Annotated in this window: 54 protein-coding genes and 1 pseudogene (2 of these 55 running past the window's edge); 18 read left to right on the top strand and 37 right to left on the bottom strand. The window is 65.6% G+C overall.

The annotated features are described in order from the left end of the window. The 6 genes from BVH73_RS09495 to speB form a co-directional block, all read right to left on the bottom strand. A protein-coding gene (locus BVH73_RS09495; protein WP_079418111.1) for an ABC transporter ATP-binding protein crosses the window boundary here: on the bottom strand, positions 1–348 show its beginning. The gene continues 402 nt to the left of window position 1, outside the view; only the first 348 of its 750 coding nucleotides appear in the window; its start codon is at positions 346–348; its stop codon lies off the left edge, out of view. Then, positions 345–1,298: a branched-chain amino acid ABC transporter permease gene (locus tag BVH73_RS09490; RefSeq protein WP_245800311.1), complete on the bottom strand. Its 954-nt coding sequence runs from the start codon at positions 1,296–1,298 to the stop codon at positions 345–347. Before BVH73_RS09490 ends, BVH73_RS09495 begins: the two co-directional genes overlap by 4 nt. Before the next feature lie 38 nt (positions 1,299–1,336). Continuing rightward, positions 1,337–2,206 (bottom strand): branched-chain amino acid ABC transporter permease, encoded by an 870-nt coding sequence (locus BVH73_RS09485; protein ID WP_079418107.1) that lies wholly within the window; start codon positions 2,204–2,206, stop codon positions 1,337–1,339. Positions 2,207–2,284: 78 nt separating this feature from the next. After that, positions 2,285–3,547: an ABC transporter substrate-binding protein gene (locus BVH73_RS09480; protein WP_079418105.1), complete on the bottom strand. Its 1,263-nt coding sequence runs from the start codon at positions 3,545–3,547 to the stop codon at positions 2,285–2,287. 262 nt (positions 3,548–3,809) lie between these two features. Beyond that, positions 3,810–5,123, bottom strand: coding sequence for an NAD(P)/FAD-dependent oxidoreductase (locus tag BVH73_RS09475; protein ID WP_079418103.1), 1,314 nt, complete (start codon positions 5,121–5,123; stop codon positions 3,810–3,812). A gap of 19 nt (positions 5,124–5,142) precedes the next feature. Beyond that, entirely contained in the window at positions 5,143–6,096 is a 954-nt protein-coding gene (gene speB, locus BVH73_RS09470) for an agmatinase (protein ID WP_079418101.1), read from the bottom strand. Between the two features lie 232 nt (positions 6,097–6,328). On the opposite strand from speB, the gene BVH73_RS09465 reads away from it, so the two are divergent. The 4 genes from BVH73_RS09465 to BVH73_RS09450 all read left to right on the top strand — a co-directional run bounded on the left by BVH73_RS09465 (position 6,329) and on the right by BVH73_RS09450 (position 9,672). After that, on the top strand, positions 6,329–7,693 hold the full coding sequence (locus tag BVH73_RS09465; protein ID WP_079418099.1) for an aspartate aminotransferase family protein: 1,365 nt from the start codon (positions 6,329–6,331) through the stop codon (positions 7,691–7,693). Between the two features lie 133 nt (positions 7,694–7,826). After that, positions 7,827–8,876 (top strand): MFS transporter permease, encoded by a 1,050-nt coding sequence (locus tag BVH73_RS09460; RefSeq protein ID WP_079418097.1) that lies wholly within the window; start codon positions 7,827–7,829, stop codon positions 8,874–8,876. Positions 8,877–8,902: 26 nt separating this feature from the next. After that, on the top strand, positions 8,903–9,322 hold the full coding sequence (locus BVH73_RS09455; protein WP_079420495.1) for a hypothetical protein: 420 nt from the start codon (positions 8,903–8,905) through the stop codon (positions 9,320–9,322). Beyond that, positions 9,319–9,672: a transcriptional regulator gene (locus BVH73_RS09450; RefSeq protein ID WP_079418095.1), complete on the top strand. Its 354-nt coding sequence runs from the start codon at positions 9,319–9,321 to the stop codon at positions 9,670–9,672. Before BVH73_RS09455 ends, BVH73_RS09450 begins: the two co-directional genes overlap by 4 nt. A 52-nt stretch (positions 9,673–9,724) precedes the next feature. On the opposite strand, the gene BVH73_RS09445 is transcribed toward BVH73_RS09450, so the two are convergent. The 9 genes from BVH73_RS09445 to BVH73_RS09395 all read right to left on the bottom strand — a co-directional run bounded on the left by BVH73_RS09445 (position 9,725) and on the right by BVH73_RS09395 (position 19,300). Further along, positions 9,725–10,723: a sulfurtransferase gene (locus BVH73_RS09445; RefSeq protein ID WP_079418093.1), complete on the bottom strand. Its 999-nt coding sequence runs from the start codon at positions 10,721–10,723 to the stop codon at positions 9,725–9,727. A 165-nt stretch (positions 10,724–10,888) separates the two neighbouring features. After that, the gene (locus BVH73_RS16090; protein ID WP_245800310.1) at positions 10,889–12,136 is read right to left on the bottom strand and encodes a metalloregulator ArsR/SmtB family transcription factor; all 1,248 of its coding nucleotides are present in this window, start codon (positions 12,134–12,136) and stop codon (positions 10,889–10,891) included. A 30-nt stretch (positions 12,137–12,166) separates the two neighbouring features. After that, positions 12,167–12,511 (bottom strand): antibiotic biosynthesis monooxygenase family protein, encoded by a 345-nt coding sequence (locus BVH73_RS09430; RefSeq protein WP_079418089.1) that lies wholly within the window; start codon positions 12,509–12,511, stop codon positions 12,167–12,169. Further along, positions 12,508–12,855, bottom strand: coding sequence for an NIPSNAP family protein (locus BVH73_RS09425; protein WP_079418088.1), 348 nt, complete (start codon positions 12,853–12,855; stop codon positions 12,508–12,510). Before BVH73_RS09425 ends, BVH73_RS09430 begins: the two co-directional genes overlap by 4 nt. A 323-nt stretch (positions 12,856–13,178) precedes the next feature. Then, entirely contained in the window at positions 13,179–14,297 is a 1,119-nt protein-coding gene (gene rodA / locus BVH73_RS09415; protein WP_079418086.1) for a rod shape-determining protein RodA, read from the bottom strand. Positions 14,298–14,328: 31 nt separating this feature from the next. Further along, complete coding sequence (mrdA, locus tag BVH73_RS09410) at positions 14,329–16,566, bottom strand: penicillin-binding protein 2 (RefSeq protein ID WP_079418084.1); 2,238 nt, start codon at positions 16,564–16,566, stop codon at positions 14,329–14,331. 62 nt (positions 16,567–16,628) lie between these two features. Continuing rightward, on the bottom strand, positions 16,629–17,165 hold the full coding sequence (gene mreD / locus BVH73_RS09405) for a rod shape-determining protein MreD (RefSeq protein WP_079418082.1): 537 nt from the start codon (positions 17,163–17,165) through the stop codon (positions 16,629–16,631). 38 nt (positions 17,166–17,203) lie between these two features. Then, positions 17,204–18,166 carry a rod shape-determining protein MreC gene (mreC, locus tag BVH73_RS09400; protein ID WP_079418080.1) on the bottom strand — a complete coding sequence of 321 codons (963 nt, stop codon included), beginning with the start codon at positions 18,164–18,166 and terminating at the stop codon, positions 17,204–17,206. A gap of 90 nt (positions 18,167–18,256) precedes the next feature. After that, a complete protein-coding gene (locus tag BVH73_RS09395) occupies positions 18,257–19,300 on the bottom strand; it encodes a rod shape-determining protein (RefSeq protein ID WP_079418078.1) in 1,044 nt (347 codons plus the stop codon). Positions 19,301–19,583: 283 nt separating this feature from the next. On the opposite strand from BVH73_RS09395, the gene gatC reads away from it, so the two are divergent. The 4 genes from gatC (at position 19,584) to gatB (ending at position 23,679) form a co-directional block, all read left to right on the top strand. Further along, a complete protein-coding gene (gene gatC, locus BVH73_RS09390; protein WP_079418076.1) occupies positions 19,584–19,883 on the top strand; it encodes an Asp-tRNA(Asn)/Glu-tRNA(Gln) amidotransferase subunit GatC in 300 nt (99 codons plus the stop codon). Continuing rightward, positions 19,880–21,394, top strand: a complete 1,515-nt coding sequence (gene gatA, locus BVH73_RS09385; RefSeq protein ID WP_079418074.1) for an Asp-tRNA(Asn)/Glu-tRNA(Gln) amidotransferase subunit GatA — start codon at positions 19,880–19,882, stop codon at positions 21,392–21,394. Before gatC ends, gatA begins: the two co-directional genes overlap by 4 nt. Positions 21,395–21,402: 8 nt before the next feature. Then, positions 21,403–22,053, top strand: a complete 651-nt coding sequence (locus BVH73_RS09380) for a LysE family transporter (protein ID WP_079418072.1) — start codon at positions 21,403–21,405, stop codon at positions 22,051–22,053. 177 nt (positions 22,054–22,230) lie between these two features. Beyond that, on the top strand, positions 22,231–23,679 hold the full coding sequence (gene gatB / locus BVH73_RS09375) for an Asp-tRNA(Asn)/Glu-tRNA(Gln) amidotransferase subunit GatB (RefSeq protein WP_079418070.1): 1,449 nt from the start codon (positions 22,231–22,233) through the stop codon (positions 23,677–23,679). A gap of 92 nt (positions 23,680–23,771) precedes the next feature. On the opposite strand, the gene BVH73_RS09370 is transcribed toward gatB, so the two are convergent. From BVH73_RS09370 to BVH73_RS09360, 3 genes are all read right to left on the bottom strand, one after another. After that, positions 23,772–24,365, bottom strand: a complete 594-nt coding sequence (locus BVH73_RS09370; protein WP_079418068.1) for a gamma carbonic anhydrase family protein — start codon at positions 24,363–24,365, stop codon at positions 23,772–23,774. Between the two features lie 100 nt (positions 24,366–24,465). Continuing rightward, positions 24,466–24,729, bottom strand: coding sequence for a Txe/YoeB family addiction module toxin (locus BVH73_RS09365; RefSeq protein ID WP_079418067.1), 264 nt, complete (start codon positions 24,727–24,729; stop codon positions 24,466–24,468). Then, positions 24,726–24,968 (bottom strand): type II toxin-antitoxin system Phd/YefM family antitoxin, encoded by a 243-nt coding sequence (locus tag BVH73_RS09360; protein ID WP_079418066.1) that lies wholly within the window; start codon positions 24,966–24,968, stop codon positions 24,726–24,728. Before BVH73_RS09360 ends, BVH73_RS09365 begins: the two co-directional genes overlap by 4 nt. A 217-nt stretch (positions 24,969–25,185) precedes the next feature. Between BVH73_RS09360 and BVH73_RS09355 the strand changes: the two are divergent. Both BVH73_RS09355 and BVH73_RS09350 read left to right on the top strand, forming a co-directional pair. Then, positions 25,186–25,647 (top strand): annotated as a pseudogene (locus BVH73_RS09355) (IS110 family RNA-guided transposase); the annotation flags it as partial. Between the two features lie 785 nt (positions 25,648–26,432). After that, entirely contained in the window at positions 26,433–27,776 is a 1,344-nt protein-coding gene (locus BVH73_RS09350; protein ID WP_079420493.1) for an IS110 family RNA-guided transposase, read from the top strand. A 48-nt stretch (positions 27,777–27,824) separates the two neighbouring features. Here BVH73_RS09350 and BVH73_RS09345 read toward each other — a convergent pair whose 3' ends face one another. Continuing rightward, positions 27,825–28,319 (bottom strand): SRPBCC family protein, encoded by a 495-nt coding sequence (locus tag BVH73_RS09345; RefSeq protein WP_079418065.1) that lies wholly within the window; start codon positions 28,317–28,319, stop codon positions 27,825–27,827. Positions 28,320–28,666: 347 nt separating this feature from the next. Here BVH73_RS09345 and BVH73_RS09340 point away from each other — a divergent pair, with 347 nt between their 5' ends. After that, positions 28,667–29,257 (top strand): HXXEE domain-containing protein, encoded by a 591-nt coding sequence (locus BVH73_RS09340; RefSeq protein WP_079420491.1) that lies wholly within the window; start codon positions 28,667–28,669, stop codon positions 29,255–29,257. 65 nt (positions 29,258–29,322) lie between these two features. Here the strand turns inward: BVH73_RS09340 and BVH73_RS09335 are convergent, their stop codons facing one another. The 3 genes from BVH73_RS09335 to BVH73_RS09325 all read right to left on the bottom strand — a co-directional run bounded on the left by BVH73_RS09335 (position 29,323) and on the right by BVH73_RS09325 (position 31,604). Next, positions 29,323–29,616, bottom strand: coding sequence for a hypothetical protein (locus BVH73_RS09335; RefSeq protein ID WP_245800309.1), 294 nt, complete (start codon positions 29,614–29,616; stop codon positions 29,323–29,325). A 219-nt stretch (positions 29,617–29,835) separates the two neighbouring features. Then, a complete protein-coding gene (locus BVH73_RS09330; protein ID WP_079418063.1) occupies positions 29,836–30,198 on the bottom strand; it encodes an RT0821/Lpp0805 family surface protein in 363 nt (120 codons plus the stop codon). Between the two features lie 74 nt (positions 30,199–30,272). Then, positions 30,273–31,604 carry an NAD(P)/FAD-dependent oxidoreductase gene (locus BVH73_RS09325; RefSeq protein WP_281250810.1) on the bottom strand — a complete coding sequence of 444 codons (1,332 nt, stop codon included), beginning with the start codon at positions 31,602–31,604 and terminating at the stop codon, positions 30,273–30,275. Between the two features lie 544 nt (positions 31,605–32,148). Here BVH73_RS09325 and leuS point away from each other — a divergent pair. From leuS to BVH73_RS09305, 4 genes are all read left to right on the top strand, one after another. Continuing rightward, positions 32,149–34,779, top strand: coding sequence for a leucine--tRNA ligase (leuS, locus tag BVH73_RS09320; protein ID WP_079418060.1), 2,631 nt, complete (start codon positions 32,149–32,151; stop codon positions 34,777–34,779). Then, a complete protein-coding gene (locus tag BVH73_RS09315) occupies positions 34,780–35,343 on the top strand; it encodes an LPS-assembly lipoprotein LptE (protein WP_079418058.1) in 564 nt (187 codons plus the stop codon). Next, a complete protein-coding gene (gene holA / locus BVH73_RS09310; RefSeq protein WP_079418056.1) occupies positions 35,343–36,434 on the top strand; it encodes a DNA polymerase III subunit delta in 1,092 nt (363 codons plus the stop codon). The genes BVH73_RS09315 and holA overlap by 1 nt, the downstream gene beginning before the upstream one ends. Positions 36,435–36,536: 102 nt before the next feature. Continuing rightward, positions 36,537–37,184: a hypothetical protein gene (locus tag BVH73_RS09305; RefSeq protein WP_079420490.1), complete on the top strand. Its 648-nt coding sequence runs from the start codon at positions 36,537–36,539 to the stop codon at positions 37,182–37,184. Positions 37,185–37,251: 67 nt separating this feature from the next. Here BVH73_RS09305 and BVH73_RS09300 read toward each other — a convergent pair whose 3' ends face one another. The 9 genes from BVH73_RS09300 to BVH73_RS09260 all read right to left on the bottom strand — a co-directional run bounded on the left by BVH73_RS09300 (position 37,252) and on the right by BVH73_RS09260 (position 47,171). Further along, positions 37,252–38,001, bottom strand: coding sequence for an HAD family hydrolase (locus BVH73_RS09300; RefSeq protein WP_425444140.1), 750 nt, complete (start codon positions 37,999–38,001; stop codon positions 37,252–37,254). A 130-nt stretch (positions 38,002–38,131) separates the two neighbouring features. Beyond that, positions 38,132–38,689 (bottom strand): thioredoxin family protein, encoded by a 558-nt coding sequence (locus BVH73_RS09295; protein ID WP_079418052.1) that lies wholly within the window; start codon positions 38,687–38,689, stop codon positions 38,132–38,134. A 95-nt stretch (positions 38,690–38,784) separates the two neighbouring features. Continuing rightward, the gene (gene fba, locus BVH73_RS09290; RefSeq protein WP_079418050.1) at positions 38,785–39,849 is read right to left on the bottom strand and encodes a class II fructose-bisphosphate aldolase; all 1,065 of its coding nucleotides are present in this window, start codon (positions 39,847–39,849) and stop codon (positions 38,785–38,787) included. A 47-nt stretch (positions 39,850–39,896) separates the two neighbouring features. Next, complete coding sequence (locus BVH73_RS09285) at positions 39,897–41,102, bottom strand: phosphoglycerate kinase (protein ID WP_079418048.1); 1,206 nt, start codon at positions 41,100–41,102, stop codon at positions 39,897–39,899. Between the two features lie 80 nt (positions 41,103–41,182). Beyond that, positions 41,183–42,190 carry a type I glyceraldehyde-3-phosphate dehydrogenase gene (gene gap / locus BVH73_RS09280; protein WP_079418046.1) on the bottom strand — a complete coding sequence of 336 codons (1,008 nt, stop codon included), beginning with the start codon at positions 42,188–42,190 and terminating at the stop codon, positions 41,183–41,185. A 78-nt stretch (positions 42,191–42,268) separates the two neighbouring features. Beyond that, complete coding sequence (gene gph / locus BVH73_RS09275; RefSeq protein ID WP_245800308.1) at positions 42,269–42,976, bottom strand: phosphoglycolate phosphatase; 708 nt, start codon at positions 42,974–42,976, stop codon at positions 42,269–42,271. 20 nt (positions 42,977–42,996) lie between these two features. Beyond that, on the bottom strand, positions 42,997–45,024 hold the full coding sequence (gene tkt, locus BVH73_RS09270; RefSeq protein ID WP_079418042.1) for a transketolase: 2,028 nt from the start codon (positions 45,022–45,024) through the stop codon (positions 42,997–42,999). Between the two features lie 15 nt (positions 45,025–45,039). After that, entirely contained in the window at positions 45,040–45,915 is an 876-nt protein-coding gene (locus tag BVH73_RS09265) for a phosphoribulokinase (protein WP_079418040.1), read from the bottom strand. A gap of 176 nt (positions 45,916–46,091) precedes the next feature. Continuing rightward, entirely contained in the window at positions 46,092–47,171 is a 1,080-nt protein-coding gene (locus tag BVH73_RS09260) for a class 1 fructose-bisphosphatase (protein WP_079418038.1), read from the bottom strand. Positions 47,172–47,526: 355 nt separating this feature from the next. Between BVH73_RS09260 and BVH73_RS09255 the strand changes: the two genes are divergently transcribed. Beyond that, entirely contained in the window at positions 47,527–48,492 is a 966-nt protein-coding gene (locus BVH73_RS09255; RefSeq protein WP_079418036.1) for a LysR family transcriptional regulator, read from the top strand. Between the two features lie 7 nt (positions 48,493–48,499). Here the strand turns inward: BVH73_RS09255 and BVH73_RS09250 are convergent, their stop codons facing one another. The 6 genes from BVH73_RS09250 to BVH73_RS09225 are packed head-to-tail and all read right to left on the bottom strand — an operon-like array spanning position 48,500 to position 54,276. Continuing rightward, positions 48,500–49,216: a 16S rRNA (uracil(1498)-N(3))-methyltransferase gene (locus BVH73_RS09250; RefSeq protein WP_079420488.1), complete on the bottom strand. Its 717-nt coding sequence runs from the start codon at positions 49,214–49,216 to the stop codon at positions 48,500–48,502. Positions 49,217–49,244: 28 nt separating this feature from the next. Continuing rightward, on the bottom strand, positions 49,245–50,189 hold the full coding sequence (locus BVH73_RS09245) for a transaldolase (RefSeq protein WP_079418034.1): 945 nt from the start codon (positions 50,187–50,189) through the stop codon (positions 49,245–49,247). A gap of 60 nt (positions 50,190–50,249) precedes the next feature. Further along, positions 50,250–50,552, bottom strand: a complete 303-nt coding sequence (locus BVH73_RS09240; RefSeq protein WP_079418032.1) for a hypothetical protein — start codon at positions 50,550–50,552, stop codon at positions 50,250–50,252. A gap of 56 nt (positions 50,553–50,608) precedes the next feature. Further along, positions 50,609–51,433 carry a S1 family peptidase gene (locus BVH73_RS09235; protein WP_079418030.1) on the bottom strand — a complete coding sequence of 275 codons (825 nt, stop codon included), beginning with the start codon at positions 51,431–51,433 and terminating at the stop codon, positions 50,609–50,611. A gap of 16 nt (positions 51,434–51,449) precedes the next feature. Continuing rightward, on the bottom strand, positions 51,450–52,079 hold the full coding sequence (locus BVH73_RS09230; RefSeq protein ID WP_079418028.1) for a hypothetical protein: 630 nt from the start codon (positions 52,077–52,079) through the stop codon (positions 51,450–51,452). A 13-nt stretch (positions 52,080–52,092) separates the two neighbouring features. Further along, positions 52,093–54,276, bottom strand: coding sequence for a nitric oxide reductase activation protein NorD (locus BVH73_RS09225; protein WP_245800307.1), 2,184 nt, complete (start codon positions 54,274–54,276; stop codon positions 52,093–52,095). Between the two features lie 230 nt (positions 54,277–54,506). Here BVH73_RS09225 and istA point away from each other — a divergent pair, with 230 nt between their 5' ends. Further along, positions 54,507–56,051: an IS21 family transposase gene (gene istA / locus BVH73_RS09220; protein ID WP_079420231.1), complete on the top strand. Its 1,545-nt coding sequence runs from the start codon at positions 54,507–54,509 to the stop codon at positions 56,049–56,051. A gap of 22 nt (positions 56,052–56,073) precedes the next feature. Continuing rightward, positions 56,074–56,346 carry the start of an IS21-like element helper ATPase IstB gene (gene istB / locus BVH73_RS09215; protein ID WP_079415568.1) on the top strand. The gene runs 519 nt beyond the window's last position, so the window shows 273 of its 792 coding nt (coding positions 1–273); it begins with the start codon at positions 56,074–56,076; its stop codon lies off the right edge, out of view.

Raw genomic sequence — 56,346 nt, 5'->3', positions numbered from 1 at the left:
CCCCATCCAGGGACGAAGGTTCACACCTTGCGCCACCTCCACGGCAATGCGTAGGTTTTCATATACCGTAAGGGAGCGAAATATCTCGGTGATCTGAAAGGTGCGGATGATCCCCCGCTTCACCAACTCCCCGGGATTGACCGTCTGGATGGGCTTGCCGTCGAAATGGATCTGTCCTTCGCTCGGGGGGAAAAAACCGCTGATCAGGTTGAACAACGTGGTCTTGCCCGCGCCATTGGGGCCGATAACCGCTCGCAACTCTCCCGGCTGAACGCTCATGGAAATGTCGGTCAGCGCCTTAAGTGCGCCAAAGCGGCGCGAGACTTTGTGCAATTGCAGCTGGCTCATGTCGACTTCCCCTTGCGCTGCAAAAACCCCATGACGCCCAGCGGGAAAAACAGCACCGACAGCACGAATATCAGGCCGATCACGGACATCCAGTTGTCAGTCACAGAACTGGCGTAATCCCGGACGAGAACAAATATGGCCGCACCAACCAGCGGCCCCCAGAAATTTCGCATTCCGCCCAGCACGGCAATCACCACCAGATCCCCCGAAAAGGTGTAGTTCAGCGTGTTAGGCGAGGTGAAGTTGTCCAGTAAGGCATTGAGCCCACCGGCCAGCGCCACGATGAAGCCCGACAGTGCGAAAGAAATCGCCGCATAGCGCTGCACCGGCAACCCCAGAAAGGTCAGTCTTTTTTGGTTTTCACGGATGGCCACAAAGGTGTGCCCTAGCGGCGAGTTCAACACGATCCACAGCACCAGGGCGCCCAGCGCAAAGCAGGCCACGACGAGGTAATAAAAGCCCATGGAGCCCATCGTCCAGTCGAACCCAAACAGATGCAGGGCGTGCCGAGAAAAACCGGTGAGCCCGTCATAGCCGCCGGTCACCGCCTGCCAGCGAATCGCGATGAAGTAAAACATCTGCCCGATGGCAATGGTGATCATCGCGAAGTAGATGCCGCGGCGGCGCACGGCGATCGGCGCGAGCACGGCAGCCACCACGCCTCCCAGCAAAGTGCCCCCCAGCAGCGCCAACAGCACGTTGTGCGTCATGTACTTGAGCATCAGGCCGACGCCATAGCTGCCGAGGCCAAAATAGGCAGCATGCCCGAACGAGAGTCCGCCGGTGTGACCCAGCAGCAGATTCAGGCCCATGGCAGCCAGGCCATAGATCAGCACCCTTGAGGCTATATCGTTGTAACCCCCGACGTAATGCAGCCAGGCTGGTGCGGTGAGCAGCACCAGCGCCAAAACCCCGGTACCAAGGTGCTGTTTGAGATTGGAGGGTCGCATGGCAGATGGTGAAGTAAGTAGGGTAGGTGCCGAAGCGCTCATTCGAATAATCCCTCCTGACCCATGAGCCCGCGGGGCCTCACCACAAGCATCAAGCCCATGATGAGATAGATCACCGCTTCACTCGCTGCAGGAAAGTAGGCGGTCGTCACGCCCGAGGCTACGCCTATGAGCAACCCTCCCAGGAGAGAACCCATCAAGGAGCCCACGCCGCCCACCACGATGGCGACAAAAGCCGGCATGAGCAGCCCATCGCCCATCGTGGGCTCCAGCCCGAGCTGACCCGCCGCCAAAATGCCGGCCACGCCCGCGAACACGATGCCGATGACAAAATTTGCGGTTCGCAGTAGGTAAATGTTCACGCCTAGCGCCGAGACCGTTTCGAGATCGGCATTGCCGGCTCGGATGCGGATACCTAGTCGGGTGTAGCGCAACACGGCGAACAGCGCCCCGGTACCCACCAGAGCCACGGCAACGACGAACAGGCGATAGCCGGTGAGAAAGAAGTAGGTTTGGCTCAGCGGATGCCCGAGCGAATCCGGGATGGACAGCGGCACCCCGTTGGCGCCCCAGACCGTGCGGATCACATCCTGCATGATGAGCGCCAGACCGAAGGTCAGCAACAGCGAATACAGCGGATCGCGCTTGTATAGACGCCGAATGAGAAACACCTCGACCGCTAGGCCCAGCACCCCGGCGAGCAGCGGCGCCACGGCCAGCGATCCCCAGAATCCGAGGCTCGGCTCCAGGGTGTAGGCGAAGTAGGCTGCCAGCGCCATGAAGGCGCCCTGGGCGAAATTGATGGTGTTGTTCAGCCCGAGTATGAGCGCCAGACCGAGCGCCAGCAGCGCATAGAACGCCCCGGTGATCAGCCCGTTGAACGTGTTGAAGATGAGAACGAGATTCAAGGCCAGGCCTCCGCAGCAGCAAGTGGACAGGCTGCAGACTCGCGCCATGGCGAGCCTGCAGGTGCGCGCAGCAGCGCTTCAGGCGCGCGGCAGCACGCAGCCGGTCTGGGAAGGTGGCAGCGCGATCTTTTCGCCAGGCACGATGCCCGAAACGTCGAACAGATTCGGGTACTTTCCTGTTTGAATCACATGACCTGGGAACATGCCCAGCATGAGTTGATGATCTTCTGCGCGGTAGAACACATTGCCGGGCTGCAGCGCGATCTCCGGCGGCAACACCAAGCCTTCCATGGCTTTGACCACCTTGGCCGTTTCAAGCGACTTGGCCTTTTCCACGGCCAGCCGAATGGCATGCGTGGTGGCATAGCCAAACCACACCCGCGCTGTGGGGTACTCGCCCTTGTGTGCCGCGGTGTAGCGCTTGACGAAATCGGCCACATGTGGCGTGTTCGGCTGATTCCAGTACCACTCCATGGTCCACCAGCCGTAGCGTGCGGCTTCGGGCAACGCCTGCGCCTGTTCCAGCTCGAACAGTGCGCCGCCGACCGCGATGTCCTTGTTGATACCGAATTGCGCGATCTGCTTCATGCAGTTCACTTGGTCATTGCCGGCGAGAAGCAGACAAATGACATCCGGCGACTTGGCTTTCACGTCGATCAGGTAGGACGAGAAATCGGTGGCCCCCACGGGCACCAGCGCGCCGCCCACAACCGTACCGCCGGCCTTTTTCAGTTGCGTGGTGTAGTCGGCCTGCTCCGACTGGCCAAAGGCATAGTCGGTCGTCAGGAAGTACCACTTCTTGCCGAATTTCTTGTATAGCGTCTCGAAGTCCCCGGCCGTCAGCATCCAGGTGGTCGAACAGGTGCGGAAGGTTGTGGTCTTGCACTCCTTGCCAGTCAGGCTGTCGACGTGTCCACCAGTGCAGACAAAGAGTTTGTCGTGGCGATTGGCGAACTGCGAAACAGCAAGCGATGCCGCCGAGTTGACCGTACCCATGAGGAAATCAACTTTGTTCTGGCTCAGCAAACGCGATGCCTTGTCCACGGCCGTGCCGGGGTTGCCCGCACTATCTTCCACGAAGATTTGCAGGGGGCGCCCCATCACGCCGCCCGCCTTGTTGATCTCGGCTTCGGCGAATTGCGCGCCCTTGATTTCACTCTGACCGAGCGCAGCAAACGTGCTGGTGATCGGGTCGATCATCCCGATCTTCACCGGCGTCTCGCCGGCGCCCCAGCTCGGCACCTGCGTGCCCAGCAAAGCAGCCAAGCCCGCCGCGCCGCCCGCCTTGATCAGCGTGCGACGATCCATCTGAACCTGCTCCTTCGAGTCTTCCTTGTTCATGCCTGTCTCCTGTTGTGCCGCCAAAATGAAATGACGTCTTTTGTGAACCGAGACGACTATAGGGAGGCCGTTGGAAAAGAGATAGGGGAAGAATCTGGATGATTTGAAACTCGATGTAATCCGTGTGAACGCAAGTTATGGGTCGCTGAAGACCGGTCTCGAACCCTTAGGGTGTACCCGCAAATTCCGCCAGCTGGGTGAAAGTGTTTTGCCTTGATTCACGGGAATGGGGTGCCATCGCCGCGACTCGGCGGCATGCTCTTCACAGCAGATCGCGCAGCCGGTACCAGAGCATGCCCAGCACCAGCGCGGGGGTGCGCAGCAGGTCGCCGCCCGGGAAGGGCTTGTGGTGCAGCCGGGTGAACAGGTCGAAACGCTCGGCCTGTCCGGCGATGGCTTCGGCGGCGAGCTGGCCGGCCATGCCGGTCAAGGCCAGGCCGTGTCCTGAAAAGCCCTGCAGGTAGAGCACATCGGGCGCGATGCGGCCGAAGTCGGGCGCCCGGTTCATGGTGATGTCGACGAAGCCTCCCCAGGCATGGGTGATCTTCACATCGCTGAGTTGCGGATAGACCGCCAGCATGCTGCGGCGCATGGTCGCCGCAAGATCGCGCGGCGTGGCGGTGGAGTAGCTCACCCGGCCGCCGAACAGCAGGCGATCGTCGCCGGTCAGCCGGTAGTAGTCGAGTACGAACTGGGTATCGCACACACAGGCGCGATTGCGCACCAGGGAACGGGCGCGCTGCGCGCCCAGCGGCTCGGTGGCGATGATGTAGGTGCCCACGGGCATGATGCGCCGGGCCAGCTTGCGCGACACATCACCGAGTTGCACATTGCCCGCGAGCAGCACATGAGGCGCGCGCACGCTGCCCCTGGCGGTCTGCACCAGGGCTTTGCCGCCCCCCGCCTGCGCGGCGGGTTTGACGCTCAGCACCGGCGATTGCTCGTGGATCAGCACCCCGGCGTCCTGCGCGGCGCGACCGAGTCCCAGCGTGTAGTTGAGCGGGTGCAAATGGCCGCCGAAATCGTCGAGCACCCCGGCGCAATAGCGTTTGCTGGCAATGAGACTGCGGGTCTGCTCGGCGTCGAAGCTCTGCAGATGGGTGTAGCCGTATTCGTGCTGCATGTGCTCGGCCCAGGCATGCAGGGCGCGGGCCTTCTTGGGCGTGACCGCCACGCTCATCGCGCCGGGCGTCCAGTCGCAGTCGATGCCGTAGTCGGTGATGCGGCTGCGCATCAGGCGGATGGCGTCAAGCGACATTTCCCAGGCGAAGTGCGCGCTCTTGGCCCCGAGTTGGCGCTCGAACGGCTCCATCTCGCTGGCGTAGCCCGCCAGCGCCTGGCCGCCGTTGCGGCCCGAGGCGCCCCAGCCGATGTGCCGCCCTTCGAGCAGCACGACCTGCATGCCGCGCTTGCGCAGTTCCAGCGCGGCCGAAAGCCCGGCCAGACCGCCGCCGACGATGCACACATCCGCCTGCACCTCGCCTTCGAGCGGCGCGCGGCGCGGCGCGGCATGCGCGGAATCGACGTAATACGAGTTCTCGATCAGGCGCTGGGCCTGTTCTTCCAGCCGCATCATGCGGGGGATCCTTCCAGAGTCAGGTCAGCGGGGACGGTTCCGCCGCGAGCCGCGCGCACAGATAGGTCCAGACGCAGAGCGCGGCGATGTTGGAGGTGAGTTCGGCGTGGTCGTAGGGCGGCGACACCTCCACGCAATCCATGCCGACAAAGGGAAGCTGCATGGCGCAAAGCTCCTCGAGCAGCGACAGCACCTGGGCGCTGCTCAGCCCCCCGGGTTCGGGCGTGCCCGTGCCCGGGGCGAACGCCGGGTCCAGGCAGTCGATGTCGAGCGTGACATAGACCGGAGCCTGCGCCGCGGCCAGCCGGGCGCGGATATCGGCCGTGACCGGCGCCAGCTGCGACGCGCTCTCCAGGCCGCGCAACTCGCGCGCGGTGATCACGCGTCCGCCGATGGTGTTGACGTACTCGCGCGCGGCGCGCTCCGCGGCCGAGCGGATGCCCACCTGCACGACACCCTGCGGCACCACCAGCCCTTCCTGCACCGCCTCGTAAACCCAGGTGCCGTGGCCCGACGGCTCACCGAAATGGTCGGTCCAGGTATCGCAATGCGCGTCGAAGTGCAGCACCGCCAGCGGCTGCCCATGCACCGCGCACAGGGCCCGCAGCAAGGACAGGGTGATGGAGTGATCGCCGCCCAGCCACACCATGTGCTGACGCGCCAGGAGCGTTCGCGCCTGGGCTTCGAGCGCGGCGCGCATCGTCTCCAGGCTGGTGTTGGGCAGATAAAGATCGCCGTGATCGCAGATCTCGGCCGTCGGCGACAGGTCGAACAGCGGATGCGTGGCATCGCACAGCATCTGGCTGGCCTGGCGGATGGCGTTGGGCCCGAATCGGGCGCCGGGGCGGTTGGTCACCGCCCCATCCCAGGCCACGCCCGCCACCCCGAAACGGGGGGAAGGCGACTCCCCGGCGCAGGCAGCCGCGCCGAGGAACCTTTGCTGCGACAGATAGGCAAAAGCGTGCTGAACCATGATGTTTTGAATAAGTGAACGGACTGCGAAGTTCAGCGGGCAGCGGACAAGCCGCCGCCCCAACGCCAATGAAGCCTTGCAAGCGGTCTGAACCATATCGTCAATTCTTCACGAACGATAGAACCACTTTACCCACCGTGCGCGGGGCCATTTCGGCGCTTGCCATGCCCCCGCGGGCTTCGCGATACTGCGCGTCAGCCGTTTTCCACAGCGTCGTCCGACGCCCACCGTCATGAGTTCCACAAGCCTCTCCGCCGCGCGCGTCGCCCGCTTTCACGCGCAGGAATCCGCCCGCTTCCTGGCCGACCATCCGCGCTGCGCCGCGCTGCACCAGCAGGCCCAGCGCCACTTTCTGTTCGGCGTGCCCATGCACTGGATGGCCGATGCGCCTTCGCCCGTGCCGCTCTATGTGGACAGGGCGCAGGGTGCGCGCCTGTTCGATGTGGACGGTCACGCCATCATCGACTTCTGCCTGGGCGACACCGGCGCCATGTTCGGCCACAGCCCCGCGGCCATCGCCCGCACGCTGGCGGAGCAGGGCGCACTGGGCGCCACCACCATGCTGCCCTCGACCGTCGCGCTCGACGTGGCGGATCTGCTGGAGCGGCGCTTCGGCCTGCCGATGTGGCAGTTCACCGCCACCGCCAGCGATGCCAATCGCTTCGTGCTGCGCTGGGCGCGCGCGCTCACCGGGCGCAAACACATCGTGGTGTTCAACGGCTGCTATCACGGCACGGTCGACGATGTGTTCGTCGACCTCGACCCCAGCGGCACCACCCACACCCGCCCCAGCCTGCTGGGCCAGGTCGTCGACCTCACCACCCACACCCGGGTCGTCGAGTTCAACGACCTCGACGGCCTGCGATCCGCCCTCGCTGCAGGCGACGTCGCCTGCGTGCTGACCGAGCCGGTGCTCACCAATATCGGCATGGTCCTGCCCGAGCCCGGCTTTCTCGACGCCGTGCGCCAGCTCACCCGCGAACACGGCGCACTCCTGGTGATGGACGAGACGCACACCCTCTCGTGCGGCCCTGGCGGCTACTGCCGCGCCAACGGCCTGCAGCCCGACGTGCTCATCCTCGGCAAACCCATGGCCGGCGGCACGCCCGGCGCCACCTACGGCTTCACGACCGAAGTCGGCGCGCGCATGCAGGCCGTAAAGGCTGCCGCCGCGCCCGGGCACTCGGGCATCGGCACCACCCTGTCGGCCGGCCTGCTCACCCTGCGACTCATGCGCACCATGCTGGCCGAAGTCATGACCGACGCCGCCTATGCCCACATGTTCGCCATCGCCGAACAGGTGGCCTGCGGGCTGGAACGCGTGATCGAGGACCACGGATTGCGATGGACGGTGACGCGCATCGGCGCGCGCTGCGAAGTGCAGTTCGCGGCGCAGCGGCCGCGCAACGGCAGCGAAGCCCGTGCCGCCTTTGATGATGCGCTGGAGCCCGCGCTGCAGCTGGCGCTGATCAATCGCGGCGTCTTGCTGACCCCCTTCCACAACATGCTTCTGGCCAGCCCGGCCCACACCCAGGCCGACGCGGATGCCCTGATCCACGCGTTCGACGACGCGCTGCAAACCTTGAAAAGCGCCTGACCCAAGGCCAGGCCGGGCAGGTTTCTTGCGCCCCGCGCCAAGGACAGCCTGCCACGACGGGGCATCGACAGGTTGACACTCTGTATTTCAGAGCCATACACTCTGAAATGCAGAGTTCAATCACAAATTTCCGATGCCGCCCCTCGCCACGCAGCAACTCGACAGCATTCACGCCATGCTCGGCGCCGGACAGCGCAGCCTGCGCCTGGAGCGTCACAGCCTCGTGCTCTGGGGCGCGAGCTTCGGTGGGCTGATTCTGGTGAGCAACCACCTCTTTACCGCAGACCAGGTGCCAGACCCCACGCATCGCGCCCTGGCCTGGCTGGGACTGATGAGCGTGGTGCTCGCTGCGGTCAGCCTGCTGGACTGGCAGCTCACACGGCGGGTCAAGCGGGCGCGCGACGAATTCTGGTCTTTCGTCCACCGCCAGATCCTCAAGGTGTGGTGGCTGCTGCTCACCACCGGGGTGCTGGGCACGTTCGCCACTTTCTTCTACGGCGGGGCCTACCTCATCTTTCCGCTCTGGCTCGTTCTCGTGGGACTGGGGCTGTTCGTGCACGGCCTGTTTTCTCAGCCCTTGGTGGAATGGACTGGCGGCCTGCTCATCGCGTTCGGGGTCTGCGGCGTGCTGTTTCGCCTGGACGTGCAGACGCTGCAACACCTGGCTGCCGCGGCCTTCGGCCTGGGCATGCCGCTGCTGGCCGTGCTGCTCGAAAATGGGCAAGCGCGCGGTTCCCCGTTTGTTCTGCGCAGCGTGAAACTGCTCCTTTGGCTGGGCGTGGTCCTCGCGCCGCCGCTTTGGGCCCAGCGCATGGCCGATGCGCGGCAGCCAGCCGATGCGCCACTGCAGACCCTGGCCGAGTTTTCCCGCCACCCACTGCCGCGCCAGATCGTGCTTCTGCCCGCGGGCCTGGAGGTGCCCGTGCAGATCGACGTGTCTGGCGACACCTTCGCCCCCGGCACGCAAACCGTTCTGCCGCTCGTGCTCAGGCGCCCGGTGGAGGTACTCGTCGACCGGGGACAACTCACCGGTGCATGGCGATTCCAGGGCGGCAACTGGCACCGCGACGCATGGCCCTCCTCGCTGCTGATTCCCTCCATGCGAGCCACGTTGCAACCTGGCACCGGCCCCCGGCTGCAGGTCGACCTGTTGGTTCGCATGGCCGCGCACGCCCCCTCCTGACCCCTCACCTTTTCATGGAGTTTTTCATGCGACACCTTTTTCTGCCTTTACTCCTTGCCAGCGCCACGCTGGCAGCTTGCAGCACGCTGCCCGGCGGGCCCGCCCCCACCGCGGCCGAAACGGCCAAGCTGCCCGTCGTCAACGTGGGCCAGCCGCTGCCCTCCGGCGATGCCTATGTGCTCTATTTCCCGGCAGGCACGCCGCTGCCGATCCGCACCGTGGTCGATGGCAGCGCCTTTGCCCAGACCGGCGAATCCACCCTCCATGTCGTCCTCAAACACGGCATCTACGGCTATCGGCAATACGCCAGCCTGGACGGTCGGCATTGGATCCCCTGGAGCCAGATGCTCAAGACCCAGGTCCAACTCCACATCCCCGGCAAGAACGGCAAGGACGCCGCCGTGCTGCACCTCCAGATGGACGCCCTGAATCCGCCCGCGCCGTGAGCATCGACGCCCTTGATCCCCTGCTGCACCAGCCTCTGCGCACACAGATCGCGGCCTACCTCGCCGGGGCGGGGCAGGCCACGTTTTCCGACCTCAAGCGTCTGATCGATGTGTCGGACGGCAATCTGGACGCGCACCTGAAAAAGCTGCTTGCCGCGGGATACTTGCAGGCGAGCCGGATCACCGAGGGGCCTCGCGCCCAGACCGCCTATGCGCTCACGCCCTCAGGGCACGAAGCCCTGCAGGCCTATGTCGCCGCACTGAAAGGCTTGATCGCCTTCGCCCAGGCCGATTCTTCATCCGCGCACCCTGCGCCGCAGACTCCGGCCTTGGTCACCCCGAGCCGATGACGGCCCGCCGACATCGTCGGCAGGCCCGGCTCTCAAGGAAACTCGGGGACGCTCAGTAGGGAGTGACCGGCAGACCGCGCTGCTCCCATTCATTCATGCCGCCCTGATAGGAGCGCACCCCCTTCACGGCCATGATGCGATCGAGCACGAACCAGGCGCCCGCCGCGTATTGCCCGGTATTGCAATACACGATGCCGGGGGCGAGCCGCTTCACGCCGCCCGCCGCCAGGACCCGGCGATACACCGGCGCCGAGAGAAAACGCCAGGAGCCATCGTCCGCATTGCGATAGAAGAGTTCGGCGGGCAACGGCTGGGCGCCGGCCAGCCGACCCGCGCGCGGCACCACCGGCGTGCGCTCGAGGCCGACGATCTGGGGCAGTGGACGGGCGTCGAGCAGTAGGGCGTGGTTGCGCTGGGCCGCCTGGACGTCCTCGGTGGTGGCCAGCAGCTTGCGGTCGGCCGTCTTGGCCGTCCACTTGCTCGCCGTCATCGGGGCGATGGCATCGGTATCAACGTCGTAGCCTGCGGAAATCCAGGCATGCATGCCGCCGTTGAGAATGGCGATCTGCTCGGCCGGCACACCAAACACCTGCAATTCCCAGGCGAAGAAGGCGGCCTCCTGCAACGAGGTGGCGTCGTCACCGGTCGGCACGATGACGATGGGCTTGTCCTGCTGCAGCTGCACGCCCCGCATGCTGGCCTGGAACTCCTCGGCCGTGGGCATGAGGAAGTCCACCGGATGGCCCTGGATGTCGCGCTTCTGGCGCAGGCCCCAGAAATTCACCGAGAGCGCATCGGGAACGTGCCCCCCAACTTCGTCCAGCACCTTCTGACCCTTGACGGTGCTGAATTTGGGATCGTTGGTCAACGAATCGAGGTTGTCGCGAACGTCCACGATCTGCACCTTGGACGCATGTTCATGCAGCCACGGCGGCGTCACCAACGGACCCGGCAGAACCATGGCCTGGGCCACGCCGGCGCAGGCCCCCAGCACCCAGACCGCCAGGGCCCTGCCCCAACGCTGAAACCCGAGAATTCTCCCTATGCTCATCGCGCTTCCTCCCTTGTCATGTGAGGAGCGGATTCTGGAGTGTTGCAGGGCGCCGCAACAGCGGCAATCCCCGCATTTTTCATCGAACAAATCGATGAATTGCTAGAAATCAAACAAAAATACTCTGCATAGTATGGCGTCCGCCGCCACGCGCACCGCAAAGACTCAAGGCTTCAGATACTCGAAACCCGCGTGCTCCAGTTGCATGATGCGCACCACCCCGGCCGGCACGATGACCGCCTGCGGAACGAGTTCGGGCAGGTGACCGAGCTTCTTCGCCATGCCTTCCATGGTGTTGTGGCAGGCATCGAACTCGATGCCTTCGGCATCCTGCGCCGCGATGCGCTGCGCCATCGGGCTGTCCTTGAGCAACATGCGCAGTCCGGGACCGTAGGCCACCACCACCACTTGCACCTTCTCCTGACCGAAATAATCGAGCGCGTTCTGGGCGTTGTTGAGCACCAGGGCCCAGCGCTGAGGATCGTCTTCACTCACCTGCAGCACCATCTTGTACTGCGCGAAGGGAAGTTGGTGAATGAAGGTGGGCGAGTCGAACTTGAAATCGTTCAACATCGACGGATTGGCCGCCTGCGCGGTCGCCAGACCGGCGCCGAACAGCGAAAAGGCCAGGAAAAACCCGCGTAGTCCACGGGCCGAAAGCTTGTACTGCATGTCTTCTCCTTTGGGTGACGGCGCACTCTGTGGCACGCACGGCGGCCATTCTGACGGGATTCGACCGATCAAACGTATCAAGATGTGACGCCCCCATCTTCGATGCGGCCAAAGAACGCGCCCCATTGACGTGTTCCGCGCGCGGTCAGGCTCACGGCGCGACTGTCGAGGTGAGGGCGCAGCCACCCCCAGAGGCCCTGACAAATGGTGGTGCCGCTCGCTCCAATCGATGCAGGTCCTGCTGACCGCATTTCTCTGCAGCAGTGCCGCATCAAGCCCGAGATGGCCCAGCAACACCAGGCCCTGCGGCGTCAGATGCGCGAGATCATCCGCGATCTGCAAAGCGCCCCGGGCTGTCAGCCCGTCGCAGATCGACACCCCCAAGCGGCCTGCCAGATGGCTGTAGCAGGTGCGTCCAACCTGCAGCATGGGGTCGACCCTCGACGTTGTCCGCGTCTCGCAAACCTGGGCCGCCACCAGCATCAGCGACTCCAGCAGCGCCGCCACCTGCTCGGATGCCAGCCGGTAATAGCGATGGCGCCCCTGCTGCTTCGCGCTCAGCAAGCCAGCGTCGCGCAGCGCGGCCAGATGGCCGCTGGCGGTCGCCGCGCTCACCCCTGCACACGCGGCCAGTTCGCCCGCCGGCAGCGCCCGGCCGTCGCCCAGCGCCAGCAGCATGGCCGCACGCGCAGGTTCGCCCACCAGGGCCGCGATGCGGGCGATGTCGATGTCGTGGGTCATGGGGGCGGGTGAAGGTTGATCGCGCTTTGCTCAGCCATGCACCTGCCGGGAATCGGGAGGCGCCTGGTCGCGGTCATGCAAACCATAGTCGCGCACAACAGCGGCCACGCGCAAGCGGTAGTCCCTGAAGAGGTCGCCGCGCCCCGCCGCCTGCGCGGCCCGATGCACGTCCAGACTGCGCCACCGCGCAACGGCTTCTTCATCGCGCCAGAACGACAGCGACAACAGCTTGCCCGGCTGCGACAGACTGGCGAAGCACTCGATGGAGAGAAAGCCGTCGATCTGCTGCAGATGAGCACGCAGCCCTTCCGCCGAGGCGAGATAGTCGTCCTGCCGCCCCTCGCGCGGCGTCACTTCGAAAATGACGGCCATCATGCCCCGGCCTCCAAGGCATGTGCCGGCATGCCCAAGGTGCCGTCGACCACCGACACGAAGCTGCGCTCCTCGCGCAAGATGAAGCGGTGCGCCTGTGCGAACGCGAAGTTCTCGCTTCCCTGCGGATCGGCCTTCAAACGCAGGCGATAGCGTTCGTAGGCCGCCAAGGATTCGAAGGCGATCAGCCCCCAGGCCACGTCGTTGGTGCCTTCATGCGGCAGAAAGTACCCCACCAGATGCCCACCGCAGGCGGGAATGATGCGCCCCCAGTTCGCGGCGTACTGCCTGAAGGCATCAAGCTGGAAGGGGTCGATTTCGTAGCGGATCAGACAGGTCAGCGTCATGGCGTTCTCCGGTTGCAATGTCCATGGCGCCAATTCTGGGCGGCTTGCCTGGCACATGCTTCGGCGTACGCCGAAGCATGGTCACAAGCCCGGTGGAATGATGGCTTCTCCTCCACGCCAAGCCATTGTCAAGACTCTCCCATCTCAGATTTCCGCGACGACCGACGGTCGCCGCGCCACGCTGTTCATTCTCTGTCTCGCGGTGCTCATTGCCCAGATCGACACCTCGGTGGTCAATCTCGCGGTGCACGCCATCGGCACCGGGCTGCGCGCCCCGCTGCAGATGCTGCAACTCGCCGCGATGGCAGCGCGAGCGCGCGCGCTCAGCTCTGCACCAGCCGCTTCGATTTGGCGATCGAGAACAACATGCCCGCGCCCAGCATGAGGGTGATGAGCGCTGTGCCGCCATAGCTGACGAAGGGCAGGGGCACGCCGACCACCGGCAGGATGCCCGACACCATGCCCATGTTGACGAAGGCGTAGATGAAGAAGATCAGGGTCACCGACGCGGCCAGCAGGCGCGAAAACAGCGTGGGCGCGTTGGCCGCGATCATCAGCCCGCGCAGAATGAAGAAGGCATAGGCGGCCAGCAGCATCAGATTGCCCGCCAGCCCCCACTCCTCGGCCAGCACCGAGAACACGAAGTCGGTATGCGATTCGGGGACGAAGTTCAGATGCGCCTGGGTGCCGTGCAGATAGCCCTGACCGAACACCCCGCCGGAGCCGATGGCGATCATGCTCTGAATGATGTTGAAGCCCTTGCCCAGGGGGTCGCTCTGCGGGTCGAGCAGCATCATCAGCCGCTGCCGCTGATAGTCGTGCATGAAGTGCCACAGCACCGGCGCACTCGCCGCGGCCAGAGCAACCAGCACGCCGATGACCCGCCATGAAAGCCCGGCGAAGAAGATGACGAACGCCCCGGTGAACAGCACCAGCAGCGCGGTGCCGAGGTCGGGCTGTTTCATGATGAGCCCCACCGGAATGGCCAGCAGCACGGCCGCGATGAAAAAGTCCTTCACCCGGATCTGCCCCTCGCGCCGCTGGAAGTACCAGGCCAGCATCAGCGGCACGGCGATCTTCATGATCTCCGAAGGCTGGACCACGGTGATGCCCAGATCGAGCCAGCGGCGCGCGCCCTTGCGCACCAGGCCGAACATGGCCGTGGCCACGAGCAGCGCCACCCCCACCGTATAGACCGGAACGGCAACCTGCATGAGGCGCTGCGGCGGCACCTGGGCGGTGACGAACAGCACCAGAAAGCCGATGGCCAGATTGCGCAGGTGGTCGTCGAACGGCACGTGGGCATCCTGCAGCGCCGAAAACAGCACGATGCAGCCGATGGCCACCAACCACAGCAGCCCAGCGGCCAGTGGCGCGTCGAAGCCGGTGAGGAACGGTCGCACGCGATGCCAAAGCGGCGGACGTCCAAAAGTCGCGTTCATGAGCCCCCCTTGCTGTGACTTTGCAGTGCGCTCATAGCCGCACGCCTTCCGAGTCGTCGCTCACGTCGGGCCGTGCGCCGAAGCGGGTGAACAGCGGTGCGCGCAGTCCGCCCATGCAGGCCGTGCGCGGATAGTTGCCCAGCGCATCGGCATCGAAAGCCGTGGGCGTGGCCCGCGCCGCAGCGGAGGCGCCGGGGGCTGCTCGCTTGTCCACCGACCCAGCCGCCGACGCGGCCGTCGCCGCGGCAGGCACCGCCGCCTTCGCCCCGGAGGCCGCTCCCTCGGGGGCGGACGCGGCTGGCGCGGGCGGGGGCTTGGACCCGGGGACATGGGGAACTCCCTCACGTTCGCCCGCGTAGGCAAACGTCACGGGCTGCGGCTTGGCCCCGCTGATCTTCTCGATCTCGGCATCGGTGGGATAGAGGCCGAGCAGGTGGTAGTCGAGCGCCTTGCGCGCGATCGGCGCAGCGGCCACGCCGCCGAAACCAGCGTTTTCCACGATCATGGCCAGGGCGATCACCGGGTTCTCGGCCGGGGCATAAACCACATACAGGGCGTGGTCGCGCAGGTGATGCGCCACGTCCTTGACGTCATACGTCTGGTTCTGGCCGACGGTGAACACCTGGGCCGTGCCGGTCTTGCCCGCACTGGTGTACTGCGCGCCCTTGAACGCTTCAGCCCCCGTGCCCCCGGTTTGATTCACCCCGATCATGCCGTCGTGCACGACCTGCCAATAGGCCGGATTCATGGAGATGCGCTCGGCCACCGGCGCCTGCACCGGCGTGAATCGCCGTGTGGCCATGTCCTCCACCGCGCGCACCACGCGGGGCGCGTAGCGCGTGCCTTGATTCGCCATTGTGGACAGGGCTGTGGCCATCTGCAAAGGGGTGAAGGTGTTGTAGCCCTGGCCTATTCCTAAGCTGATGGTGTCGCCCGGGTACCAGACCTTCTGCGCCGGGCTGCGGAAGACCCGGCGCTTCCAGGCCTTGCTCGGCAACACGCCCTTGGCCTCGCCCTGCAGGTCGATGCCGGTGGCCTGGCCGAAGCTGAACTTGCTGGTGTAGTTGGCCATGCCGTCCACGCCCCAGTCGTGCGCCACCATGTAGAAATACACGTCGCACGAAACCTGAATGGCCTTGCGCATGTCGACGATGCCGTGACCTCCGGGCACGTCGTCGCGGAACCGGTGCCCGGCGAACAGGAAATAGCCCGGGTCGCGGAAACTCCACTGCGCGGTGCGAATGCCATCGGTCAACGCGCCCATCGCCAGATACGGCTTGTACGTCGAACCGGGCGGAAAGGTGCCGCGCAGCACGCGGTTGAGCAGCGGCCGGTCGGGCGAGGTGTTGAGCGCGTCCCAGTTGGCCTGATCGATGCCGTCGACGAACAGATTGGGATCGAAGGTCGGCATGGAGACGAAGGCCAGCACCTCGCCGTTGCGCGGATCGATGGCCACGCAGGCGCCGCGCCGCTTGCCGTACAGGTCTTCGATGAGCTTCTGCAGGCGGATGTCCGCCCCCAGCACCAGGTTCTGGCCTGGCGTGGCGGCCACAGTCTTGATCTTGCGCACCGGGCGCCCCGTGGCGTTGACCTCGACTTCCTCATAGCCCGTGACGCCGTGCAGCTGCGCCTCATAAGCCTGCTCCACGCCGAGCTTGCCGATATGGTCGGTGCCGAGATAGTTGCTGGCGTCGTCGCTGTCGTCGATGCGCTGTTGCTCGGCCTGGTTGATGCGGCCGATATAGCCCAGAAGATGACAGCCCAGCGTGCCCAGCGGATAGTTGCGGAACAGCCGCGCCCGCACATTCACGCCCGGAAAGCGGAAACGCTGCGCCACGAAACGCGCCACCTGATCGTCGGTGAGTTTGTTGAGGATGGGCAGCGACTGAAAGCGCCGCGACTGCCCCAGCAAGGTGTTGAAGCGCCGCTCGTCGAAGGGCGTGATGGGCACGATGGCCTTGAGCGCGTCGATGGTGCCTTGCAGGGTGCCCTGGATCTTCGACGGCGTGATCTCCAGCGTGTAAGCCGCGTAATTGTTGGCCAGGATGATGCCGTTGCGGTCGAGAATCAGGCCGCGCTGCGGCGGAATCGGCACCAGCGCGATGCGGTTGTCCTGCGCCTGGGTGGAAAACTGCCGATGCCGCACCACCTGCAGCCAAAGCCAGCGACCGATGAGCAGCGCAAAGCTCAGCACCACCACGCCGGCCGCCAGGATCACACGGCGGCGAAAGCGCAGCAACTCGCGTTCGATATTGCGCAGCTCAGTCATGGGGGCGGCAGATCAAAGGATTTTGGAGCCGGGCTCGCTCGCAAGGTTCAGCAGATCCGCCCTCACAGCGGACGATTGCGATCGGAGTCTGGTGCGCGCCGCTGGGGGGCCAGCAACACCCACGACAGCGGTGCCCACAAAGCGGCCTGCAGGAAAGGCGTCAACAGGAACATCCATCCCGGGAAACTTCCGCCCGCCCACATGCCCACCAGAAGCAGCAGCAACTGCGTGGCCACCAGCAGCGGCAGCACGTGCAGGGCCTGCTGCAGGGGCGGAAACCAGAGCAGGCGCCGATGCAGGCTGATGGCGAAATAGCTCAACACCGTGTACGCCAGCGCATGCTGGCCCAGCACCGAGCCCTGCTGCACATCCACCGCCAGCCCCAGCACGAAGGCCACGGCCATGCCCACACGGCGCGGCTGATGCACATTCCAGAACACCAGGGTGAGCGCCACCAGATCGGGCATCCACGCCAGACGCCCGAGCGGGAGAAAGTCGATCAACAGCGCCACCAGCAGACTCAAGGCGATGAACCAGGGCTTGACGGGCAGCAGCAGCACTTCGCGCGCGCCGCCGGCAGGCGCCCGCGCCGTGGGCATGACGACCTGATCGGACCGGCGACGGCGTGGAAGCCAGCTCACTTATGCCCCATTCCACGAGAGGCCGCAGCCGTGGGCACGACGGAAGCCGCGCCCGCTGGCTTCACCGGCGCCCCGCCCTTCTCGACCGTGGACCCGGCCACCAGCGGGGTAAGCGGCTTGAGCACCAGCACATGCCGCCCGCCCTCGACATCGGCCATGGGCGCACACATCACCCGGGCGAAAGCGGTGTCGCGCTGGCGCGTCACCGACGTGACCCGCGCGACCCGAAGGCCCGCCGGGTAAATGCCGTCGACGCCGCTGGTCACCAGAACATCGCCCGCCCGCACATCCGCTGCGGCGGGCATCCAGCGCAACTCCATGCCGCCCTGGGCCATGCCCGGTTCGCCGTAGAGCACGCCGCGCTCGCCGGTGCGCTGGTTCTGCACCGGCACCACGGCGTCGCGGTCGGTGATGAGGGTGACTTCGGCACTCCAGGGGTAGTCGCGCGTGACCTGCCCGAGCAGGCCGGTCTCGTCGATCACGGGCGAGCCCAGCACCACGCCCTGCAGGCTGCCCCGGTTGATCACCACGGTGCGACTGAACGGGTCGCTGGCCTGCGCACTGATCTGCGCCGCCACCGACTGCGGAGGCAGGCTTTGCTGCAGCTGAAGCAGACTGCGCAGACGGTTGTTTTCCAGCCGCAACTGCGTTTCGAGCTGAGCCTGCAGCGACAAGGCCACGTTGGCGCGCTGCAGACGGCTGATCTCCTCCTGCGCCTTGGTCGGCGCTTCGAGGTAGCTGCCCAGTTCCCGCGCCCCATTCACCGGGGCCTGGGCGATGCGCTGCAAGGGATAGATCACCACCGACAAGCCCTGCCGCAACATGGGCGTGACCTTGAACCGCACGTCCAGCGCCATCAGCAACACCGCGAGCGCGGAAAACAGCAGCAGCCGCGTGAGCGCAGAAGGCCCCTGCCGGAAGAACGGCGGAGGAGAGCGCTCAAGAGTGCCGTAGGCCATGGGAACGAAAAGAAACGCAGCGCCAGAACAGCTCGCAACAGAACCCGGAACGGGGCCACACCACACGGCGTGCCCCGGAAAATCCGTCGATTACTCCGACGTGAAAATGGTGCCCAGCCGGTCCATGCGTTCCAGCGCCATGCCGCTGCCGCGGGCCACGCAGGTCAGCGGGTCTTCGGCCACGAGCACCGGCAGGCCGGTTTCCTCGGCCAGCAGGCGGTCGAGGTCGCGCAGCAGCGCGCCGCCGCCCGTGAGCATCATGCCGCGCTCGGCGATGTCGGCGCCCAGTTCGGGCGGGGTTTGCTCCAGGGCGTTCTTCACGGCCGAGACGATCTGGTTGAGCGGGTCGGTCAGCGCTTCGAGAATTTCGTTGCTCGAAATGGTGAAGCTGCGCGGCACGCCTTCGCTGAGGTTGCGGCCCTTGACTTCCATTTCCTTGACTTCCGAGCCGGGGAAGGCCGAGCCGATCTGCTTCTTGATCTGCTCGGCGGTGGGTTCGCCGATCAGCATGCCGTAATTGCGGCGGATGTAGTTGATGATGGCCTCGTCGAACTTGTCGCCACCCATGCGCACGCTGCCTTTGTAGACCGTGCCGCCCAGCGAGATCACGCCGACCTCGGTCGTGCCGCCGCCGATGTCCACGATCATCGACCCCGTGGCTTCGCTGACCGGCAGGCCGGCACCGATGGCAGCGGCCATGGGCTCTTCGATGAGATAGACCTCGCTGGCGCCCGCGCCCAGGGCCGACTCGCGAATGGCGCGCCGCTCGACCTGGGTGGAGCCGCAGGGCACGCAGATGATGATGCGCGGACTCGGCCGGAACATCCGGGTGTCGTGCGCCATCTTGATGAACTGCTTGAGCATCTGCTCGGTCACGGTGAAGTCGGCGATCACGCCGTCCTTCATCGGCCGGATGGCCTCGATATTGCCCGGCACCTTGCCGAGCATCTGCTTGGCCTCCTTGCCGACGGCCTGAATGGTTTTCTTGCCGCTGGGGCCGCCCTCATGGCGGATGGCAACGACAGACGGCTCATCGAGCACGATGCCCTTGCCCCGCACATAGATCAGGGTGTTGCCGGTGCCGAGGTCGATGGCCAGGTCCGTCGAAAAATACTGACGAAAGGTTCGGAACATGGACGGTAGAAGGCGCAGCGGGCGCCGAAGTAGCGGGTTGTGTGTGGAATAAGCAACAGCAGGGCTTGATTTTCAGAACAAATCCTGCGCGCCAAATCGACGCATCATAACCCATGCATGCGCATAAAATGGCGTTTTCCGCAGGCCTTTCCAGGGGAGACCGGAGCGCGTTTTCGCCCGATCGTCCCTGCTTCGTTCCTGCGAACTGCCCGCCTGTTCTCCGAGAGATTCTCCGCTTGCCGGAGGGTCCGCCGGACGGCCTGATCGTTTCCGCCCCCCCGCCATGTCCCTCACCCTTCCCGATATCGACCGCCTGGCGCAACTCGCCCGGCTGGATCTGTCCGTCAGCGAGCGCGAACACATGCTGACCGACCTGAATGCGTTCTTTGCCGTGGTCGAGCAAATGCGCGCGGTCAACACCGACAACGTCACCCCGCTGGCCCACCCGCTCTCGGCCGTGCAGGACATGCCGTTGCGCCTGCGCGCCGACGCCGTGACCGAGGGCAACATCCGCGACGCGGCCCTGCGCAACGCGCCGGATGCGCAGGATGGCCTGTTCCTCGTGCCGAAGGTGATCGAATGAACGCGGCCGACCCGTCCACCGCCGACCTGCGCACGCTCACCGGGGCCTTGGCCGCACGCGAGGTCTCCAGCGTCGAACTCGTCCGCGCGGCGCTCGACCGCATCGCCGCCCACGCCGATCTGGGCGCCTTCCTCCACGTCGATGCCGAAGGCGCCCTGCGGGCCGCGCAGGCGGCCGACAGCGCCCGCGCCGCGGGCGACACCCGGCCGCTGCTGGGCGTGCCGGTGGCGCACAAAGACGTGTTCGTCACCCGCGCCATGCCGGCCACCGCTGGTTCGCGCATGCTGGCCGGTTATGCCAGCCCGTTCGATGCCACCGTGGTCGCCCGCCTGGGCTCGGGGGCCGACGACTTTGCGGGCGCCGGCATGGTCACCGTGGGCAAGACCAATATGGACGAATTCGCCATGGGCTCGTCCAACGAGAACTCGGCCTACAACCCCGTGCGCAACCCCTGGGACGCCACCGCCATTCCCGGCGGCTCGTCGGGCGGCTCGGCCGCAGCGGTGGCCGCGCGCCTGGTGAGCGCCGCCACCGGCACCGACACCGGCGGCTCGATCCGCCAGCCCGCGGCCATGTGCGGCATCACGGGCATCAAGCCGACCTACGGCCTGTGCTCGCGCTACGGCATGATCGCCTTCGCCTCCAGCCTCGACCAGGCCGGCCCGATGGCGCAGACCGCGTGGGACTGCGCCGCCCTGCTCACGGCCATGACCGGGTTCGACCCGCGCGACGCCACCAGCGTGGAGCGCGCCGTGCCCGACTATGTCGCCGCACTCGATCACCCCCTGCCCGGCGCCACCGCCGCACAGCCGATCAAGGGTCTGCGCATCGGCTTGCCGCGCGAGTACTTCGGCGCGGGCCTGGCCGCCGAGGTCGAAGCCGCCGTGCGCGAAGCCCTCAAGACGATGGAGGGCCAGGGCGCCACGCTGGTGGACGTCTCGCTGCCGCTGACCGAGCTGTCCATTCCGGCCTACTACATCATCGCGCCGGCCGAGGCCAGCTCCAACCTGAGCCGCTTCGACGGCGTGCGTTTCGGCCATCGCGCGGCGCACTACAAAGACCTGGCCGAGATGTACGGCAAGAGCCGCGCCGAAGGCTTCGGCCCCGAGGTCAAGCGCCGCATCATGATCGGCGCCTATGTGCTGTCGCACGGCTATTACGACGCCTACTACCTGCAGGCGCAGAAGATCCGCCGCCTCATCGCCGACGATTTCGCCCGCGCCTTCACCCAGTGCGACGTGATCGCGGGCCCGGTATCGCCCACCGTGGCGTGGAATCTGGGCGACAAGGCCGACCCGCTGGCCAACTACCTGGCCGACATCTACACGCTTTCGGCCAGTCTGGCCGGGCTGCCTGGCATGAGCGTGCCCGCGGGCTTCGGCGCGGGCGCCAACGCGCGCCGCCCGGTCGGCCTGCAACTCATCGGGCCGCACTTCGCTGAAGAGCGCCTGCTACAGCTCGCGCACCAGTTCCAGCAGGCGAGCGACTGGCATCGCCGCAGCCCGTTCTAAACACGACCATGGATCTGCATACCTGGCTGACCTTCTTCGTGGCGAGCTGGCTCATCAGCCTCTCGCCGGGCGCGGGCGCGATCTCGTGCATGACCACGGGCCTGCGCTTCGGCTGGCGCCTGGGGGTGTGGAACATCCTCGGCCTGCAACTGGGCATCGCCGCCATTCTGGTGGTGGTCGCCGCAGGGCTGGGCGCAATTCTGGCCGCCAGCGAAACCGCGTTCAGCGCGATCAAGTGGTTCGGCGTGGCCTATCTGCTGTGGCTGGGCATCCAGCAATGGCGGGCGCCTGCGCATAGCCTGGTCGATGGGGACGGCAGCGCCAGAAGCGCCACGCCGCCCACGCGCACCCAGCTCGTGATGCGCGGCTTTCTCATCAACGCCAGCAACCCCAAGGGCCTGGTCTTCATGCTCGCGGTGCTGCCGCAGTTCATCAACCCCGCGGCGCCGCAGCTGCCGCAGTATCTGCTGTGCGGGCTGTCGCTGTTCATCACCGACATCGTGGTGATGAACGCCTACACCCTGCTGGCCGCGCGCGTGCTCGTCGCGCTGCGCTCGCCCCGGCACCAACTCTGGCTGCAGCGCAGTTTTGGCACCCTGTTCATCGGCGCCGCGCTGCTGCTCTCGGCGTTTCGCCGTTCAGCCCAGATTGTTCAATAGGACGCGGGATGATGGCGGGTGGATTGGGGATGAATTTGGCTGCGGGCGACAAGCCCATAGCCCAAGCTATGGGCGCGAAGCACGCGGGCAAAGACGCCCCAATCCACCCGCCAGCGCCCGCGTAGGCGCAACGCGCCGCCTATTGGACAATCTGGGTTCAACTTAAGGAATCGCACCATGTCATGGGAAGTGGTCATCGGGCTGGAAACCCACGTTCAGCTCTCCACCCAATCCAAGATGTTTTCCGCCGCGTCCACCGCGTTCGGCGCCGCGCCCAACACCCAGGCCTGCGCCGTCGATCTGGCGCTGCCCGGCGTGCTGCCGGTGGCCAACCGCGCCGCGGTGGAACGCGCCATCCGCCTCGGCCTCGCCTTGGGCGCAACCATCGCCCCGCGCTCCGTCTTCGCCCGCAAGAACTACTTCTACCCTGACCTGCCCAAGGGCTACCAGATCAGCCAGTACGAGATTCCCGTGGTGCAGGGCGGGGTGGTCGATTTCGTCGTGGACGGCAAGCCGCACCGCCTGCAGCTCACCCGCGCCCACCTCGAAGAAGACGCGGGCAAGTCGCTGCACGAAGCCGGCCTGTTCGACCGCGCGGGCAACGCCGCCAGCGGCATCGACCTCAACCGCGCGGGCACGCCGCTGCTCGAAGTCGTCACCGAGCCCGACATGCGCAGCGCCCGCGAAGCCGCCGAGTACGCCCGCGCGCTGCATGCGCTCGTCATGTGGCTGGGCATCTGCGACGGCAACCTGCAGGAAGGCTCGTTCCGCTGCGACGCCAACGTCTCCGTGCGCCGCCCCGGCGAGCCCCTGGGCACGCGCTGCGAGATCAAGAACCTCAACAGCTTTCGCTTTCTCGAAAAAGCCATCGAATTCGAAGTGCGCCGCCAGATCGAACTCCTCGAAGACGGCGGCAAGGTCGTGCAGGAAACCCGGCTGTACGACCCCGACAAGGGCGAGACCCGCACCATGCGCACCAAGGAAGACGCGCACGACTACCGCTACTTCCCCGACCCCGACCTGCCGCCACTGGTCATCGCGCCCGATTGGATCGAGCGGGTGCGCGCCGACATGCCCGAGCTTCCCGGCCAGATGGCCGCGCGCTTCGTCGCGGCGCATGGCCTGAGCGCCGACGCCGCCGCGCAGATGACCCAGACCCGCGCCCACGCCGCCTACTTCGAGGCCTGCGTGGCCGCGGGCGCCGCGCCCAAACTGGCCGCCAACTGGATCATGGGCGAACTCGCCGCCCAGCTCAACCGCGACGAGCGCGACATCTCGAATAGCCCCGTCACCGCCGCGCAACTCGCCGCGCTCACCCGCAAGATCGACGACGGCACCCTGTCGAGCAAGACCGCCAAAGAAGTCTTCGGCGCGCTGTGGGCGGGCGAGCAGGGCGGCGAGGTCAGCGCCATCATCGACGCCCGCGGCCTGGCCCAGGTCAACGACAGCGCAGCTCTCCAGGCCGCCGTCGATGCCGTGCTCGCCGCCAACCCGAAGAACGTCGAGGAATACCGCGCTGGCAAAGACAAGGCCCTCAACGCCCTGGTCGGCCAAGTCATGAAAGCCACCGGCGGCCGCGCCAACCCGCAGCAGGTCGGTGAGATGCTGAAGAAGGCCGTGGGGTAAAGCGGCGGCGGCTGGCGGTGGCGTGCATGCGCAAGGCCCCAGACCGCCCGCCACAGCACGCGCGACACGCGAGGACTTGTGCGCGCGTTGCCTTAAGCGGCGCGGTCGCCCAGGTGGCTCGCGAGGGCTTGCGATAGCCGCTGCGTGATCTTGATCATGCTCGCCTCGCTGCGCTCGAAGCCATACACGGTGAGCGGAAAATTCAGGGGCTCCTGCACCTTCCAGATAGCGTCATGCTCGCTCGCGGGGAATAGCTGCGCGGGGTTTCCGACCGCCACCCAGCCTATGGGAACCGTGGTGCCTGAAGCGAGCCGAGTTTTCAGGTGCACGACGCCATGGATGCGCACTTCCGAACCCGCGCCAATATGCGCCCCATGGAAAACAGCGCAGCCCGTGGCGAGGAAGACTTCGTTCTCGATCGTGCAGCCCACCACGTGCGCATTCGGCCCAACCAGGCAGTTTGAGCCCAGAGTCAGCGGATGAGCCGCCGAGCTACGGAGAACCGCGTTCTCCATGACGATGCACTCCCGTCCGATCGAGATCGACCCGCCCTCCGCGATGATCTGGGCGCCAAAAAGAATGCGGGCACCGGGACCGATGCGGACGTCACCACAAACGACGGCGTTGGGTGCGACGAAGGCCGTGGGATCGACGACAGGCGACTTGCCGAGATGTTCGATGAGCATGGCGTTGGGTTGAGGTTAACCGGCAAAAATGCGGAGTATTTTTGTCCGCGTTGAACCGCCCGTTAGGCCTTGGTGCGAGATGCGCAGACCAAGGCAAGACTCATGCATAGTGCGACCACATGCGCAAAACCTTGACGATTCGCTGCTCTTGCAGCACCTCGTAAACGAGTCGATGCTGAATGTTGATTCGCCGGGAATAGGCGCCATCCAGATCACCAACCAGCTTCTCGTATGGCGGCGGGTTTTGGAAGGGATTCTCTTTGATGACGGCCAAGAGCTCTTGGGCTTTGGCCTTCAGTCCATTCGCGGCGAGTTTCTGAGCGTCCTTTTGAGCGTGCTTGGTGTAAACGACTTCCCAACTCACCAGTCAAGCTCCTTAGAGCAAGCATCGATGGGTTCGGTCATTCCTTCTTTGATGGACTCGCGCATGCCGGGAACAGAAAGCAGATACAGCGTTTCCTGAATTGCTTGCCAGTCCTCTGCCGCCAAGAGCACAGCGTCATGGCGCTTGCCTGCAATTGTGATTGGCTGATGCGACTCAGCTGCCTGATCCATTAGGCGGTAGAGGTTGGCGCGTGCTTCGCTAGCGGAGAGTGTTTGCATGATGAACTCCTAAGCCACGAAACGTACGTTAATTGGTACGGATTGTCAAGTGCCTAGCTTCTGGCTCGCTGACTTGGCCATGCGCTCGTATGAAAATGCATAACGAACGAAAGGGACTTCCCCGTCCCGAGTGATCCGCGCAGTTGCGGGGTACGGCATCGAGGTGCCACGATGGGAAGTGCAATCTCTCATCAACGCACTCGTTTTATGGAAGGGGAAGGTCACCCGGCTCGATGAACGCGTCGCCCAGTACGACCAGCACATCCGAGTCATGGCCCGACAAAGCACCGAAGCCCAGCGCCTGATGCAACTCTCGGGGGTTGGGGAGATCACGGCCACCGCGCTCTTGAGCACCCTCGGCCATGGCCGAGACTTCAAATGCGGGCGCCAACTGTGTGCCTGGCTCGGTCTGGTGCCCGGCCAGTACAGCTCGGGCGGCAAGCAGCGTCTGGGCCGCATCACCAAGGCCGGCGACCCGTACCTGCGCAGTTTGCTGGTGTTGGGCGCCAGAGCGGTGCTGGCGGCGGCCAAGAACAAGAGCGACCCGATCAGCCGCTGGGCCACGGCGCTGGCGCAGCGACGCGGCTACTGGAAGGCGGTGGTGGCGATCGCGGCCAAGAACGCCCGCATGTGCTGGGCGGTGCTCAGTCGGGGCGAGGCCTTCCAATTGCCGACCTGAGCACCGAGTGGCTCAACCGAACACCTCAGCCAACAAGAGGAGATTTGATTCCATTTCCACCACCGCGTGCAGCCGCCGCCGTTGATGAGTCAAGGTTGGACCTGCGCGGGGCGTGACCGTTTAACTCAAGGAGTCCAGGGTCGATGCAAGCATCGACCCTCCTCGGCTAACGAATGGGTCCCCCGCGCGCGTCTTTCATCAGGGTCCGCTGCCATTCAAGCAGCATCCATGACCGTTTGTAGTTTCGCTGTCCGCATCCCTTGCTCTGTGAGCAACGCAGGTCCGGCGCTGAGGGTGGAAAACCGTCATTCCAATGCCCGCCTCGTGATCTATCGCCCTGCGATGCTTCACGGCTGGATCGGTGTTTGACTTTCGAAGGGAAGCCCTTGTAGTTTGAGCTAAGCGGGCGACAGTGGCGGGACGCCAGGCCCGGGCCTGTGAAAATGGACGGAGTACCGCAGGCCCGGGCCTGGTGGCCTGCCGTTGGCGCTCCGCTTGAGCGAGGGGTTAGCGAAGTAATCGGCCCGTCCGCGCCGCAAATCGCGCCGAAGAAACTCGTGGCATTTGCACGCGGAATGTGAGAAGGTGGAACGTAGCACTGGCGAAGACCGAAGTAGCAATGGTGCACATTGCCCGCGGGTTAGCGTGGTCGTGGGCTGCGTCATCGACATTGGTGAGCCTGTGCCGGGCCGCTTCGGTCTGGTGCAGGCATCCCGTTTGAGAGAGTGATCAAGACGACGTACCCGAGCCGGTGCCACGTTCCACTTTTCATGATGGAGGATGTCATGGCACACCGCAAGAGGCCCACTACAGAGTCGGCCATCACCCTGACCCACCCCAACGCCGCCGGTATCGACATCGGCGGCGCCTCGCACTTCGTGGCCGTGCCACCGGACCGAGACGACGAGCCCGTGCGCGAGTTCGCCTGCTTCACCGCCGACCTGCACCGCCTGGCCGACTGGCTCGACGCCTGCTGCGTGGACACTGTGGCCATGGAATCCACCGGCGTCTACTGGATACCGTTGTACGAGCTGCTGGATTCGCGCGGCTTCACCGTTCTTCTGGTCAACGCCCGCCATGTCAAAAACGTCTCGGGCCGCAAGAGCGACGTGCTGGACTGCCAGTGGCTGCAGCAGCTCATGAGCTTTGGCCTGCTGCGCGGAGCCTTCCGGCCGGCCGAACAGGTCTGCGCCCTGCGCGCGCTCACCCGCCAGCGCACCATGCTGCTGCGCAGCCAGGGCCGCTTCGTGCAGCACATGCAAAAGGCCCTGACACAGATGAACATGCAGCTGGCCAACGTCATCTCCGACGTGGTCGGTGAGACCGGTCAGAAGATCCTGCGCGCCATCGTCGCGGGCGAGCGCGACGGACTGACACTGGCCAAGCTCAAGAACGCGCGCATCCGCGCCAGCGAGGACGACATCGCCAAGAGCCTGCAAGGCAGTTGGCGCGCCGAGCACCTCTTTGCCCTGAAGCAGGCCCTGGACGCGTTCGACTTCTGCGGCACCCAACTGGCCGAGTGCGATGCGCAGATTCAGGCCCAGTTGCAGGCACTGCATGTGCGAGAAGACGAACCGGCAGCGGGCAAGAAGCGCGGACGCGCCCGCAATGCCCCGAAGTTCGATCTGCGCACACAGCTCTTCCAGATGTGCGGCGTGGACCTCACGCGCATCGATGGCATCGATGTGACCACCGCGCTGGTGGTGGTCTCGGAGGTGGGCGCCGACATGGGCAAGTTCCCCAGCGACAAGCACTTCGCTTCCTGGCTGGGTTTGTGTCCGGGCACCAAGATCACCGGGGGCAAGGTCATGAGTGGCAAGACCAAGCGCTGCGCCAACCGCGCGGCCCAGGCGCTGCGTCTGGCCGCTGCGGCCTTGCGTTCGAGCCAGTCGGCCCTGGGCGCGTATTTCCGGCGCCTGTGCGCACGCATGGACAAACCCAAGGCCGTCACGGCCGCTGCCCACAAGCTGGCCCGACTGATCTACGCCATGCTCACCCACGGCCAGGAGTACACCGACAGGGGGCAGGACTACTTCGAGGAGCGTTACCGTCAGCGCGTCTTGCACAACCTCACCCAGAAGGCCAAAGCCATGGGCATGCAGCTCGTACCCGCCCACAGCACCGCCTAAAAAAACACCATGAAAATCAATCAGCTCTCAGGTGTTTCTTGAGAGGCATCACCGCTTGCTGCGACCGCCGACGAACTTGCGCAGAAGGCGGACCCACAGAGACCAGGATGCCGGAGTAGGCGACTCGCCAAGCACTACCTGCGCATTGGTCAGGGCGTCTTCGACAAGTGCGTCATGCAGAGGCCGGATGGCGATGGGCCAGGACAGCAGGGCGGACCCGCTGAGCGACATGTCGATCGTGTGCCTGAGAGTGGTGCCATTCGTACCGTGGCGCAGGATCTCGAACCAGTGCTTGCCTACGAACCCCCGGGGAGAAAGGAACTGAAAGGTGAACTTCTTGCCTGGTTCGTACTCGATGACGGAGTAGCGGAGTGGGCCATGGCCTCCTGTCGCGCCAAGTCCGAGGGGCTTGTTCAAGCGCATGCAAGGCCAGTGCTTCGATGGCCAAAGAACATCCTCGGTGGAAGACAGCGAATCCAGAAGACGCGCAGCGCGTTCCGGGCCGGAACTGAGGTTGCGTTCGTGAACGTTGACGACGCGCACGGAGTTGCCCTGTGATGCCTAACGTAATGTAGGCCGTCAAATAACGTCGATGACCGATGTTATCCGACAAAATAATCCGGTCATCTGCCGCCATACCAAAGCGGCAGGGCGGGCCGCAAGCCGCTGAATACCTCGGCGCCGGGGCGCAGTCAAAGGCCCATGTGCGCTTGAGTTTACGGGCACACCCAGTCGTCTATCCACGCGCCTTCGCGAAGGGTTCGCCAGTCGCATCGCGGACGCTCTGCGCACCCGTCCTTCATGGCTTAACCCCAAAGTCGCGGCGCTCGCCAACGTACATTTCGATGCAGCCGCGCAAGATCGCGCAGGCGCCCCTTGGAGACCGCCTCATGTTGCAACGCTTGATCACCTACTGGGTCTATGGCGGCTTTCTCGCCGGGCTTCTGCTGCTCCTGCTTTCGCCGCTGCTGCTCGCCGATTGGTCGGTCCCGCTTGCCGCGGCCTTTCTCCTCCTCCCGGCGTACATGCTTCATCAATACGAGGAGCATGACGATGACCGCTTCCGTCTGTTCCTCAATCAGACCATCGGCAAGGGCTACGACGTGCTCTCGCCCCTGGCGGTCTTCATCATCAACGTGCCGGGCGTGTGGGGCGTGATGGCGCTATCGCTGTATGCCGCGGTGACCGTGAACCCCGGCTGGGCGCTCATTGCCGTGGATCTGGCACTGGTCAACGCCTTCGTGCACATCGTGCATGCCTTGATCTTCAGGCGCTACAACCCGGGGCTCGCCACCGCGCTGGTGATCTTCCTGCCGCTGGGCGGCACCACGCTGTGGCTGATCGGGAAAACCGGCCAGGCCACCGCGCTGGAACAAGGGGTGAGCCTGCTGCTGGCCATCGCCATCCACGCCGCCATCCTGATCCACGTCCACCGCCGCCTGGTCGCCTTACAACGGGCTCAGGGCAATCGGCGCGGCTGACGCGGAACGACCCGGCTCGAAGGTCGCAGCCCCATCGGGGGGCTGTCCTCGCTACGGCGCCGCTCTCACGGCTTCGACTCTGAAGCCACGGTCGAGTCGAGCCACTGCGTCGCCGCCTGGGTCAGGATGGCATTCACGCCGCCCTCGACGGTCACGGCGCGGTCGCGCAGGCGTTGTGCCAGATCGGCGGGCAGCTTGCAGGTCAGCGGCACCAGCTTGGGCGCGGCGTCTTTGGGTTTGGCCTCGGCCTTCGCGGCCATGGCCTTGGCGCCCTGGCCAAAGCGCTGCGGGATCGTGCCCGACTTCAGCTTGCCGTCGAGCTTCTTGGCGAGGTGTTTTTCAAGGTCTGTCTTTTTCATGCTCATGGGGCACCCCCGGTGGTCTGGACGCGCATTGTCCACCACGCCCGGCCGCCAGCGCCCCTACGAATGGAATGCGGCCGGGGCGAACAGGATGTCGCTGCCCCACCCCGTGCGCACCTTGTGCTTGATGACCAGTTCGTAGTTCTGGGATCCTGAAGCGTGGCAACGTCAGTTTCCCAGACCTGTCCGGGTGAACGACCTATTGAAGCATCACCGTTAGGGGACGTCGATCAACCGCCAGCCGCCCGCAGGCTCGCGGCAGGCCCGAACCCTGGCGGATTGCGCCGGGTCGCGCCGGGTGTAGAGGGTGACCTCAAAGGTCTTGCAAAGCCGCCCCTCCTGCTCGGCGGTGGCCTCCAGCTTGAAGCTGCCTCCGGCGCCGCTCTTGGGGTTGTGCCACTCGAGCCGCGTGGCGTCGCTGCCGAGAAATGACGCGCCTTCGCGTGACAGATCGTCGATGTCGGCCTGTCCGAATCGCTGCAGGGGCGTGTTCTTCAGGATCGGCGTCCAGTTGTTCGCCCATGCCGTGGAAGCCCACACGGCCAAGCCCAGCATGACCAGCCAGGATTTGTGTCTCATCGGTGCTCTCCAAAGTGCGTTCGGTTCAGGGCAATGCTAACCGTCAATCGTCGATGCGCACGGCGGATGCTGCCTCAATGCAGCTTGATGCGCGGCTCGGTGGTCCGCGAAATCAGGCGCGCCAGCGTGAGGAAGACGGTTTTCCAGAAACCGTGCAGGGCGTGCAGATGCATGCGGTAAAGCAGCCAGTAGATGAAGCGGGCGAAGTGCCCCTCGATGAACATGCTGCCCTTCGATAGACCGCCCATGAGATTGCCCACGGTGCTGTGCTCGCCCAGCGACACCAGCGAGCCGAAGTCGCGGTAACGAAAGGTCAGCAGCGGCCTGCCCTGCAATTGCCGCGTGATCTGCCGGGCGATGAGGCTGGCCTGCTGGTGCGCGGCCTGGGCGCGCGGCGGCACGTTGGCTGCATGGCCTTCCCAGGCGCAGGCGGCGCAGTCGCCCAGGGCGTAGATGGCGTCGTCGCGGCTGGTCTGCAGCGTGGGGCGCACCACGAGCTGGTTGATGCGGTTGGTCTCGAGCCCGCCGAGGTCGCGCAGGAAATCCGGGGCTTTGACGCCCGCCGCCCAGACCACCAGTTCGGCGGGCAGAAAGTCGCCGTCCGCGGTGCGCACCCCCGTGGCGGTGACTTCGGTCACGCGCTTGCCGGTATGCATCTGCACGCCGAGCTTGGCCAGCTCGCCTGCGGCGGCGGCCGACAGCCGCTCGGACAGCGCGGGCAGGATGCGGGGCGCGGCCTCCACCAGGCTGAGGCGCACATCACGCTCGGGGTCGATGCGGTCGAGGCCATAGGCGGCCAGCACCCGCGTGGCGTTGTGCAGCTCGGCCACCAGTTCCACCCCGGTCGCCCCAGCGCCGATGGCCACGACCTTGAGCTGCTCCGGCCGCAGCGGGCCGCTTTGGGTGTTGGCGGCGATGCAGGCGTTCACCAGGCGCCGGTGAAAGCGCCGGGCGTCTTCGGGCGTATCGAGGGCAATGGCATGTTCGGCCGCGCCGGGCGTGCCGAAGTCGTTGTTCTGACTGCCCACGGCGATCACCAGTATGTCGTAGCCGATGCGGCGGCGGGGCACGATCTCGCGCCCGCTCTCGTCGAGCGTGGGGGCCACCCGCACTTCGCGGCGCTCGCGGTCGAGGCCGTCCATGGCGCCGAGCCGGTACTTGAAATGGTGCCAGGTGGATTGGGCGAGGTAGTTCAGCTCGTTGTCGTCGATGCCGAGGGTGCCGGCCGCCGCCTGATGCAGCAGCGGCTTCCAGAGATGACTGCGGCCCCGTTCGATCAAGGTGATGTCGGCCTGGCGCCGACGCCCCAGGGTGTCGCCCAGGCGGGTGGCCAGCTCCAGCCCGCCGGCACCGCCTCCGACGATGACAATGCGAGGCAGCGTGGAATCGGTGGGCATTTGGGGCATGGCGTTGGGTCGTCGGAGCAATGCCAACATTGGAGACTGCCTTGCCCCTGGGCGCAAGCGGCGTCTCGCCTTGGGCGACGCTGAACAAGTTTTCGTGAGGGCGCGCGCCTGGCCGCGGGGCAAGCGATTGATCTGGCCTGGAGAAGGATGAACGGGTCAATGGGCCTCGCCATGCCGGCGTCTCCCCCTCCCAACCTCCCCCACGACGTGGGGGAGGAGAAAACTGCGCTGCGCGCGATCTGCGTAAGCCCTCCCAACCTCCCCCACGACGTGGGGGAGGAGAAAACAGCGCTACGCGTGATCTGCGTAAGCCCCTCCCGACCGCCCCCACGCTGTGGGGGCGGCGTGTTGGCTCCCTCTCCACTTGTGGGGAGGGTTGGGGTGGGGTGGCGGATCAATAGAGCGAGGATTTGCAACGCCGCAGACCGCCCGCGCACAGGAGGCGCGACGCGCGAAGGACTTGTGCAGCGTTGCCCTAACATGCACGGCTACGCCGCCGCCCGCTGTCCGGGCGCCCGCGCGGCCTCAACCTGCAAGCCTCACGATGAACGAGAAGTACGACGCCAGCGCGGTGGAAGCCGCCGCGCAAGCCCACTGGCAAAGCACCGATGCCTACCGCGTGCGCGAAGACAAGCCGGGCGAGAAGTTCTACGCCTGCTCCATGCTGCCCTACCCCTCGGGCAAGCTGCACATGGGCCATGTGCGCAACTACACCATCAACGACATGCTCACCCGCCATCTGCGGATGAACGGGCACAACGTGCTCATGCCGATGGGCTGGGACGCCTTCGGTCTGCCGGCCGAAAACGCGGCCATGAAAAACAAGGTCCCCCCGGCGAAGTGGACCTACGACAACATCGCTTATATGAAGCGGCAGATGAAGGCCATGGGTCTGGCGATCGACTGGAGCCGCGAGGTGGCGACCTGCTCGCCCGAGTACTACACGTGGAATCAGTGGCTGTTCCTCAAGATGCTCGAAAAGGGCATCGCCGAGCGCCGCACCCAGGTGGTCAACTGGGACCCGGTGGACCAGACCGTGCTGGCCAACGAACAGGTGATCGACGGTCGCGGCTGGCGCAGCGGCGCCGTGGTGGAGAAGCGCGAGATTCCCGGCTACTACCTCAAGATCACCGACTACGCCGAGGAACTGCTGGCCGCCGTGGCCGACCCCGAAGACAAGAACTACCTCGCCGGCTGGCCCGAGCGGGTGCGGCTCATGCAGGAGAACTGGATCGGCAAGAGTGCCGGCGTGCGTTTCGCCTTCACCCACACCATCCGCGATGCGCAAGGCGCACCGATTCAGGACGGGCGCATGTACGTGTTCACCACCCGGGCGGACACCATCATGGGCGTGACCTTCTGCGCCGTGGCGCCCGAGCATCCGCTGGCCGAGCATGCGGCACGCGACAACGCGGCGCTGGCCGCGTTCATCGCGTCGTGCAAGGCCGGCGGCACCACCGAAGCCGAGCTGGCGACCAAGGACAAGGAAGGCATGCCCACCGGGCTGTCCGTCACCCACCCTCTCACTGGCGCCGACGTGCCGGTGTGGGTGGGCAACTATGTGCTGATGAGCTACGGCGACGGCGCGGTGATGGGCGTGCCCGCGCACGACGAGCGCGACTTCGCCTTCGCCAAGAAGTACGGTCTGCCGATCAAGCAGGTGGTCGCCGTCGGGAACGAGTCCTTCTCCACCGAAGCCTGGGCCGAGTGGTATGGCGACAAGCAGCGCGCGGTTTGCGTCAACTCGGGCGAGCTCGATGGCCTGCCCTATGCCGCAGCGGTCGATCAGATCGCGCAGCGGCTCACAGCCAAGGGGCTGGGCGAGAAGCGCACCACCTGGCGCCTGCGCGACTGGGGCGTGAGCCGCCAGCGCTACTGGGGCACGCCGATCCCCATCATTCACTGCCCGGATTGCGGTGCGGTGCCGGTGCCCGAGAAGGATTTGCCGGTGGTGCTGCCCGAGAACCTCATCCCTGACGGAAGCGGCAACCCGCTGCACCAATGCGCCGAGTTCGTGAACGTCGCTTGCCCGCAATGCGGCAAGCCGGCCAAGCGCGAGACCGACACCATGGACACCTTCGTCGATTCGAGCTGGTACTTCATGCGCTACACCTGCGCCGACAACCACGGCGCCATGGTCGATGCCCGCACCGACTACTGGATGCCGATGGACCAGTACATCGGCGGCATCGAGCACGCCATCCTGCACCTGCTGTATGCGCGTTTCTGGACCAAGGTGATGCGCGACCTGGGGCTGGTCAAGGCCGACGAGCCCTTCACCCGTCTGCTCACCCAGGGCATGGTGCTCAACCACATCTACTCGCGCAAGACGCCGCAGGGCGGCATCGAGTATTTCTGGCCGCACGAGGTCGAGAACGTCGTCGACGCCCACGGCAAGATCGTCGCCGCCAAGCTCAAGGCCGACGGCTCGGCCGTGGACTACGGCGGCGTGGGCACCATGAGCAAGAGCAAGAACAACGGCGTCGATCCGCAGGATCTCATCGACCGCTTCGGCGCCGACACCGCCCGCCTGTTCACCATGTTCGCCGCACCGCCCGAAGCCACCCTGGAGTGGAACGACGCCGCGGTGGAGGGTGCGCACCGCTTCCTCAAGCGGGTGTGGGCCTTCGGGCTGAAGCTGGGCGCCCCGGACTCATCCAACGACGAGCCGGGCGAGGCCGCCCGCAAGCTGCGCCGCGAGGTGCACCAGACCTTGCAACAGGTGAATTTCGACTACGGCCGCATGCAGTACAACACGGTGGTGTCGGGCGCGATGAAGCTGCTCAACGCCCTTGAAGGCGCGGACGCCGCCGCTGCGGGCATGCCCGCCGCACTGCGTGAGGGCTTCGGCATTCTGCTGCGCGTGCTCTACCCCGCCACGCCGCACATCGCCCATGCGCTGTGGTCCGAGCTGGGCTACGCCGACGAACATGGCGATCTGCTCGACGCGCCCTGGCCCCAGATCGACGAGGCCGCGCTGGTGCAGGACACGATCGAGCTCATGTTGCAGGTCAACGGCAAGTTGCGCGGCGCCATTCAGGTCGCGGCCGGTGCCGACAAGGCCACGATCGAGGCTGCCGCACTGGCCAGCGCCGACTTCGCCAAGTTCAGCGAGGGCAAGGCCGCGAAGAAGGTCATCGTGGTGCCCGGGCGGCTGGTCAATGTGGTGGTCTGAATGACGCGCCGCAGCCTCGATGCCCGCCACACCCGCCGCGCCGTGCTGCGCGGCCTTGCCGCCGTCGGCCCCGTCCTGGGCCTGAGCGCCTGCGGGTTCCGCCTGCGCGGCTCGACCAATCTGTCGTTCAGCACGCTGTACGTGGCGGGTGCCGAGACCTCGGCCTTCGTCATCGCCCTCAAGCGCCAGATCGCCGCGACCACGTCGACCCGCATCGCGCCGGACGCCAAGTCGGCGCAAGCCGTGTTCACCCTGCTGGCCGATTCGCAGACGCAGACCCCGCAGGCCTACAACGCCGATGGCACCGTAGCGCAGTACCAATTGCGCTACACCGTGAGCTTTCAGCTCGCCACGCCGCAGGGCCGGATGCTGATCGCCCCCACCGAGCTGACCCAGACCAGCAATCTCAGCTACAACTCCAGCGCCACCTTGGCCAAGGCCAACGAGTCCGACCTGCTCTACCGCGGCATGCGCGAGGAATTGATCAACCGTCTGATGTACCAGCTCGCCGCGGTCAAGGTGCCCCCTACGCCGGAGCGCCCCGGCGACGGGTCGGAGGACTGATGCAGCTTGCCTTGGAACAGCTCGACGCCCATCTCGCCCGCCAGCTCGAAGCGCTGTACGTGGTGTACGGCGACGAAACCCTGCTGGTGAACGAGGCCGTCGACGCCATTCGGGCGCGCGCCCGCCAGCAAGGCTTCGACGAGCGCGAGAGCCACACGGTGGAACGCGGCTTCGACTGGAGCCACCTGCTCGCGGGCAGCCGCGAGATCAGCCTGTTCGGCGGGAAGCGGCTCATCGAGCTGCGCCTTCCCGGCGGCAAGCCCGGTCGCGACGGCGGCGAGGCGCTGGCGGCGCTGGCCGGCCATCTCTCGGCCGAGGTGATGGCCATCGTGGTGCTGCCGCGGCTGGACGCGGCCACCCAGAAGTCGGCCTGGTTCGGCGCCCTGAGCCAGGGTGGCGTGGCCGTCCGCGTGGACAGTGTCGAACTGGCGCAGCTGCCGCGCTGGATCAACGCCCGATTGCAGCGTCACGGCTTCACCCTCCCGCCGGGCGACGCGGGACGGGCGCTCACCGACTTTCTGGTGGCGCGGGTGGAAGGCAATCTGCTGGCGGCGCATCAGGAGATCGAAAAACTGGCACTGCTGTGCCCGCCCGGCCCGCTCGATCCCGACATGGTCGAGCAGGCGGTGCTGAACGTGGCGCGATACAGCGTGTTCAAGCTCGGCGAGGCGGTGCTGGGCGGCGATGTCGCCCGCCTGCGCCGCATGCTCGAAGGTCTGCAGGCCGAGGGCGTGGCCCCGGTGCTGGTGCACTGGACGCTGGCCGACGACCTACGCGCCTGGCTGCGCATCCGCCACGGGCTGGACGCGGGGCAGGGGCTGCCCGCGCTGCTGCGCGCCAACCGCATCTGGGGCGTGAAGGAGAAATTGCTGGAACGCGCCTTGCCGCGCCTGCGCACGCCCGATCTGGAGCGCCTGCTGCAGTTGGCGGCGCAATGCGATCTGGCCGTGAAAGGCCTGCGCCCCGATGCCCTGCCCCGCGCCCCGTGGGAGGCGCTGCAGGTCTTGGCCCTGTCCATGCTCGACGCGCTTTGGCCCACACCGCCCAGCGCGCGTCAGGGCCGCCGACTGGTGCTGCGCCCCGCCCTCTGAGCGGCCGTTACACCGCCGCGCCGCGCGGGTTGGTGAACTCTGCCGCGCCGCGCAGCTCTGAGCATGGGCCGCTGGTTTCGCGGCGTCCTTCTCCGCAACACCATGCCCTTCTCGCCTCCTCGCCAAACCCGCGCCCTTCGGCTGCCCCAGATTCTGAGCGCCATCGGCCTGTCTGCCGCAGCTCTGCTGCCTTCCGCGTTCGCCCAGACCGCGCCCAGCTTCACCGCGGGCCCGGACGATCTGATGCGTGTGCTGCCCTCGCAATTGCTCCCCGCGTTGCAGGCCGACTGCCACGGCGTCAAGATCGCCGCGCCCGCGTGGCCCGCGCAGCTCGACGCCTCTGCCACGCTGCTCACCACGCTCAATCAGGTGAAGGTGCCGGAAAAGCAGGCTGCCTTGCCGATGGCCATGCTCTGCCCCGCACCCAGCCCGCTCGCTGCGGCCTGGAGCCGGGCGGCGGAACAGGCCGGCAATCTGGTCAAACTCGACTTTCCCGGGGCGCCCGGACAGGTCAGCGGCGCCAGCTTCCTCGGCCCGCAAGGCAGCCGCGTGCTGCTGGTCAATCGCAGCACGCTGGCCGTGCGCGTGAAGCTGGGCACCTGGGTGGCCAAGGACGCACGGCTCGATCAGTACACCCAGGGCGGCACGACGGCAAGCCCGCCGAAGATCGACCATCTGCGGCGCGCCCTCGGCACCGAGGACGCGCAGGGCGTTCTGCTGCCGCCGATGTCGCTCAGCGTGGTCGGCTGAAGACCGTTGCGGCGGGCGCAGAGTTCCTCCGGGTTCGACCGCGGCCAAAGCCGCGGCCCATCCACCGTCAGACTGCCCACTGCCTGAGCTCGGCCAGGCCGACGGCGCCCGACCAGGGATGGCCGCAGGCGCGTCCGGTGGCCGGCGCATCGGCGTCGCCCAGGCCATCAAGCCAGGCCAGTGCGCCCTCGAAATTTTCATGCCGGGTATAGGCGCCGGTGGTCACGATGGTGCGCAGCCCCGCGCCCTGCGCCGCACGCAGGCCGTTGGTGGAATCCTCGAACGCCAGGGCCTGGTCAGGGCGCAGGCCCAAGCGATCGAGCACCCAGGTATAGATGCCCGGGTCGGGTTTTTTGCGGGGCACGGCGTCGCCCGCGCCCACGACTTCGAACCAGTCCATGCCACCGGCGCCCAGCGTGGCGTGGATGAGAGCCTCGACATTGTCGGGCGTGGTGGTGGTGGCGATCGCCAGGCGCAGACCGGCGCTGCGGGCCTGCTCCAGCACGCGGCGCACGCCCGGCCGCAGCGCGATGCCGCCTTCTGCCACCAGTCGCACGTAATGCGCGGTCTTGCGGCGGTGAAGCTCGGCAATCAGTCCGGCCGTCTCGGGGCGCGACGCCGCCTGCGGGTCAATCTCCTGCCAGTAGGCCAGCATGCGCTCCTTGCCGCCGGTGATGGCGAGCAGACGGCCGTAGGTCGGGACGTCCCAGTGCCAGTCGAGCCCGGCATCGACGAACGACTGGTTGAAGGCGATGCGGTGACCGTCGCGTTCGGTCTCGGCCAGGGTGCCGTCGACATCGAAAATCAAAGCCTGCAGAGCGCTCACTGGACGACCCTCCGCACGGCGCGCTGCGGGATGCGCGCTTGGGAGCGGCCCGGCGCGCTCACTTGGACGACCCTCCGCGCGGCGCGCTGCGGGATGCGCGCTTGGGAGCGGCCCGGCGCGCTCATGCCGCATCCTTCCACTTGATGGAGCAGCCGATGCTGGGGTACTGCTCGTCCGGGCCGGCGCCAGTGGCGGCGATCTGCTTCATGGCCTCGAACAGGTCGCGGCGCACGTCGGGCGCTGCGGCCTGCTTGCGCGAGGCGTCGAGCTGGCCGCGGTATTGAAGCTGCAGCGCGGCGTTAAAGCCGAAGAAATCGGGCGTGCAGACGGCGCCATAGGCCTTCGCGACCGCCTGCGATTCGTCGTACAGATACGGAAAGGCAAAACCGTGCCCGTCCGAAAAGCGCTTCATGTGGTCGAACGAGTCTTCGGGATAGGTCGCCACATCGTTGCTGCTGATGGCCACGGCATGCACCCCGAGGGCGCGCAGCTCGCGTGCATCGCGCACCATGCGGTCGGCCACGGCCTGCACGTAGGGGCAATGGTTGCAGATAAACATGACCAGGGTGCCGTTGGTGCCGCGCACATCGGCCAGGCTCCAGGTGCGTCCATCGACGCCGGGGAGGGAAAAATCAGGCGCGGCGAAGCCGCGTTGCAGAGGGTCGGCGGTGGCTGCCATGGAAATCTCCTGAATGCGTAAGGGGGAGGTGCTGCACAGACGACAACCCCGGCGCAAGGCCGGGGTTGGATGCTGCCCAGCGCGACCGAGGGCGATCAGTTGACCTTGGGGTCGAGCTTGCCCTTTTCGTACAGACCGACCATCGCGTCGAGCGTGATGGGCTTGATCTTGGAAGCGTTGCCCGCGGTGCCGAAGGCTTCGTAACGCGCCTTGCAGATCTCCTTCATGGCCTTGGTGGAGGCGATGAGGAATTTGCGCGGATCGAACTCTTTCGGATGCTCGGCCAGGAACTTGCGGGTGGCCCCGGTGGAGGCCATGCGCAGATCGGTGTCGATGTTGACCTTGCGCACGCCGTGCTTGATGCCTTCGACGATCTCTTCCACCGGCACGCCATAGGTCTCGCCCATGTCGCCGCCGTAGGAGTTGATGATCTTGAGCCAGTCCTGCGGCACCGAGGAGGAGCCGTGCATCACCAGGTGGGTGTTGGGGATGCGGGCATGAATTTCCTTGATGCGGCCGATGGCCAGGATGTCGCCAGTGGGCGGACGGGTGAATTTGTACGCGCCGTGGCTGGTGCCGATGGCGATGGCCAGAGCGTCAACGTGAGTCTTCTTCACGAAGTCGGCAGCCTCCTCGGGATCGGTCAGCAGCTGGCTGTGATCGAGCGTGCCTTCGGCACCGATGCCGTCTTCCTCGCCGGCCATGCCGGTTTCGAGCGAGCCCAGGCAGCCCAGTTCACCTTCAACCGACACGCCGCAGGAATGCGACATTTCCACGGTGCGCCGGGTGACGTCGACGTTGTAGTCGTAGGTGGTCGGGGTCTTGCCGTCGGTGCCCAGCGAGCCGTCCATCATCACCGAGCTGAAGCCCAGCTGGATGGAGCGCTGGCACACGCCGGGGCTGGTGCCGTGGTCTTGGTGCATGACCACGGGAATGTGCGGCCACTCTTCAACTGCGGCCTCGATGAGGTGACGCAGGAAGGGCGCGCCGGCGTACTTGCGGGCACCGGCCGAGGCCTGCAGGATGACCGGCGAGTTGGTCTCGTCGGCGGCTTCCATGATGGCGCGCACCTGTTCGAGGTTGTTGACGTTGAAGGCGGGGACGCCGTAGGAATGCTCGGCCGCGTGGTCGAGCAGTTGACGCAGGGAAATCAGGGCCATGACGGACTCCTCAAGAAGGGAAAGACAGGATCAACGATGGTCGGGCATCAAGACAGCGGCTGCTTGGCGCGCTGCTGCAGGATTTCAAAGGCCGGCAGCTGCTTGCCTTCGAGCACCTCGAGGAAGGCGCCACCGCCCGTGGAGATGTAGCCGATCTTGTCGGTGATCTCGTACTTGGCGATGGCGGCCAGGGTGTCGCCACCGCCCGCGATGGAGAACGCCGGGCTGCTGGCGATGGCCGCGGCCAGGGTCTTGGTGCCGTTGGCAAAGGCGTCGAACTCGAACACGCCGACCGGGCCGTTCCAGACGATGGTGCCGGCCGCCTGCAGCTTGGCGGCGAGCTTGGCCGCGGTCTTGGGGCCGATGTCGAGAATCAGGTCGTCGGCGGCCACGTCCTTGGCGTCTTTTACGGTGGCCTCGGCGGTGGCGCTGAACTGCTTGGCCACCACGACGTCCTCGGGAATGGGCACTTCGGCGCCACGCGCCTTCATCTTGGCGATGACCTTGCGGGCCTCGTCGAGCAGATCGGGCTCGGCCAGACTCTTGCCGATGGGCAGACCCTCGGCCAGCATGAAGGTGTTGGCGATGCCGCCACCCACGATCAGGCCATCGACCTTGTCGGCCAGGCTCTGAAGAATGGTCAGCTTGGTGGACACCTTGGAGCCCGCCACGATGGCCACCAGCGGCCGGGCCGGATTGGCCAGCGCGCGGTTGATGGCGTCGATCTCGGCGGCCAGCAGCGGCCCGGCGCAGGCGATGTGCGCATGCTTGGCGATGCCGTAGGTGGTCGCCTCGGCACGGTGCGCGGTGCCGAAGGCGTCGTTCACATAGATGTCGGCGAGCTTGGCGATCTTTTGCGACAGCGCGTCGTCATTCTTTTTCTCGCCCTTGTTGACGCGGGCGTTCTCGAGCATGACCACTTCACCGGGACGCACGTCGAAGCCGCCGTCCACCCAGTTGGCCTGCAGCTTGACCGGCAGGCCAAGCAGCTCGCCCAGGCGCTTGGCCACGGGGGCCAGCGAGTCTTCGGGCTTGAATTCGCCTTCGGTCGGACGTCCCAGATGCGAGGTGATCATCACCCCGGCGCCTGCGTCGAGCGCCATCTTCACGGCGGGCACGGATGCGCGCACGCGGGTGTCTTCGGTGATCTCGCCCTTGTCGTTGAACGGCACGTTCAGGTCGGCGCGGATGAACACGCGCTTGTCCTGGGCGAAGCCACGCTTGCACACTTCTTCAAAGGTCAGGATTTGCATCAATCTCTCCTCGGTTCCGCACCCGGCCCGCCAGCAACTGCGCGGCCGGGGCGCGACGTCGTTGCGACGTCAATGCGACATCAGTGGCTGGCGACGTGCTTGACGAAGCGCATCATGTTGCAGGTGTAGCCGTATTCGTTGTCATACCAGGACACGACCTTGACGAAGGTGGAATCGAGGGCGATGCCGGCCTCGGCGTCGAAAATCGAGGGCATGGAGCAGCCACGATAGTCGGTGGAGACGACCTTGTCTTCGGTGTAACCGAGCACACCCTTGAGCGGGCCTTCGGAAGCTGCCTTCATCGCAGCGCAGATGTCGGCGTAGCTGGCCTCCTTGTTCAGCTCGACAGTCAGGTCGACGACCGATACGTCGGGCGTGGGCACGCGGAAGGCCATGCCGGTGAGCTTCTTGTTCAGCTCGGGAATGACCTTGCCCACAGCCTTGGCCGCACCGGTGCTGGAGGGGATGATGTTGTCCATGATGCCCCGGCCACCGCGCCAGTCCTTGCTGGACGGGCCGTCCACGGTCTTCTGCGTGGCGGTGGCGGCGTGCACGGTGCTCATCAGACCGCGCTTGATGCCGAAGCTGTCATTGAGCACCTTGGCCACGGGGGCCAGGCAGTTGGTGGTGCAGGAGGCGGCAGAGACGATGGTCTCGCCGGCGTACTTGGCGTGGTTCACGCCGTAGACGAACATCGGCGTGTCGTCCTTCGAGGGGGCGGACTGCACCACTTTCTTGGCACCGGCGTCGATGTGCTTCTGGCAGGTGTCGAGGGTGAGGAAAAAGCCGGTGGCTTCGACCACGACGTCGGCATTCACTTCGTTCCACTTCAGGTTGGCGGGATCGCGCTCGGCGGTCAGGCGGATCTTCTTGCCGTTGACCACGAGGTTGTTGCCCTCCACGCCCACCGTGCCGTTGAAGCGGCCATGCACGGAGTCGTACTGCAGCATGTAGGCCAGGTAGTCGGGCTCGAGCAGGTCGTTGATGGCGACGATTTCGAGGTCTTTGAATTCGGCTTCCTGCGCCACGGCACGGAACACCATGCGGCCGATGCGGCCGAATCCATTGATGGCGATGCGAATGGTCATGTGAGATCTCCTGAATGAAAGATGAAAGGGAAAGGGGAAGTCGGCAAAGAAAGTCGGATCGCGTGCGGGCGAGCGGGCTCAGGCTGCAGGATGCAGGGCCGCCGCCTGCACCGCCTCGGCCACCGCCGCCACGGTCGGAATGACGCGGTCGGGCTCCGCCAGCGCGATGGGCTTGCCGTGGTTGTAACCATACGGCACCGCCCAAACGGGCACGCCTGCGGCTCGCGCCGTGGCGACGTCAATCTCCGAATCGCCGACGAACAGCGAGCGAGCCGCGCGCACCTTGAAGGCGTCCAGGCAGTAGCGCACCGGCAGCGGGTCGGGCTTCTTGGCTTCGAGCGTGTCGCCGGCCACCACCATGCCGAAATAGTGCCGGATGCCATGCGTCATCAGGACCGTGGTGGCGAAACGCTGCTCCTTATTGGTCACCAGCGCAATGCGCACCTGCGACGCCCGCAGCACCTTGAGCGTGTCGAGCACGCCCGGGTAGAGCCGGCTGCGCTGCCCGGTGCGGGCGGCATAGAACTCGGCGAAGCGCGGCATGAGAATGTCGAGCGTGCCGGTGCGCCGCACCGTGTCCTCTTCGAGGCCGGTGGCGTGCGCATAGGCATGCAGCAAAAGCTCGCGCGTACCGTGTCCGATCCACGCACGGATGAGATGCTCGGAGACCTCGGGCTGATCCTGGTCGCGCAGCAGGTCGTTGACCGCATCGGCGATTTCCGGCGCGGTTTCCACCAGCGTGCCGTCGAGGTCGAACATCACCAGATCGAACATGCCTTGACTCATCTCGGGCGTCTGTCGAGGCATCAGGCCGCTTGCAGCACCGACTTCGCCACGGCCACCGCGTGCTCCGCCGTCACCTTGAAGTGCTGGTAGAGCTGCGGCGCGGGGGCGGATTCGCCGAAGGTGGCGATGCCGACGATGCCGCCGTTCAGGCCCACATACTTGTGCCAGAAGTCGGGGTGACCCGCTTCGATGGCCACGCGCGGCAAGCCCGCGGGCAGCACCTCGCTGCGGTAAGCCGCGTCCTGGCGGTCGAAGACGTTGGTGCAGGGCATGGAAACCACACGCGCAGCGACGCCCTGTTCAGCCAGCATGCCTTGCGCCTTCAGCGCAATCTCGACTTCCGAGCCGGTGGCGATCAGCACGATCTGCGGCTTGCCGCCCTGGGCTTCCGACAGCACGTAGCCACCGCGCGAAAGGGTGCGCTCGGCATCCGCCGGATGCTGGGTGGAGACCAGATTCTGGCGCGACAGCAACAGGGCGCTGGGGCCGTGCTTGCGCTCGATGGCGTGCTTCCAGGCGACGGCGGTTTCGAGCACGTCGGCCGGGCGCCATACGTCCAGATTGGGAATGAGACGCAGGCTGGAAGGCTGTTCGATCGGCTGGTGGGTCGGGCCGTCTTCGCCCAGGCCGATGGAGTCGTGCGAGAAAACGTGGATGACCCGCTGCTTCATCAGCGCGCTCATGCGCACGCCGTTGCGCGAGTAGTCGGAGAACATCAGGAAGGTGCCGCCGTAGGGCAGGAAGCCGCCATGCAGCGCCATGCCATTCATCATGGCCACCATGCCGAATTCGCGCACGCCGTACGACAGGTAGTTGAACGCCGTACCCGGCGCGGCCTTCTCGAACGAATGCGAGGCCTTGACCGCCGTCAGGTTGGAGCCGGTCAGGTCGGCCGAACCGCCGAACAGGCCGGGCAGCGCGGGCACCAGGGTTTCCAGGGCGATCTGCGAGGACTTGCGTGTCGCGGTGGCCGCGCTCACTTCGCGGGCCTTGGCGTAAAGCGTCTGAACGGTCTGACCCCAGTCGGCCGGCAGATCACCCGCCATGCGGCGCTTGAATTCGGCCGCGAGAGCGGGATGGGCCTTTTCATAGGCGGCGAAGCGCTCGTTCCAGTCGGCTTCGAGCTTGGCGCCGTGGAATTTGGCGTCCCAGGCCTGGTAGATGTCAGCGGGGATGTCGAACGGGCCGTAGTCCCAGCCCAGCGCCTTGCGGGTGGCGTCGGCCTCGGCCTGGCCGAGCGCGGCGCCGTGCACATCGTGCGTGCCGGCCTTGTTGGGCGAGCCCCAGCCGATGGTGGTGCGGCAGATGATGAGGGTGGGCTTGTCGCTGGTCTTGGCCTCGGCGGTGGCCTTCTCGACGGCCACGGCGTCATGGCCGTCGATCGGGCCGATGACGTTCCAGCCATAGGCCTGGAAGCGCTGGGCGGTATTGTCGGAGAACCAGTGCTCGACATGACCGTCGATGGAAATGCCGTTGTCGTCGTAATAGGCGATGAGCTTGTTCAGCTTGAGGGTGCCGGCCAGCGAGCAGGCCTCGTGGCTGATGCCTTCCATCAGGCAGCCGTCGCCGAGGAACACATAGGTGTGGTGATCGACGATGCCATGCCCGGGCTGGTTGAACTGCGCGGCCAGCACCTTTTCGGCCAGCGCCATGCCCACGCCGTTGGCGATGCCCTGGCCCAGCGGGCCGGTGGTGGTTTCCACACCCGGCGTATAGCCCACTTCGGGGTGGCCGGGTGTCTTGCTGTGCATCTGGCGGAAACGCTTGATCTCTTCGATCGGCAGGTCGTAGCCGGTGAGGTGCAGCAGGGCGTAGATCAGCATCGAGCCGTGGCCGTTGGACAGCACGAAGCGATCACGGTTGGCCCAGTTCGGGTTGGCCGGGTTGTGATGCAGGTGGTTGCGCCACAGCACTTCGGCGATGTCGGCCATGCCCATGGGCGCGCCGGGGTGGCCGGAGTTGGCGGCCTGCACGCCGTCGATGGCGAGGAAGCGGATGGCGTTCGCCAGACGGCGGCGCTGTTGGGTGTCGAGTTGCAAGGTGGTCATGTGCGTATCCCAGGTTTAGCCAGCGCGGCGCTTGAGGTCCATCAAGCGCAGGATCATGGGGGTGAAGATGAGCTGCATGGCAATGCCCATCTTGCCGCCGGGCACGACCAGGGTGTTGGGACGGCTCATCCACGAATCGTGGAGCATGGACAGCAGGTAGGGAAAGTCGATGCCCTTGGGGTTCGCGAAGCGGATGACCACCATGCTCTCGTCGAGCGTGGGAATGTCCTTGGCGATGAAGGGATTGGAGGTGTCGACCGTGGGCACGCGCTGGAAGTTGACGTGGGTGCGCGAGAACTGCGGCGTGATGTGGTAGACATAATCGGGCATGCGGCGCAGGATGGTGTCCATCACGGCCTCTTGCGAGTAACCGCGCTGGATCTGGTCGCGGTGCAGCTTCTGGATCCACTCGAGATTGATGATGGGCACCACGCCGACGAGCAGGTCAACCTGCTTGGCCACATCGATGTCGCCAGCGGCATAGCCGCCGTGCAGACCTTCGTAGAACATCAGATCGGAACCCGGCTTGATGTCTTTCCAGTCGGTGAAATTGCCCGGATCGACGCCGAATTCGGCGGCCTCGCCCGCGTCGTGGATGTACTTGCGCACCTTGCCGCCGCCGGTCTCGCCATAGGTCTTGAACACGTTCTCCAGCTCGCCCAGCAGGTTGGCGTCCGGGCCGAAGTGGCTGAAGTGGCGGTTGCCCGCGGCTTCCTGCTTCTTCATCTCCTCGCGCATTTCCATGCGGTTGAAGCGGTGGAAGGAATCGCCCTCGACGATCTGCGCCGTGAGATTCTCACGGCGGAAAATGTGCTGGAAGCTGCGCATCACCGTGGTGGTGCCGGCGCCCGACGACCCGGTGATGGCAATGATGGGATGTTTGACAGACATGGTGCGAGCCTCTTTTCAATACAAGGAAATCCATTCAAGCGGCGCCCATCTTGCGCGGGCCGCCGCCAGGGTCGATCTGGCGAGAAGCACAACCGCCGCCGTCGAACCGCTGGGCGCGACATGCGCCGACGCGGTAGAGCCGACTGCTGCGACGATCAGCAGCCAATCAGCGACGATCAGCGGCCGGCTTCGTCACGAAACAGCGAACGCTCTTTGAACAGCGGGGATTCAAAGGCCTTGTCTTCACCCCGGTCGTATTCGGCGTGGTAGCGCTCCAGACGTTCGATCTCGTTCCTGGAGCCCAGCATCACCGGGACGCGCTGATGCAGCGAAGTCGGCGGCACCTCAAGAATACGCCCGCGCCCAGTGGAGGCCGCGCCGCCTGCCTGTTCGATGATCATGCCGATCGGATTGGCCTCGTACATCAGGCGCAGGCGGCCAGGCTTGCTGGGATCCTTGGTGTCCTTGGGGTACATGAAGATGCCCCCGCGCATCAAAATGCGATGCACGTCGGCCACCATCGAGGCGATCCAGCGGGTGTTGAAGTCGCGTTCGCGCGGGCCGGTCTTGCCAGCCTTGGCCTCGGCCACATAACGCTGCACCGGCGACTCCCAAAAACGCTCGTTGCTGGTGTTGATCGCGAACTCGCTGGTGTCGGCCGGGATTTTCAGATCGGGATGCGTGAGCACGAAGTTGCCGATCTCGCGATCCAGCGTGAAGCCGTGCGTGCCCTTGCCCACGGTCAGCACCAGCATGGTGGACGGACCATAGATGGCGTAGCCAGCCGCGACCTGCTCGACGCCGGGACGCAGATAATCGGCCACCGTCGGGTCGCCGATCTTGGTGTGGCGCAACACCGAGAAAATGGTGCCGACGGAGACGTTGACGTCGGTATTCGAAGAACCGTCGAGCGGATCGAAGATGAGCAGATACGGCCCGCGCTCGAATTCCTTGGGCAGAGCGTAGGGGTCGTCCATTTCCTCGGAGGCCATGCCGGCCACCAGCCCACCCCACTCGCACGCCTGAATCATGGCGTCGTTGGAGAGCACGTCGAGCTTCTTCTGCACTTCGCCCTGGACGTTCTGCGTGTCGAGCGCGCCCAGGAAGCCGCCGAGCGCCCCCTTGGACGTCATGGCCGAGATGGCCTTGACCGCAGCGGTCACGTCCACCAGCAGCGCGGCCAGATCGGCCTGATCATCGGTGCCGTGCAACTGCTCGATGAGAAATTTTGAGACGGTGGTGCGACCGGACTGCATGGTGTGGCTCCCAATGGTGAAGGGCCTCGGACAGCAGGGGCCCCTGCGCGGGGAGCGCAGGAACATCCGCTGGCGCGAGGCTAGAAGACTTTTTGAAGCAACCTGCTGACCGCCGGCGAGTGCAAGTCACTTCAAAAAGCCCGCAGCCCCAAAACGGAGACTCGCATGAACAGACTTCATTGGCTGCGGCAAAAGCTCCTGAAGATGAACTTCGGAGCCCGTTCACAAACGGTGCGGCTGAAACAGGACGGGGGGCGTTTCCCCATCACGTAGTTCCATCGCTTGTTGCGAATATAAGCGGCAGCTCGAATTAAGGTAAATTCACGATTTGTTGATGTTCAGATCAGGAATTTTGATGAAAAACACCACCATCCGTCAGCTCCGGGTCTTCAGCGCCGCTGCACGGCACTTGCATTTTGGTAAAGCGGCCCAGGAAATGCACCTCACGCCGCCCGCCGTTTCCATGCAGATTAGAGAACTGGAATCGCAGGTGGGGCTCCCCCTGTTCGAGCGTCAGGGCAAGTCCGTCAGCCTTACCCTGACGGGTGAATATCTGGTGGTCTACGCCCGCAAGGTTCTTGCGACGCTCAAGGATGCCGAGGACGCCATGGCGCGCCTGCGCGGCATCAAGGCAGGACGGCTGACCATCGGCATGGTGAGCACGGCCCAGTATTTCGTGCCGCGCCTGCTTGCCCGGTTTCATGCCGAGTACCCGCACGTCGAAGTGCGGCTTTCGGTGGGCAACCGCGAACACCTGGTCAATCAGCTGCAGAACAGCGAACTCGATCTGGCCATCATGGGTCGGCCGCCGCGCGACGTGGCCACCCGTGCCGAACCCTTCGCTGCGCACCCCATGGGCATCATTGCGCCCCCCAACCACCCGCTCTCATCCGGCGGGCCGCACTCGGCCTCTTTGCTGACGCAGTTCAACTTCATCATCCGCGAGCCCGGCTCAGGCACGCGAGCGACCTTCGAGGAATACCTGAACCAGCATCAGATGGAGCTGCCGATGTTCACCGAGATGCAGAGCAACGAGACCATCAAGCAGGCGGTGATGGCCAATATGGGCATCAGTTTTCTGTCCCTTCACACCATTGATCTGGAGCTGCGCAACAACCTGCTAACCATTCCTTCGATCGAGGGCATGCCCTTGCTGCGACGCTGGTACGCGGTGAACAGCTTGGCCAAGCTACTCTCCCCCGGCGCGGAGACGTTTCGCTACTTCATTCTGGAGCATGGCGAGTCGTTTCTCGCCGAGACCTTTGGCAGCGCCATCTGGCCGCCAGGCCATGAACTGGCCCGCGCCGCACTGGCGCATTGACCCGAGGTCAGAGGCCTCCGAGGGCGCGCATCAGAGCGGCCAGAGGCGCCGTATCCGCGCGCAGCACCCGCGGCCCCAGACTCACCGGGCGAAACCCGGCGCGCTGCAACAGCGCGGTTTCGTCGTCGTCCAGACCGCCCTCCGGGCCGGAGACCATCCATGCGCCTTCGCCGCGAGTCAAGGGCTGCAGGGGCGCTGTCGCGACCGGACTCAACAGGCAGCGATGCGAGACGGCGCTGCCGTCGTCCAATCGTCCAAGCCAGTCGGGCAGCGACGCCACGGGCGCCACCTCGGGCACCCGATTGCGCCCGCACTGTTCGCAGGCCGCAATGGCCACGCCCTGCCAGTGCGCCACCCGACGCTCGGCGCGCTCGCCCTGCAAGCGCAGCACGCTGCGCCGGGTCAGAAGCGGCTGAAGGCGGGCCACGCCGAGTTCCACCGCCTTTTCCACCAGAGCGTCCATGCGTTCATTGGCGGGCATGCCGACCGCGAGCATGACGTGCGCCTGGGCTTCGCGCTCCACAGCCTGATGTCGATGAAGCTGCAGAGTCCGGCTGTCGATCAACTCGCCGACCCACTCGCCGCCCGTGCCGTCGAACACAGTGACCGCCTCCCCAGCCGTCAGCCGCAGAACCTTGACATGTCGCGCCGTCGCGGCAGGCATGAGCACCGTGCCGGGCGCCAGTGCGGCCTCTGTGGGCGGAATGTAGAAGCGAAACGCCACGAACAAGCGATCGGGGAAAAGGCCCGCTTCAGGCCGCGGCCAATTGAGCCAGCACCGCCTCGGTATCCGCGCTGAACAGGCGCACGCCCTCCTGGAGCTTTTCGGACGCCATGCGGTCTTCGCGCATGCCCTGAACGAAATGCGCCGGGTCCAACGAGGGCGACGATGCGTCGATCACAGGCCCCGGGCGGGCGGCATCGAGCTGGCGGGGCATGGCCTGGTCACTGACCGCCAGAGCGTCGAGCAGGGCGGGCGGAATGGTGAGCAGATCGCAGCCGCTGAGCGCTGCGATCTGGTCGATATCCCGGAAGCTCGCGCCCATCACCTCGGTGGGTACGTCATGCTGTTTGTAAGACCGCCAGATGCGCACCACGGCCTGCACGCCGGGATCGTTGGCACCCCGATGCTTCTCGGCGTCCCATGCCGCACCGGCCTGGAGGCGATGCCAGTCGGTGATGCGCCCCACGAACGGCGAAATCAACTTCACGCCCGCAGCGGCGCAGGCCTGCGCCTGGGTGAAGCTGAACAAAAGCGTCAGATTGCAGTGAATGCCTTCGGCTTCAAGGGCGCGTGCCGCGACGATGCCCTCCCAGGTGGCCGCAATCTTGATGAGCACGCGATCGCGTGGCACGCCTGCCGCGGCGTAGCGCGCCATCAAGGCGCGGGCTCGCTGCAAGGTGGCCTCGGTGTCGTGCGACAGCCGTGCATCGACTTCGGTGGACACCCGCCCAGGCAGGCGCTGCAGAATCTCCAACCCGAACGCCACGAGCAGGGCATCGAGTCGATCGTTCACGTCGGCCGAGCCGCGCACGGCCGATGCGACGAGACCGGCGTAGCGCGGATCGGCCGCCGCCTTGCGGATCAGACTGGGATTGGTCGTGGCATCCCGCGCGCTCCAGCGCGACAGGAGGTCCAGATCGGCCGTATCGACCACGACGACGGTAGACGCGGCCAGCGAATCGAGTGCAGACATGAGGGACGTGGAAACGACGGTGGCGGAATGCGCATCTTACGGGCGCAGCCGCTTGCCGGTTCAGTCGTCGTCGTCGAGTTCGGCGTTCCAGCCCTTGTCTTGCGCACGCTGCATGGCGTGCTTGTACATGGCGCGATGGCGTTCGGCGAGTTCCGGCGGTAGACGGCTGGGCAGATTGCCGTATTGGTCCCACTCGGCCTCCACCTTCTGCATCAGGCCCTGCATGCGCTGCAGGTCCCAGCCTTTGCAGTCTTCGGCTTCGGGCAGCAGGCCGAAAACCCAGGCGTCGAGCACCACCCGGCCGAGCTGGGTGATGCCGTGCGTGTCGGCGTGATAGCCGGGATAAGTCGGTTTTTCTTGCATGATGGGCCAGGTGGGTTCGAAGGCGGCACGGGCCGCCCGACGCTGCGGCAGGCCGCTCAGGCCGCCCAGCGTTGCAAATAAGAGTGGATCAACTCGGACACTTTATCGGATTTGATGATCAGCCCCAGGTCGATCATCTCCGAACCCAGCGCCATGCCCCGGTTGTTGGCCGGCACCGGGGCGGGCACGATGTGGTGCGCCTCCTCGCGGAAGAACACCGCCGCCACCACGCCGGCAAACAACAGATCGCGCGTGGCCTCGCGCCTGGAAACCTGCCCGCCACGGCGTTCGATGAACACCGGGCTGCCGCTGGAGCCGGGATAGACCGCGGCGTCGATGAGAAACTGGCGGTGCCCCTCGAAGTCCAGCGCGGCCGGCGTGGCCGTGGTGCCGCGCCGCAGGATGGGCATGAGGTTGACCTGATCCCACACCCCGCTGGGATAGCCGACGAACAAAACGTCTTCGAGCGCGTCGAACTGCTGCCAGGTGGACGCGTCGGGAATGAGACGGCTGTCGATCGGTTCGACATACAGCTCCACGCCCTGCTGCTGCGCGGCCTGCTGCAAGGGCGCGAGCGGCACCAGGGCCAGGTCGACCTCGGCGTCGGGGTGGAGATGCCAGGCGGCGGGAAACTCGTCGATGTTGAGCTGGAAGCGTTGACCGAACGCGGGCCGCCCCTGGCGCTTCTGCGTGAACACCAGCCCGCCCCGTCGCACGCCTTCGACCAGATGGCGGTTGGTGACGACGAAGTCGGTCACGCCGCGGGCATGCGCATGGCGCACGACGAAGGCGGTGCCCGAGCCCTCGCTGCCGTCGTCGAGCACGGTGTCGACCCGGACGGTGGAAAACAGCAGCCGCTTGGCGGTGGAATCGATGTCCATGAGATGGCGCGTTCGTTCAGTGATGCGTCGCGGACTGGTTCAACCGCTCGATGGCGGCAATCGCCGCGCGCTGCGCCGCCTCGGCCTCGGCTTCGGTGCCCATCATGGTCAGGCGGCCGAAGGTGCCGAAGGGCTTCACGTCCACAAGAGTCACATGGGCCGCCTTCTCGGCTTCGTTGGCGGCATACACGATGTAGCCCGCGGGCTCGACTTCCAGAATGAACATGCTCTTGCCCGGCAGGATCATGGAGCCCTTGCGGAACTGGCGGTTGATCAGGGTGGCGTGGTCGGGCGTGATGGCCCGGATGATTTCGTTCCACGCCACCTTGCAGCGCAGGCGCGAGTCTTCCTGCGTGCCCAGCTGCTGCAGGATGACCTCGCCCGCCGCCTGCACCTCGCTCTGGTTGCGGTAATGGATCTCCATCGAGCCGAACGAACGCTCCACCACCTGCTCGCCCATGCGCACATTGGTTTTCTTCAGCGCAATGTCGGAGAGGTTGTGCACCGCCATGCCGGGCGCCACTTCCACCCACAGGCAGGCATCGCCCGGAATGGGCAGAAAGCCTTGTGAAGACGTGGCGAGATAGGACGCCAGCTGCGGCTGCAGGGCATCGATGAAGACGAAAGTGCGCAGGGAGATTTTCATGCCGTGCGCGCCTTCAGCGGGTGAGACTCATGTAGAGCATGGGGAGTTTTTCGGGCAGGCGCTCGACCTTGTCGATCACCGTGAAGTTCTTGACGCCGAAGATACGCGAGACGTACAGATCGGCGTGCGGATCGAGCGAGAGCGCGTAGACCGTGACGCCTTGCTGCAGCAGTTGTTCGACCGCGCGCTTGGTGTCGTGCCGCAGATATTGCGGGTCGCGCACATCGTTGTCGGCGGGTTCGCCATCGGTGACGATGAAGCAGATTTTCTTGCGCTTGGGCTGCTGCGCCAGGTAGTGCCCGGCATGGCGCAGCGCCGCGCCCATGCGGGTGGAGTAGCTGCCCTTCATGCCGGCCAGCCGGGCGCGGGCGAGATCGCCATAGGGCTGGTCGAAATCCTTGAAGCGGTAGTAGTGCACGTCATGCCGCCCATCGGAGCAGAAGCCGTGGATGGCGAACGGGTCGCCGATACGCTGCAGCGCCTCGGCCAGCAGCACGGTGGCGGCGCGGGTGAGATCGAGCACCGAATAGTCGTGGCCACGCACCTTGTCGTTGGACGATTCGGACATGTCGAGCAGCACCATCACCGCCAGATCGCGCTGCGCCCGCTTGAGCCGCACCATGATGCGCGGGTCGGGCTGAACGCCCATGCGCAGGTCGGTCATGGCGCGCACGGCAGCGTCGATGTCGATGTCGTCGCCATCTTCCTGGTGCCGGATGCGCTGCAGACCCTGCGGAATCATCGACTCGATGAGAAATTTCAGCCGCGACACCACCGGCTTGTGCTCGGCCAGGATGGCGTCGATGACGGCCAGGTCGCCCACCGGCGGGTGGCGCTCCAGCACGGTGGCCCAGCTCGGGCGGTCGAGCTGGATCTGGTAGTCCCATTCGGGATAGTGGAAGGGCTCGGAAATCGGCGGGCGACCTTCGAGCGAGTTGATGGTCACGCCTTCCTGGTCGAGGTAGAACTCGGTAGGCAGGATCCAGACCTCTTGCGCATCGTCGCCGGCGTATTCGTTGTCGACCTCGTTGACCATCTCCATGACGCTGGCCTTGCGCCGCACCTGCTGTTGCGTCTCCCAGGTGGCCTGCAAGGCCTGCGCCTCGTCGTACTCTTCCAGCTCCCAGATGGCGCGGTTGTCGTCGCGGTAAACGGCGCGCAGGCCGTCGGTGCGGCGGTTGAAATCGGGCAGATCGAGCTCAAGCAGGCTGTGCGACAGATCGACACCGACGTTCCAGCTGAACTTCACGTCGTGCAGATCGGGCTGGGCGCGAAAATGGGCCACGGCCTGCTGCACCCAGGGGTGCGGATCGGCGCTGTGGACTTCGAGCAGGGCGCGGGCCAGACGGTTGAACAGATCGCCCACGGTCGTGGGCTCGGCATAGTCAGGAGGCGGCTGAAGCGCCAGCCAGGCCTCGCGCATATTCGGAAATTGCCCGATGGCCAGCGCCTCGACCCGCGCATCTTCGATGACTTCGATCAACCCGATCTGCAGCGGCGACAAGGCCTGCATGGAAAGGGGCGCCACCGTGAACACCAGATGCGCGGCGCAATGGTTGGCCGCGGCGCGGTACACGTCCAGCGCGGAGACGATCTGTTCGGCGGGCGTCTGCGGCCCCAGCGGCCGGTAGTCGTCATAAGCGTCGGCGATGTGAATGACGTAGCGCTCGATATAGGGCTTGAGGCCTTCGCGGCTTTCGTAATCGCCGGCGGTCGGGCGCAGAAAAAAGTCACGGCCCCACATGGCCCGCAGATAGATGTTGAGCCGGCGCTGCACATCGACGAACAGCGTGCCTTTGCGCTCTTGCTGCAGCACCGACTGCGCATCGGGGCTTTGCAGCGAAAAATAGGCCGCCTGTCCTTCGAAATCGGTCTTGTAGGCCTGCGCGCCCCATTGCGCCCAGCGCCGCAGCCCACCCAGGGTGAGTTGCGACAGCAGGCGTTCGAGGTTTTCCAGCATGGGGCGCAACCCGCGCGGCGCCTGCGCCAGCATGAGCGACAGCACGCTCAGAAACTGGCGGAACAGTTCCTCGTCGCCCAGGCGCTGGCCGGCCATCGGCGCGGTGCCGACGATGAGCGCCAGCACTTGCCCCGAGGTCTTCGACGCCATGGCGAGCAGAAAGTTGACCACGTCGGGCAACACGTCCTCGCCGATGGCGCGCGCCAGTTCGGGCATCGACTGCAGATAGGTGACCACCAGCTCCTGTCACTTTTCACCACATATAGGCCAATCGGTTTTCGGCACATAGGAGCCACCGCGTTTTCGGCGTATACGAGCCAGTGCGTTTTCGGCACATACAGGCCAGTTGATTTTCGGCCTATAGGAGCCAGCCAAGGGGTTTGACGGGCATCTCGAACGCGTCACAAGCGCCGTTACCTTCTGAGCTTTTTGCTCAGGGGCAACGGATGGGGCGCAGAAAGATCGAGATGCATGAATACCGAAACGTTTTAATTCGACTGCGTGCGGGTGATGGCGACCGCGAGATAGCGCGCCTGGGGCTCATGGGCCGCGTCAAGGTGGCCAACTTTCGCCAGCACGCTCAGAGCCTGGGCTGGCTGGATCCGGATCGGCCGCCGCCTGACGCCCAAACGATTGCGCAGAGTCTGAGCGCGGTGGCCAGGCGCCCCGTCAGCACGATCTCCAAAGCCCAGCCCTGGCGTGAGCTCATTGCGCGCTGGATGGACGCGGGCGTTGAGGGCGTGGCCATCCATGCCGCGCTGGTACGCGATCACCAATTCAAGGGCAGCTACTCCTCCGTCTACCGCCTCATGCGCGACATCAGCCGGGCGCAGCCGCGCACGGATGTCACCGTGCGGCTGAACTTCAAACCCGGCGAGGCTGCTCAGGTCGACTTCGGTGCTGGCCCGTTTCTGCTGCACCCGGATGGCCTTCGCCGGCGCACATGGGCCTTTGTCATGACCCTGTGCCACAGCCGCCACCAGTATGTGGAATTCGTCTGGGACCAGACAGTGGCGACGTGGCTGGGCTGCCACCGCCGCGCCTTTGAGTGGTTTGCCGGCGTGCCCGAGCGCGTCATCATCGACAACGCCAAGTGCGCCATCATCAAGGCCTGTCGGTTTGATCCCCACGTGCAACGCTCCTATGCAGAGTGCGCTGAAGGGTATGACTTCAAGATTGACCCCTGTCCGCCACACGACCCGCAGAAGAAAGGGATCGTGGAGTCAGGCGTCAAATACGTCAAACGCAACTTCCTGCCCACCCGCGAATTCCGTGATCTGGCCGACCTCAATGCCCAAGTACGGGCCTGGGTATTACAGGAAGCCGGGCAGCGCATTCACGGCACCACCCGCCAACAACCCCTGGATTTGTTTGCGCTGGAGCGAGCCCTGCTCAAGCCATTGCCCGCCCAGGCCCCGGACTTGGGCGTGTGGCAGCGGGTGACGCTGCACCGCGATTGCCACGTCAAGTTTGACAACGCCCTGTATTCCGCGCCCTTTGGGCTGGTGGGCAAGCAGTTGTGGCTGCGTGCCAACGATGGTTGTGTTGCCCTCTATGAAGACTACCGATTGGTGGCCACCCACCCGCGCGGGACGCGTCCTGGCCAACGCGTCACGACGCCAGACCACTTGCCACCCAAGGCGCAACTGTTCTTCGCGCGCGACCGCCAATGGCTCCATGAGCAAGCGCTGCAAATCGGGCCGTACTGCCAGCAGATCATTGACTGCCTGCTGGGCGACCGGATTGTGGAGCGGCTGCGTGCAGCACAGGGCGTTGTTGGCCTGGCCAGGACCTACGGCGCCCAACGTCTGGAGCTTGCCTGCCAGCGTGCCATGGCCCACAACAGCCCGTATTACCGCACCGTCAAGACCATCCTGAGCAGCAATGCCGACCGTCTGCCGATGCCCGAGATCAGTGTCGCGCCCGCCTATGCCAAGGCCCGGTTCGTACGCGATGCCGCCAGCCTATTCACCCCCAATGCCCACAACCCGCAGCAGGACCTCCTGCATTAACCCCCCAAGGAGCAACTCACCCATGATCCCCATTCCCGAACTGGTTCCACACCTCAAGCAATTGCGCTTGTCCGGCATCCTGGATTCTCTGGAGGCCAGGAACCGCCAAGCCATTGAATCCAAACTCGCCTATACGGAATTCCTGGCCCTGCTGATGGGCGATGAAGTGGCCCGCCGCGACCAGAACCGCTTCAGCACCCGCATCCGCCGGGCTCAGTTTCGGTCGAGCAAGACCCTGGAGCAGTTTGATTTCGAGCGGCTCCCCCAACTCAACCGCGCACTGGTGCACGACCTG

Origin of the sequence: Thiomonas intermedia (genome assembly GCF_002028405.1) — a bacterium.
GTDB lineage: Bacteria > Pseudomonadota > Gammaproteobacteria > Burkholderiales > Burkholderiaceae_C > Thiomonas > Thiomonas intermedia.
This window is presented reverse-complemented; position numbering and strand designations above follow the sequence as displayed.

Coding starts and splice junctions, on each gene's coding strand:
- BVH73_RS09395 (WP_079418078.1), bottom strand. CDS start 19,300: ATGTTCCGAACCTTTCGTCAGTATTTTTCGACGGACCTGGCCATCGAC.
- BVH73_RS09235 (WP_079418030.1), bottom strand. CDS start 51,433: ATGGACATCGATTCCACCGCCAAGCGGCTGCTGTTTTCCACCGTCCGG.
- BVH73_RS09340 (WP_079420491.1), top strand. CDS start 28,667: ATGTTGCAACGCTTGATCACCTACTGGGTCTATGGCGGCTTTCTCGCC.
- gatA (WP_079418074.1), top strand. CDS start 19,880: ATGAACGCGGCCGACCCGTCCACCGCCGACCTGCGCACGCTCACCGGG.
- BVH73_RS09305 (WP_079420490.1), top strand. CDS start 36,537: ATGCCCTTCTCGCCTCCTCGCCAAACCCGCGCCCTTCGGCTGCCCCAG.
- BVH73_RS16090 (WP_245800310.1), bottom strand. CDS start 12,136: ATGACCCACGACATCGACATCGCCCGCATCGCGGCCCTGGTGGGCGAA.
- mreD (WP_079418082.1), bottom strand. CDS start 17,165: ATGCCCACGGCGCGGGCGCCTGCCGGCGGCGCGCGCGAAGTGCTGCTG.
- BVH73_RS09230 (WP_079418028.1), bottom strand. CDS start 52,079: ATGAAAATCTCCCTGCGCACTTTCGTCTTCATCGATGCCCTGCAGCCG.
- mreC (WP_079418080.1), bottom strand. CDS start 18,166: ATGGCCTACGGCACTCTTGAGCGCTCTCCTCCGCCGTTCTTCCGGCAG.
- BVH73_RS09475 (WP_079418103.1), bottom strand. CDS start 5,123: ATGATGCGGCTGGAAGAACAGGCCCAGCGCCTGATCGAGAACTCGTAT.
- BVH73_RS09295 (WP_079418052.1), bottom strand. CDS start 38,689: ATGGCAGCCACCGCCGACCCTCTGCAACGCGGCTTCGCCGCGCCTGAT.
- BVH73_RS09425 (WP_079418088.1), bottom strand. CDS start 12,855: ATGACGCTGACCTGTCTGATCCGCTACGAAATCGACCCCTTCCAGCTT.
- BVH73_RS09245 (WP_079418034.1), bottom strand. CDS start 50,189: ATGTCTGCACTCGATTCGCTGGCCGCGTCTACCGTCGTCGTGGTCGAT.
- BVH73_RS09380 (WP_079418072.1), top strand. CDS start 21,403: ATGGATCTGCATACCTGGCTGACCTTCTTCGTGGCGAGCTGGCTCATC.
- BVH73_RS09455 (WP_079420495.1), top strand. CDS start 8,903: ATGCGACACCTTTTTCTGCCTTTACTCCTTGCCAGCGCCACGCTGGCA.
- istA (WP_079420231.1), top strand. CDS start 54,507: ATGCATGAATACCGAAACGTTTTAATTCGACTGCGTGCGGGTGATGGC.
- BVH73_RS09285 (WP_079418048.1), bottom strand. CDS start 41,102: ATGCAAATCCTGACCTTTGAAGAAGTGTGCAAGCGTGGCTTCGCCCAG.
- fba (WP_079418050.1), bottom strand. CDS start 39,849: ATGGCCCTGATTTCCCTGCGTCAACTGCTCGACCACGCGGCCGAGCAT.
- BVH73_RS09255 (WP_079418036.1), top strand. CDS start 47,527: ATGAAAAACACCACCATCCGTCAGCTCCGGGTCTTCAGCGCCGCTGCA.
- BVH73_RS09360 (WP_079418066.1), bottom strand. CDS start 24,968: ATGCAAACACTCTCCGCTAGCGAAGCACGCGCCAACCTCTACCGCCTA.
- leuS (WP_079418060.1), top strand. CDS start 32,149: ATGAACGAGAAGTACGACGCCAGCGCGGTGGAAGCCGCCGCGCAAGCC.
- BVH73_RS09240 (WP_079418032.1), bottom strand. CDS start 50,552: ATGCAAGAAAAACCGACTTATCCCGGCTATCACGCCGACACGCACGGC.
- gap (WP_079418046.1), bottom strand. CDS start 42,190: ATGACCATTCGCATCGCCATCAATGGATTCGGCCGCATCGGCCGCATG.
- BVH73_RS09325 (WP_281250810.1), bottom strand. CDS start 31,604: ATGCCCCAAATGCCCACCGATTCCACGCTGCCTCGCATTGTCATCGTC.
- BVH73_RS09460 (WP_079418097.1), top strand. CDS start 7,827: ATGCCGCCCCTCGCCACGCAGCAACTCGACAGCATTCACGCCATGCTC.
- BVH73_RS09430 (WP_079418089.1), bottom strand. CDS start 12,511: ATGATGGCCGTCATTTTCGAAGTGACGCCGCGCGAGGGGCGGCAGGAC.
- holA (WP_079418056.1), top strand. CDS start 35,343: ATGCAGCTTGCCTTGGAACAGCTCGACGCCCATCTCGCCCGCCAGCTC.
- BVH73_RS09370 (WP_079418068.1), bottom strand. CDS start 24,365: ATGCTCATCGAACATCTCGGCAAGTCGCCTGTCGTCGATCCCACGGCC.
- BVH73_RS09350 (WP_079420493.1), top strand. CDS start 26,433: ATGGCACACCGCAAGAGGCCCACTACAGAGTCGGCCATCACCCTGACC.
- BVH73_RS09335 (WP_245800309.1), bottom strand. CDS start 29,616: ATGAAAAAGACAGACCTTGAAAAACACCTCGCCAAGAAGCTCGACGGC.
- tkt (WP_079418042.1), bottom strand. CDS start 45,024: ATGACCACCTTGCAACTCGACACCCAACAGCGCCGCCGTCTGGCGAAC.
- gatB (WP_079418070.1), top strand. CDS start 22,231: ATGTCATGGGAAGTGGTCATCGGGCTGGAAACCCACGTTCAGCTCTCC.
- BVH73_RS09480 (WP_079418105.1), bottom strand. CDS start 3,547: ATGAACAAGGAAGACTCGAAGGAGCAGGTTCAGATGGATCGTCGCACG.
- BVH73_RS09465 (WP_079418099.1), top strand. CDS start 6,329: ATGAGTTCCACAAGCCTCTCCGCCGCGCGCGTCGCCCGCTTTCACGCG.
- BVH73_RS09265 (WP_079418040.1), bottom strand. CDS start 45,915: ATGTCTGTCAAACATCCCATCATTGCCATCACCGGGTCGTCGGGCGCC.
- BVH73_RS09260 (WP_079418038.1), bottom strand. CDS start 47,171: ATGCAGTCCGGTCGCACCACCGTCTCAAAATTTCTCATCGAGCAGTTG.
- gatC (WP_079418076.1), top strand. CDS start 19,584: ATGTCCCTCACCCTTCCCGATATCGACCGCCTGGCGCAACTCGCCCGG.
- BVH73_RS09490 (WP_245800311.1), bottom strand. CDS start 1,298: ATGCGACCCTCCAATCTCAAACAGCACCTTGGTACCGGGGTTTTGGCG.
- speB (WP_079418101.1), bottom strand. CDS start 6,096: ATGGTTCAGCACGCTTTTGCCTATCTGTCGCAGCAAAGGTTCCTCGGC.
- mrdA (WP_079418084.1), bottom strand. CDS start 16,566: ATGACTGAGCTGCGCAATATCGAACGCGAGTTGCTGCGCTTTCGCCGC.
- rodA (WP_079418086.1), bottom strand. CDS start 14,297: ATGAACGCGACTTTTGGACGTCCGCCGCTTTGGCATCGCGTGCGACCG.
- gph (WP_245800308.1), bottom strand. CDS start 42,976: ATGAGTCAAGGCATGTTCGATCTGGTGATGTTCGACCTCGACGGCACG.
- BVH73_RS09445 (WP_079418093.1), bottom strand. CDS start 10,723: ATGAGCATAGGGAGAATTCTCGGGTTTCAGCGTTGGGGCAGGGCCCTG.
- BVH73_RS09330 (WP_079418063.1), bottom strand. CDS start 30,198: ATGAGACACAAATCCTGGCTGGTCATGCTGGGCTTGGCCGTGTGGGCT.
- BVH73_RS09315 (WP_079418058.1), top strand. CDS start 34,780: ATGACGCGCCGCAGCCTCGATGCCCGCCACACCCGCCGCGCCGTGCTG.